This window comes from Roseburia sp. TF10-5, from assembly GCF_003462365.1.
GTDB classification, from domain to species: Bacteria; Bacillota; Clostridia; order Lachnospirales; family Lachnospiraceae; genus Roseburia; species Roseburia faecis.
The window spans coordinates 1-57,671 of record NZ_QTYW01000008.1 but is presented as its reverse complement, the minus strand read 5'-3'; the positions used below and the strand labels follow the sequence as shown (position 1 = coordinate 57,671).

Below are 57,671 nucleotides of genomic sequence, written 5' to 3'. Positions count from 1 at the left end.
TGATGATTCCCATAGCGGGAATGATCATCAGTTTTGTACTCGTCTACGAGCTTATTTCCATGGTTATTGACAAGAATAATCTGCATGACTTCAATACGGCAATTTTTATCCGTTTTTTTATGAAAGCGTGTATTGCAGTCATGCTGTTAAGCAAGACTTTTGACATTGTAATGGCGGTATTTGATGTGGGAAGCCACATCGTCAATTCCGCAGCGGCAGCAATCAGCGGGGAAACCAGTATTGATGTTTCAAGTACGCTGCAGACGATGTTCAATGAGCAGTTTTCGGAAATGAGCATAGGAGAGCTGTTGGGACTGGGAATGGAGACCATGATCGTCAGTTTATGTATGAAAATCATGTCAGTCCTTATCACCGTCATTCTTTATGGGCGAATGATTGAAATATATCTTTATGTATCAGTAGCACCTGTTCCCTGTGCAACCGTAACCAACCGGGAATGGGGAACGATAGGAACGAATTATTTTAAGGGGCTTTGTGCTCTAGCATTTCAGGGATTTTTTATGATGGTATGCGTTGCAATCTATGCAGTGCTTGTGGCTGGTGTGGCAGTATCCGACAACCTGCATACGGCACTCTGGTCGGTGGCAGCATATACCGTTATTTTATGCTTTTCACTCTTTAAGACTGGTTCATTATCGAAATCTATCTGGAATGCGCACTAAGGGAGGAACGATATGGCAATATCCGTGCAGGTGCCGAAGGATTTGTCCGGTATCAAGACAAAAGTGGCACTGAACTTAACAAAGAGACAGATCATCTGTTTCAGCGGTGCGGCAGTAGCCGGGATACCCTTGTATTTTTTAACCAAGGGACTGATCGGAACATCAGCCGCATCACTTCTTATGATGGGAGCAATGCTTCCGTTCTTCTTTTTTGCAATGTATGAGAAAAACGGATTTCCGGCAGAGAAGATTTTGTATTTTATGCTCCGGCAGAAGATACTCACACCGGGCATAAGACCATACCGGTCAGAGAACTTATACAAGCAGTTGGAAGAAAAAGAAAAATTACGAAGGGAGGTTTGTTATCTTGAAGAAAAAGCAAAAGGCAGAACCGGAAAGCCGCAGAAAAAGCAGTTATAAGGGCAATAGCAGGAATAACAGCAAAAGCGGTGGACTTACCTTTTCAGAGAAGAAGCGTCTTATACAGTTGAAACATATTTTATCGGGAAAGAGCAATGAGAAAGAAAAGCCGACTACCGCACAAAAGACGATTACTTTTGAAAAGATGTTCCGTGACGGTATCTGTCAGGTCAGCCACCGTTATTATACAAAGATGGTGGAATTTTTTGATATAAACTATTCGCTTCTGGAAGTGGATGAGCAGGCGGATATACTGGCACAGTACAGCAAGCTCATCAATTATTTTGATCCGTCTGTGAGGTTTGAACTGGTGCTTTTCAACAGGCAGGTCAACGAACAGATGCTTACGGAACAGTTTGACATTCCGTGGCAGGAGGATGATTTTAACGACATTCGTGAGGAATACACGGAGATGTTAAAGAAACAGGCGGCAAAGGGAAATAACGGCATCATCAAGTCAAAATATCTGATTTTTGGTGTGGAGAGCAATGGCTACAAGGAAGCCAAGAGCCGCCTTAATAACATCGAGAAAGATGTTATACGGAACTTAAATAACATAGGAACCCTTGCGAGGGGACTGGACGGAAAGGAAAGACTGCGCATCCTGCATGAATATTTTAATCAGGATACCATGGAGCCTTTCCGTTTTTCGTTTAAGGATCTGGCAGAATCCGGCAAGTCGGTCAAGGACTATATTGCACCGCCGGGATTTGATTTCCGCTATCCGAACCGCTTTAAGTCGGGAAATATGTATGGCTGTGTATCCTATCTGGATATTATCACACCGAAATTTACGGACGAGCTGATCAAGCAGCTTCTTGATATTGATGCCAACCTTACTATCTCCATGCACATGCAGACGGAAGATCCGGTAAAGGCAATCAAGAAGTTAAAAGCGGTCATTTCCAATATCCAGAAAATGAAGATTGAGGAACAGAAAAAGGCAGTCCGAAGTGGCTACGATATGGATATTCTTCCAACAGACATCGTGACTTATGAAAAGGACACGCTGGAATTTCTCGATGATTTGAATACGAGCAACCAGAAGATGATCAACATGACATTCCTTATTACCTGTTATGGCAGAACCAAGCGGGAACTGGAGAGCTTAATGCAGAGGGTGTCCGGTATTATTCAGCAGGCAAACTGTGACCTTAGATGTTTACAGTATTTACAGGAGCAGGGCCTTATGGCATCTGCACCGATTGGGTGTAATGAAACCGGAATTGAGCGTACCCTTTCCACGAAGAGTACCGCAATTTTAGTACCATTCTGCACACAGGAATTATTTATGCCTGCTCCGGCAATCTATTACGGATTAAATGCACTCAGCAACAACATGATCATGGCAGACCGCAAAAGGCTCCGTACACCAAACGGAGTTATCTTAGGTACTCCCGGAAGTGGTAAGAGTTTTAGTGCAAAGCGTGAGATTTTAAGCTGTTTTCTTATCACAAAGGACGATATTATCATCTGCGATCCGGAGGGAGAGTATTTTGCTCTTGTGGCAGCACTACATGGACAGGTGGTAAAACTTGCCACCAATTCCAAAGACTATCTGAACCCTATGGATATTCAGTTGAGCCATAAGGGGGATAAGGAAGCATTAAAACTGAAATCGGATTTTATCATAACATTATGTGATCTGATCGCAGGTGGCAAGGACGGTCTGGAGAACGACGAGAAAGGTATCATCGACGAATGTATCCGCCATATTTATGACAAGTATTTTGAAAATCCGGTGCCGGAAAATATGCCGATACTGGAGGATTTATACAATGCACTTCTGAAGCATAAGAATCCAAAGGCAGAGCGTATCGCAAACAGCCTTGTACTGTATGTGCATGGTTCCCAGAATTACTTCAATCACCATACCAACGTAGACAGCGGCAACCGTATCATGTGCTTTGACATCAGAGACTTGGGAAATCAGTTAAAGGAACTTGGAATGTTGATCGTGCAGGATGCGGTTTGGAACAGGGTATCGCAGAACAGGGAGCGAAAGATTGCAACCCGTTATTACTGTGATGAGTTTCACCTTCTTCTGAAGGAGAAGCAGACCGCTATCTACTCTGTGGAAATCTGGAAGCGTTTCAGAAAATGGGGCGGAATACCGACAGGCTTGACGCAGAATGTGGGCGATTTTCTCCGTTCTGAGGAGATTGAGGGTATTTTGGGTAACAGCGATTTTGTGTATCTGTTAAATCAGAATGCCAAAGATCAGGCAATCCTCGCTGATAAGCTGGGACTTTCTGATAAGCAGCTTTCCTATGTTACCAACTCTGAGCCGGGAAGTGGTCTGATACTGTTTGATAACGTGGTAATTCCCTTCGTGAATAAATACCCGACAGACACCAAGACCTACAGAATTATGAATACCAAGCCGGAGGAATCAGTGCAGAAGGAGGACGCAGTATAAATGGCAGAAAAGAGACAGAAAAAGCAGGCGGCAAAGGCATTTGAAAAAGAGATATTTTCCAAAGATAAGGAAGTGACTGGAGCAAAGCATACAGAACACAGGCAGGACAACACCTTTTCTGTGGAAAATCAGTTTCATGCCAATATGAAGCCTGTGAGCAATCTGCCAAGAGATGCGAACCATGGCAGTCATAGAAGAAATGCAACTTCTGGTCACAGCGTCCAGAAGTCGGAAGCCGAAGCGGAAAAGGCATTCTTAAAGGAAAACAGTTTCATGCAGGATGAGCAGAGTGATTTTGAAACATCTTCTGACAGCACGATAGAAAACAAGGTTCATGTCAGGGACACCTACCAACGGTCTGAGGAAAAAGGAAAATATCACAAAAGGCGTGTGCAGAGAGAACACGCACACAGAGAGCGTGCGAAGTCAGAAAATACAAAGCAGTCCGATTATGGAGATTTCCAGACAAAGGATGCCACATTTTCGCAGGGGCAGGCGGAAGAATTTACCGACAAAAAAGTACAGAAGGCTTTTGATAAGTCGAAAAAGAGTCGTCAGAAGTTGCAGAAAGCAAAGGACAAGATGCCGAAAAAGCGGCATTATGAGATGAAACGTGTCTTTGATGAACAGAACGGAAAAGCAAAATATATCGTAGTTCCGGTAGATGTGGAGAAGCCATTTAAGCAGGATGGTCTGGGAAAGACTGCGGTTCATAAGCTGCAAACGGAAAATATGTATTTTGTGCATCGTAAGATTGCAGAAACAGAAAGGGACAATTCTGCGGTTGAGGGTGCACACAAGACGGAACAGCGTGCCGAGGACATTTATCACTATATGAAGTATCACCGCAAGAGCAAGGCACAGAGAAAGCGTGACCGCCTAGAGCGATTGCAGAAAAAGCAGGTCACAGCAGATATGAAGCTGGAGTATGAGAAATTCATCAGTGAAAATCCACATCTAAAGGGCAACAGTCCAAAGAAACAGTTACAAAGGCAGCTACAGAAACAGCGCATCAAGCGTGAGTATGCCAAGGCAAGGCGGGCAGGAGCAGAAGCCAAGACTGCAAAGGAAACATTTACAAAGACAGCCAATGCTGCAACCGGGATTGCAAAGAAGTTACAGGAGATTGCCACGAAAAATAAAACACTCATTATCACAGTCGGTATTTTTGCACTTCTGCTTATTATGATCATGTCGGCATTATCAAGCTGCGGTTCCATGTTTACCGGAACTGTGACAACAACGATGGCAAGCACATATCTTAGCCTTCCGGCAGAGATTGATGCAGCAGATTTATCTTTTACAGAAAAGGAAATGGAGCTGCAAAACAAGATTGACCGGATTGAAACTGATTATCCGGGATACGATGAATACGATTATAACCTTGGTGCAATCGGGCATGATCCGTACACACTGATCAGTTATCTTTCCGCAGTCCATACGGAATTTACTGCCGCAGGAATAGAGAGTGAGATTCAGGAATTATTTGATGCCATGTATTCACTCACTACCGAGGAAGTAGAGGAAACACGGACAAGGACAGTCACAAAGACCGGAACCAGAATAATAACAAATCCGGACGGGACTACCCATACCGAGGAATACGAGTATGAGGAGGAAGAAGAATATACCGTAACAATTCTTCGTGTCACACTTACGGTCACACCGCTTGAGAGCATTGTTGCTGGACGCATGGACAGCGAGCAGACGGAAATTTTTGGAGCTTATACGGAGACAAAGGGCGGCTTACAGGTCTTTGCTTCTCCGGTTGATTATTACTGGTATTACTATATCAGCAGTTATTATGGCTACCGGAAAAATCCAAACACAGGAGACGAGGAGCTTCACAGGGGTGTGGATATAGCAGTACCGACCGGAACCATGGTACATGCAGCACATGACGGAACGGTTATGGAAGCGGCTTACGATTCCTATTATGGGAATTATGTGGTGATTACGGACAGTAAGGGATATACCACAAAATATGCCCACATGGATAGCTTAAATGTGTCCGCAGGACAGAGCGTTAAAAAGGGTGCTAACATTGGAAAAAGTGGCAATACGGGAAGTAGTATGGGAAGCCACCTTCATATTGAATGTCTGTATAACGGGGAGTATTATAACCCGTTATTTTACTTTGAAGCAGGAGAGCAGACCATTTATGGAGAAACACCGGGCGGCACCGGAGGAGGAACCGGCAATGTGATACCACCGGAATCTTATGATGATGCAACCGTACAGACGCTCATGCGTGAAGCTAACAGGTATCTGGGAATGCCATACACCTTTGGAGGAACAGCTCCGGCAAGTTTTGATTGTTCTGGCTTTGTATGTTGGGTATTTACAAACAGCGGCGTACATAACCTGCCAAGAACCACCGCACAGGGCATTTATGACCAGTGTACTCCGGTATCAGCGGCAGACGCAAAGGCAGGGGATATTATCTTTTTTACCGGAACTTATAATGCGGGACGTCCGGTTACACACGTTGGCATTTACTGCGGAAACGGTACGATGGTGCATTGTGGCGATCCAATCCAGTACACCTCAATCAATACCTCTTACTGGCAGAGCCATTTTTATGGTTTTGGAAGATTGAATTAGCGAAGGGAGGAATTATTTTTGTCAGTAGAGCGAATCAATTCACAGCTTAAAAAGGTCAGGGAGCAGATAGCACAGCTACAGGCAAAGGAAAAAGACCTTGCAGAGCAGAAACAGATGGCGGAGGATGCCGAAGCCATGAAGATCATACGGAAATATAAAATCTCATCCGAGCGATTGCAGATGCTTAATAAGCTCAGTGAGGATGAAGTCAGAAATTTATTACAGAAACGGGAACAGGAAAAGGAGGATTCGACCAATGAAAATGAAGAAGTTATCCGTTAAGGCACTAATGTCCCTGATACTGTCGGCAATACTTTTTTGTATGCCGATTGGGGCATTTTTTGCAAACAGGGCAAATACTGTGGAGGTTCATGCGGAGGATACAGCAGAGCAGAAAACAGAAAGTGCGGCAGAGGAAAGCAGTGCAGAAAGCACAGCGTCCGGTAATGATAACAAGGACAGTTCCGGTAGTGGAGAAAATCACATAGAGCAGTCCACAGAGAATACAACGGAAAATTCCACAGAAGGCACAACCGAGGAAACACAGCCTTCCGCAAAATGCACCTGCAAGGAAAAATGCAGTCAGTATGCGGTGGATGAGGATTGTGAGGTGTGTGCAAAGGATTATAAGGAATGTGCTTATATCAATCCGAGCGTAAAAATTACAATCAATACACCTTCTGGGTGGCATAACGATACCACGAAAGTAACAGTCAAGGTGGAGGATACTATTGCATCCGGCAATTTTACCATTCAGACAGTAAAGGCAAAAGTCGGACAGAATGGGAGCTGGACAGATATTACCGAGGATATGTACATAGAGATTTCCGAGAACAGCACCATTTATGTGCAGGTCACAGATCAGAAGGGCAAGACCTACGAGAAAAACCGTTATATCAAGTGTTTTGATTTTACCAAGCCTACCTTAAATGCGGCAGTCAGCGACGGTCTTTTGAGCATTCAGGCACATGATACGGATTCCGGTATCAAGGCAATCTATGTCAATGGCTATGAGTTTACAGAGCATACGAATGGAGCCTTGAATATCCGTCTGCAACAGTTCGATGCAGGGTATCAGTATTTCACGATTTCTGCCATGGATAATGCAGGAAATACCTCTGAAATCTATAAAACAGCCAATCCGTATTACACCGATCCGGAGAATAAGGACAGCAATGAAAAAGATCCGGCACAGCAGCTCCCGGTGGATGCGTCGGCAACCAAACCTAGCTCTGCAACCGCACAGGTCACAGAACATACAAAAACGGATATGAATGGAAATACAGTTTCCCAGACAGGCAGTGGAACAACTTCAAGCAGTTCCGCAACAGCAAAGCAGTTTCCAAGTACGGGAGATACTTCTAAGGATGCAGACCAGAGCAGTGACAGTCAGACTTCTGAAAAAGGCAAGGAATTTTACACAATCCAGACTGCATCCGAGAAAAAGTATTTTATCTGGTAATTGACCGTGACGGGGAGGATGAAAAGGTGTATTTCCTTACCGAAGTCTGCGAAAATGACCTGTTAAATACCACAACGGATAACAGCGAGACACTTCCGAAAAATTCAGCGGCTTTGGAATCTGCAATTCCTACCAAAGACAGCGCATTATCCAACAATAATGCTGATACCACAGGAGAGAAAACACAGGGAGCAGAAAGTGTTGAGGACAGCACCGAAGATAGCACGGAAGATACAAGTGAGCAGAAAGAGGATACAGCAAAAGCAGATGGTTCCGGCTTTACATATATTTTAATGGGCATTGCTGCGGTAGCTGTGATCGGAGTGGTATATGTTGTGAAATCCAAGAAGAAAAAGGAAAACTTCATTGATGAGGATGAAGAAGAGGACGAGCTTGACGAGGACTACGATTATGCTGATGAGGAAGAAACCGAGCAGGATTCCGACGAAGCATTCATAAATGGTGGTGATGATACAGAATCAGTAGACACAGACGAGAATGGCAATGAAGATAACAACAACGAGAATGATGAAGAAAATGGGGAGGAATAGATATGGAGCTTGTAATTGCAGAGAAGCCGAGTGTGGCACAGAGCATTGCGGCAGTTCTTGGTGCCACACAGCGTAAGGACGGATATTTGGAAGGCAATGAGTATCTGGTATCATGGTGTGTGGGACATCTGGTAGAACTGGCACAGCCGGAAAGCTATGAGGAAGCATGGAAGAAATGGAGCTATGAGAGCCTTCCAATCATTCCGCAGGAATGGCAGCATGAAGTGAAAAGTGATACAAAAGCACAGTATCAGATTTTGAAAAAGCTCATGCATGATGACAGGGTAGATGCTGTTGTGTGTGCAACCGATGCTGGAAGGGAGGGAGAATTGATTTTCCGCCTGACCTACAACATGGCAGGATGCAGAAAACCGATGAAGCGGTTATGGATTTCTTCTATGGAGGAGAGTGCTATCCGTGACGGCTTCCATAATCTTCGCCCAGGCAGCGACTATGATAACTTGTATCATTCAGCATTATGCAGGCAGGAAGCAGACTGGCTTGTGGGTATCAATGGAACAAGACTTTTTACGGTATTATATGGCGGTAAGGCATTGAAGGTTGGCAGAGTGCAGACACCGACACTTGCCATGCTGGTGGATCGTGAAAGTAAAATCATGAATTTCAAGAAAGAAGCCTATTATATGGCTCACATCATGGGAAATGGTCTGGATGCGGTATCAGAGCATATCAGTGATAAAACGGAAGCAGAGAGGATTGCAGGAGCCTGTGAAAACGGACAGGCTCTTGTCACTTCCGTGGTAAAGGAAGAAAAGTGGGTAGCACCGCCGAAGCTCTATGACCTTACAACACTCCAGAGGGATGCAAACCGTCTGTTTGGTTTTACTGCCAAGCAGACATTGGAATATACGCAGAGCCTTTATGAGAAAAAGTTAGTGACTTATCCAAGAACAGACAGCCAGTATCTTTCCGATGACATGGGAGGTACTGCAAAAAATGTGATCGAAGCGATTTTCAATTCTCTGTTATTTGAGCAGAATATCATGTTCAATCCAGATATTAAAAGAATTTTGAACAGCAAGAAAGTGACGGACCACCACGCAATCATTCCTACCATGGAGATCATCAAGCAGGACTTAAAGGCAATCCCGGAGAGCGAAATGAAGATACTTTCCCTTTGTGCAAACCGTCTGCTGTGTGCGACCGGGGAGAAGCACATTTATAATTCCACAAAGGCAGTGATTACCTGCAACAATACTGTATTTAAGGTATCTGGCAAGGAAGTGTGGAAAAATGGATGGAAGGAATTTGAGGATTTCTTCAAAAATTCCTATAAAACCGCAGAGGATAAATTGGATGCAGAGGAAGAAAAGAAGCTGCCGGAGCTTCATGAGGGCATGATGATTGCAGTGGAGCAGACAAAGGTTTCCGAGCATTTCACACAGCCACCGAAGCATTATACTGAAGATTCCCTTTTGTCGGCAATGGAGCGAGCCGGAAATGAGGACATGAGTGACGATGTGGAGAGAAAAGGACTTGGTACACCCGCCACCAGAGCGGATATAATAGAAAAACTGGTAAAAGACGGATTCGTAAAACGTGAGAAAAAGCAGATGATTCCGACAGAGGACGGAATGAAGCTGATAACGATACTTCCGGATGTAGTAAAATCTCCGAAACTGACTGCTGACTGGGAGAATGAGCTTACTCTGGTATCTAAAGGAGACGTTGCTGCAGAACAGTTTATGTCTGGGATTGAAACTATGGTAAGTGATCTTGTAAAGACCTATCATAGCGTTAGCGATGAGCAGAAAGCCATGTTTGGTGCAGGAAAGAGAACGCAGGAAGTGCTTGGCAAATGCCCAAAATGTGGTGCTGATGTAGTAAAAGGGAAGTTTGGAGCGTACTGTACCGGAAAGTGCGGTATGAATGTCGGCAAGGCACTTGGGGTAACACTTTCCGATTCACAGGTCAAGAGCCTGCTTCAAGGGAAAAAGATACTTGTAAAAGGATTAAAAGGCAAGAAAGGCAGCTATGATGCTTATTTGATTCCGGAGAGCATCGAGAAATTTTCCTACACGAAAGACGGTAAGGAAATCAAGGGATTTCAGTATAAATTTAAGATGGAATTTCCGCAGAAGAAAGTAAGTATGGGAAAATAAAAGTAGTAGTGGTATAGTTGTAAGAGATAATGTACCGTCTGATAATTGGAATTTAAGTTAGACGAAATTCTACAAACATGGAGAGGTTATTGAATGAGAAAAGAACAAATAGATTATAATGAACTGGAAAAATTGGTAGATGCTTGGATTCCTCAATTGTTAAACAAAGAAATTCCAAGATATTCTTTTATTTTTCACTGTAATTGTGCATATGTTGATGCTGTGATTGAAACAGGCAGTTTTTTTAGTTCATCAGAATCTACAGAAAGACATTTAGTGTTTGCTCTAAATTATTTAACACATTTGGCATATAAGTATTTACAAGAAGAAGACATTTTTATTTATGAAGTGGATAATTTACTATATGGATATGCATATAGCTTATTAATGGAAGCATATAAATATGCTGAATTGTGTGACATTTTTCCTAAAGCACATAATAATAAAGCCTTCTTTTTAAAAGGCGATGGTAAAATTATTGTGAATGAAGAAGAATTATATAGAGAAAGTATGCAACAATATGAATATTATTTGTTACGAAAACCTCTTCATTACATTTTACAATATGGATGTGGTAGAACTGCCAAAGCAGATATAATACAACGTCAGAGAATAATTCTTGAGTTGTTTGATAGCTATTGGAATGAGAATGTATGGAATGTTGATTATGAACCTTATTCTGCTATAGAGGGTGGTGGTTTAAGAGATTATTTAATGCTTACAGCTGCTAAGCGATATATTCTATTATATGATGCAGATTTTAAAGTGCGTTCATTAAGATGGACAGAACTATTGATTTGTTTTTCAAAGATAGGAGCAACGCAAATACGAACGATGATTCCGACTGATAATGATGGATTTTATGAACAAGCGCTTGAGGACTGTATTTATAAACCATTAGGAAATGGAAATTATCCAAAAGCAAGTTTGGCTGATGCACCAATAGTTAGGACAAAAGACGGATGTATGTTCGGCAATCCATTTTTATTACTTTTTAATAATTCTGTTGATACTCAGTTTTTAAACTATTTGAGGCGACATGACAATAAACGATTTTTAAAAATTAAAGATAAAATTAAAGAACGTTGTATTCCAGAAGTTGAGTCATGGATGGATAGACGATTAAAGAAGGTAAAAAGAATAGCAAATTTTGAATTAAAAATTCCTGGTACAAAAAATAAGAGAGAACTTGATTTACTTATTTCTGATTCCATTGGAAATGCTTTGTATATAGAATTTAAGCATTTTTATCTTCCAGAGTCATATTCTGAAAAGCGTAATTTGGATAGTGAGTTGAGAAAAGCACAGAAAAAAATGAAAGATCAACTTTATGCAATAAAAGAAAACAGTGAAGAAGTAATGTATTTGCTAAAATCAAACTGTAAGATTAATAGAATTAATGGATTGATAGTTTCATATTTATATACAGGAACAGATGTTTGCGTTTCTGATGAGTATCCGATAGTTAGTCTTTTGACGGTTAAAGAAGCTATTGAGAATGCGGAGAGTGTAAAAGCAATATATGATTTTTGCCAAAAAAGTGAAAAAAAGTATGCCAATATTCCACTGGTAACAAAGAACGTTATTATGGAGTATGCAAATATGAAATGGGAATTACCAAAGAAAGTATTTGATCCCATATTTGAAAAAAAGGCAAATGAGTATATTTATGGTCAGGTAGTAAAAGAGATAGATGCAGGAATCGCTTTGAAAAGAGTGAGATACAAGGAATTAAATTTAAATTCTATAATAAAAAATGCAAATGACATGTAAGGTTGACATAAGCAAAGATGAAAAAGTGAATACAGAGTAAATCAATAATAACACGATATATAGAAAAAGCAGTCTGCATAGGCTGCTTTTTCTGTTATCTGAAAAAGGAAGGAGAACTGCGTGAGAAAATATGATTTTATATCGGCTCTGGCAAAGGAGACAGCAGCCGAGGTTGTCAAAAATCGTGAGGAATGGATGAAATACCTTACTACAGCGGCGAGATTATATAAGTATCCGTTCCGGGAACAGCTTTTAATCTATGCACAAAGACCGGATGCAACAGCGTGTGCTTCCATAGAGCTGTGGAATGAGCGGATGCATTGCTGGGTAAACAAAGGTGCAAAGGGTATTGCACTTTTGGATGAGGATGATGCACATGGAAAGCGCCTGAAATATGTTTTTGATGTTTCTGATGTCCATGCGGCAAGGAGAATCGGACGGTATCCGGAACTCTGGGAATTACATGAGGAACATAAGGAAGATGTCATCAAGCGTCTAGAGCAGACCTATGGTGCCACAGATGACAAGAAGCTGTTTGAAGAAAGACTTATGGAGATAGCTGAGAGGATTGCGGCAGATTATTATGAGGAATTGCTGCCGGATCTGCAGTACATGATCGAGGGCAGTTTCCTTGACGGACTGGATGAGCAAAATGTCGGTATCCGTTTAAGAGATACTTTATCGGAGAGTATTTCTTTTACACTTTTATCTGCCTGTGGCGCAGATATGGAGGAGTATGGTTCGGAGTTTTCTTTCGATTTTATCCATGAATTTAATTCCATGGACACCCTTGCAGTACTTGGAGATGCAGCCAATGAGCTTGCAAAACCGGTACTTTTAGAGATTGGAAGAACCATAAGGGCATATAACAGAAGCCACGAACAGGAACAAACAGAAAATTTAACGCAGAAAGGACTTGCAAATACTTCTGAAATAGACTACAATGCGTTAAAGCGTGAAAGCGAGAGCGGACATGAGGAATATATTGACAACAATCAAAACAGCGTAGAAAGGGGCAATAGCAATGAATCTGACATACGAGAGGAATGGGGATTATCTGATCCCGACATTACAGGCGGACAGTCAGCCGGAGGGAACGGTAACGAAGTACGGAATGATGAGGGAGACTTATCTGAAGGAGAACCACAGGGGCGTGTACTCAGCGTTTCTTCTGAAAGGAACATTGAAAGAACACCTGCTGACGATCCAGAAGCAGGCAGAGGAGAGAATGGAGAAGCTGACGAGCCAGATGGCGGCAACCGAGGGAGTGACCGAACAACTCAAGGAAGCCGATCAGATGCTCTGGGTAGCGAAGATGAACAGCATTCGAAACCGAGCAGAGGAAGTGGTTCTGGGAGAACTGGTTTACAGTCTGTAACAGACACAGATGATCTTCTCCGGGGAGAAGCACCGGAACCCACCTTTACACAACTCAGCCTGTTTCCTTCTTTTGAGGAGCAGGTCGGAACAGTCGCAGCAGCGGAAGCAAGTATGAAATATACCATGCCCGCTGCTTTTTCTTTACCACAGAATGAGCTTGAAACCATTCTTCGCAGTGGCGGAGGAAAACAGCACAGCAGAAAGCGTATCTTTGCAAAGTACACAGAGGGCAGAAATGCCGAGCAGATGGTGGATTTTCTGAAAAATGAGTACGGACAGACCGGAAAAGGTTTTGAAATCAATGGAAATCCCGTATCAGTGTGGTTCGATGAGCATGGTATGAGTGTCGGCTATGGAACACAGGCAAGGGAAACGCCGATTGTCACGATGGATTGGGAAGATGTGGAGAGCCATATCCGTTCCATGATCGAAAATGGTACTTATATGAGTGCCAGTGAAGCATTTCTTGTGGATACACAGGAGCGGAACCGTGTTGCCAACCAGATCTATTTCTTTCTGCGGGATGGCATGGATGAAATGCCGGAGGAGCTTGGCTTAAAGGCAGGAAATTATCCGGAAAGTGAAGCAAAAATCATGGAGCTGCTTTCCACACATGAGGGCAGGGAACAGCTTAAAAATATTTTGGAAGATGCGGCAAACCGCCTTGCTTCTGGAGAAGCAGAATTAAAATGGCGGCATGTGAAATCACCGGAATATCTGTTATCGGAGATAGCAGACCTTGACAGGGAGAGACTGGAATTTCCATTGCCGGATGCGGTAGAGGTAGCACAGGAAGATTTTATCACACAGGATGAAATCGACTATGCACTCGGCAGAGGAAGCGGCTATGAGCATGGAGCTTTCCGCATTTATGAGTATTTCATAGAAGGACATGACCAGAAAGAAACAGTTGCTTTTCTGAAAAATGAATATGGCATCGGTGGCGGTTCCGGTGGACTGCCGGGCAATGATGATTCCCATAATGAACATGACGGAAAAGGTATCCGTCTGGAGAAGGGCAGTTATGGCAATCCGTATGCAAAAGTGCTTCTGAACTGGAATGTTGTGGAGAAAAGGCTGCGTGAGCTGATCAAAGAGGATAAATATTTATCTCCACAGGGGAAAGAGAATTATAAGGCATACAAAGAGGAACAGGCAGAGAAAGCGAGACAACGTGAGCTTTCCCGTCTGGAGCATGGACAACGGCTTGAATGTAAGAAGGACATCGAAGCTCTGATTGCTGAGAAATTCAATGGCTTTGTGCTTCCGAGGAATACCGCAGATGAGATCGTAGATAAATATGGCATTGGCTGTGTGGAATTTGTTCTTGCAAATACGGTTACGCATTTTGATTATGATGGTCGTTTTTCACAGAACAACAAGGACTGGGCAAAGGGCATTGTTGCGGAAAATGAGTGGGAGAACAACGATCTGATTCTAAGCTCACATCCGGCAGTGCTGGACGGATTTACCAATCAGGCGAGAAGATATATCAATGTGCCTCGGGAAAAAGAAAAGGAAGCACAGCAAAGAATCACGATTGATGGATATGAGTGTGTTCTGGTTGATGAGTGGGGCAGTGAAAAAGAGAAATACCTGCTTGGAAATAACATAGAGGACAGCAGTTTTTATTATGCGCAGGTCAATGGGAAAACCTTTGAATATGACCATAAGCCGGAGCGTGGCGAAGTAGAGGACGATTATACCAATGCCATTGCAGAGGAAGATATTGACAGGCACGAAGCAGAAGTGTTTTCACGCTTTGAGGGGACGGATGGTATTGCAGAGCTGGATGAAGTGCAGGAATTAGCGTGGCATGTGGTACATGATGCAGATGATGAATATGGCAATCCGACACAATGGAGTGCCACCTTATCAGAGGGAGTATTCCTTTGGATTGATAAGGAAGCGGATGGATATGCGATTTATGATACGGCAGACACTACCCGTCCGGCATTGGAGACATTTTCGACTTTGCAGGAAGCAATGGACTGGGGCAATGAACTTGCAGAAAGTGGCAGGGAAGCAGAGGCGGAGTTTTCTGGTGAAAGGGAACAGGCTGAGCAGGAAGCCGATGAACTGGACAGCATAGATACGCAGTCTGCCCGTGAGCGTCTGGAGAATGGAGAAGCAGACCGACAGACAGAGGAAATGTTGTCGCAGGTGCTTACCGGAGATTGGGAGCCGCTTACACCTTCGTCAGAGGAAAAACAGCCTGCATCAGAAAGGCAATCAGCACAAGAAAGGTCGGTATCAGCACCAGATAAAAGTAACGCTGTCAATTTCCATATCAGCGATGACCGATTGGGTGAAGGCTCTCCAAAAGAAAAATTCCAGACAAATATTGCAGCAATCAAGCTGTTGGAGCATATTGAGGGCGAAAACAGATATGCTACACCGGAAGAACAGCAGATTTTATCCCAGTATGTCGGCTGGGGCGGTCTTGCCGATGCGTTTGACGAGAGCAAATCAAACTGGTCAGCAGAATATCACCAGTTAAAGGAACTGCTATCGACGGAGGAGTACCGCATGGCAAGGGAGAGTACCTTGAATGCCCATTATACAAGTCCGGTCATTATCCGCCAGATGTACGAAACATTGGAGAAAATGGGATTTTCCAGAGGAAATGTACTGGAGCCTTCCATGGGTATCGGCAACTTTTTCGGTATGATGCCGGATTCCATGAAAGAAAGCAGGCTTTACGGAGTAGAGCTTGACAGTATCACCGGACGCATTGCAAAACAGCTTTATCCGCAGGCAGATGTGCAGATCAAAGGTTTTGAAAAGACTGAATATCCCAATGATTTCTTTGATGTGGCAATCGGAAATGTGCCTTTTGGTCAGTATAAGGTGGCAGATAAGCAGTATGATAAAAATAATTTCCTGATCCATGATTATTTCTTTGCAAAGACGTTGGATAAAGTGCGTCCCGGTGGGGTGGTTGCTTTTATCACAAGCAAGGGAACCATGGACAAGGCAAGTCCGGAGATCAGAAGATACCTTGCACAAAGAGCAGACCTGCTAGGTGCAGTCCGACTTCCGAACACCGCATTTAAGGCAAATGCAGGAACCGAGGTAACTTCGGATATTTTATTTTTCCAGAAGCGTGACCGCATGGTGGAGCGTGAGTCGGACTGGGTACATCTGGGAGAGGATGCAGATGGCATTGCAATGAACGCTTACTTTGCAGAACACCCGGAGCAGATCGTAGGAAAGATGGAAATGGTATCCGGTCCTTATGGCATGGAAAGCACCTGCAGGGCAGATGACAGCAGACCTTTTGCGGAGCAGTTAGCAAAAGCACTTGAAAATATTACAGGACAGATTGATACGATTGATCTGGATGAGGAGCTTGCGGATGACATGAGCAGGCAGAGTATTCCGGCTGATCCGTCCGTTAAGAATTTCAGCTATACCGTAGTCGATAACGAGGTATATTACCGTGAAAACTCTGTGATGAAGCCTGTGGAAGTATCGGACACCGCAAAAGAGCGTATCAAGGGCATGGTGGCAATCCGTAACTGTACGCAGGAACTGATTGATATGCAGCTTGAGGAATACTCCGATGTAACAATTAAGGAAAAGCAGGCAGAACTTAATAGCCTGTATGGTAATTTCTCTAAGAAATATGGTCTGATCAATTCACAGACGAATAAGAGAGCCTTTAATCAGGACAGCAGTTATTGCCTGTTGTGTTCTTTGGAAAAACTTGATGATGAGGGCAATTTCAAAGGCAAGGCGGATATGTTCACGAAGCGTACCATTAAAAGGGCAGAGGTTGTCACAAGCGTGGATACTGCAAGTGAAGCGCTGGCAGTATCTTTAGCAGAGAAAGCTAAAATTGACCTTGATTTTATGGGAGAGCTTACCGGAAAAGATAAGGATACACTTACTGAGGAGCTTCGTGGTGTCATTTTTCAGAACCCGCTTACCGATGCCTGGGAGACAGCAGACCAGTATCTAAGCGGCAATGTGCGTGAGAAACTTGCCATAGCAATAACTTATGCGGAAAATCACCCGGAATATGCCCAAAATGTACAGGCTCTTACGCAGGTACAGCCGAGGGAGCTGGACGCATCGGAGATTGAGGTGCGTATCGGTGCCACATGGATTGATCCAAAGTATATCAATGATTTTATGCGTGACATCTTCCAGACACCGGAACATTTATTCCGCAGGGATACGATAGGTGTGCAGTTTTCGGGTGTAACCGGAGAGTGGAATGTAAAGGGCAAAAATGCGGACTATGGCAATACGCTTGTCAACATGACATACGGTACAAGCCGGGTAAATGCCTATAAGATATTGGAAGATTCCCTGAACCTCAAAGATACGAGAGTATATGACACCATTGAGGAGGATGGAAAGGAAAAGAGAGTCCTCAATAAAAAGGAAACAATGATTGCAAGCCAGAAGCAGGAAGCAATAAGGGAAGCATTTAAGGACTGGGTATTTCGTGATCCGGAACGCAGGCAGACACTTGTGGCAAAATATAATGAGCTTTTCAATTCCACCAGACCAAGAGAATATGACGGTTCGCATCTGAAATTTCCAGGCATGACACCGGATATTGAATTAAAGCCGCATCAGAAAAATGCGGTTGCCCATGTGCTGTATGGAGATAATACCCTGCTTGCGCATTGCGTCGGTGCCGGAAAGACCTTTGAAATGACAGCGGCGGCAATGGAAAGCAAGCGTCTGGGACTATGCCAGAAGTCATTATTTGTAGTGCCGAACCATTTGACCGAGCAGTGGGCAAGTGATTTCTTACGGTTATATCCAGGAGCAAATATCCTTGCAGCAACGAAAAAGGATTTTGAACCTGCCAACCGTAAAAAGTTCTGTTCCCGTATTGCCACAGGCGATTATGATGCCGTTATCATCGGACATAGCCAGTTTGAAAAAATACCGTTATCACAGGAAAGACAGGCGGCAACCATTGAAAGGCAGATTGATGAGATCGAGCTTGCCATTGAACAGGCGAAAAAGGATAATGGGGAGCGTTATACCATTAAGCAGATGGAAAAATCAAGGAAAGCATTGCAGGTGCGTCTTGATAAATTAAATGATCAGAGCCGGAAAGATAATGTCGTAACCTTTGAGCAGTTGGGTGTGGACAGACTGTTTGTGGATGAGAGCCACAATTACAAGAACCTGTTCCTTTACACGAAAATGAGGAATGTGGCAGGTATCGCACAGACAGAAGCACAGAAGTCATCTGATATGTTTGCCAAGTGCCAGTATCTTGATGAAATCACAGGCGGCAAGGGTGTGACCTTTGCAACCGGAACACCGATTTCCAACAGCATGACGGAGCTTTATACGAATATGCGTTATCTTCAGTATGGAACGCTTCAGAAGCTGGGACTGGGGCATTTTGACGCATGGGCGGCTTCTTTCGGGGAAACACAGACAGCCATAGAGCTTGCACCGGAAGGAACCGGATACCGTGCAAAGACAAGATTTGCAAAATTCTTTAATCTGCCGGAGCTGATTGCACTTTTTAAGGAGAGTGCGGACATTCAGACACCGGATATGTTAAAACTTCCTGTACCGGAAGCGGAATACGAAAATGTAGTATTGAAGCCGAGTGAGTTTCAGAAAGAAATGGTCGCTTCCCTTGCGGAACGTGCCGAAGCAGTCCGGGACAGACAGGTGCAGCCTTATGAGGACAATATGCTAAAAATCACGAATGACGGAAGAAAGCTGGCACTTGACCAGAGGCTGCTCAACGATATGCTTCCGGATGAGAAAAATTCCAAAGCGGCAACCTGTGTGGAGAAAGCCTATGAGATATGGGAAAGTACCAAAGAGCAGAAATCGGCACAGTTGATTTTCTGTGACCTTTCTACACCGAAGGGCGATGGCACTTTCAATGTGTATGAGGATATAAAAAATAAGCTTATGGAAAAGGGAGTGCCGGAGCAGGAGATCGCATTTATCCATGATGCCAATACAGAACTTAGAAAAGCGGAGCTGTTTGCAAAAGTAAGAAGTGGACAGGTTCGTTTTTTATTAGGTTCCACAGCAAAAATGGGAGCCGGTACGAATGTGCAGGACAGATTGATTGCACTGCATCATCTGGATGTGCCTTGGCGTCCTTCTGATATTGAACAGCAGGAAGGTCGTATTTTACGACAGGGCAACCAGAATGATAAGGTCAAGATATTTCGTTATGTTACGGAAGGTACGTTTGACAGTTATTCGTGGCAGCTCATCGAGAATAAGCAGAAATTCATCGGACAGATTATGACCAGTAAATCTCCGGTACGAAGCTGCGAGGATGTGGATGAAGCGGCACTTTCCTATGCAGAGGTCAAGGCACTTGCCACAGGTAATCCTTACATAAAAGAAAAAATGGATCTCGATATTCAGGTATCGAAGCTGAAACTGATGAAGGCAAACCATACCAGTCAGAAGTACAGGCTGGAGGATAACATCACACAACATTATCCGCATCAGATCGCCATTTTCAAGGAGCGTATCGAAGGCTTTACCGCTGATATGGATAAATATGCGAAAAATAAGCCGGAGGATAAGGAGCAGTTCTTTATGCAGGTGGGTGGAAAATCATACACCGACAAAAAGGAAGCCGGAACTGCAATCATAGCCATGTGTAAGGAGATTAAAGGCATCAATGCCAGTGCGGATGTAGGTGAATATCTTGGATTTAAGCTGAATGTAACTTTTGATTCTTTAAACAATAAATTTGTAATGAATGTCAAAGGAGCCATGAGCCATCCGATGGAAGTCGGCACTGATCCGCTCGGAAATATCACAAGAATCAACAATGCACTGGAAGCAATGCCAGCACAACTTGAGGAAGCACAGACGAAACTTTCCAATGTGGAACATCAGCTTGAAACAGCAAAAGCAGAAGTAGACAAGCCGTTTCCGCAGGAAGCGGAGCTTTCCGAGAAACTGGAACGTCTTGCAGAACTTAATGCCTTGCTTAACATGGATGAAAAGGGCTATGATGCGATTGGCATGGATGACGAAGCCACGGAACCGGAAAAAACACATGAAGATGTGAAATCGGTGGATAAAAAAGGGGATGAGGTTGCTGATATGCCAGCAAAGCAGAGTAATTTTGGAAAAACGGTTACGGATGATAAGCTGTCAGACCGACCAGCAGAACGGACTTCATTGCAAGAAAGGCTCGCAGCAATGAAGGCAAGAGTGTCTGGGACACCTGCAGGAAGGGATGCAGCGGATAAGACAAAGAAAAAAGAAGAAATTTTATAGGAAAATCTATTTTATTCCTAAGTTTATTCCCAATCTGTCAGCATTATTTGGGTTGGGAATATTAAAAAGTGTTATAGCAGTTTATGTAAGGGCAGTCCGTAGTGGCTGCCTTTTATCGTACAAGATGGAGGTCGTTTATGGCAGACAACAATACAGAAAAACAGCGTGTGCAGGAGCTTACGAACAAACTGGAGCAGGGATTGCAGGACTTATTCAACAGCGATAGTTACCGCAATTATCTTAGTACAATGTCAAAATTTCATAATTACAGTTTTAACAACACGCTCTTAATTGCGATGCAAAAGCCTGACGCTACGTTAGTGGCCGGATACAAGGCTTGGCAGAAAAATTTTGAGCGTCATGTAAATAAAGGGGAAAAGGCAATCCGTATCCTTGCACCTGCACCCTATAAAATCAAAGAGGAGAGGGACAAGATTGATCCGGTCACACAAGAACTTTTACTTGATAAAGACGGAAATCCGCAGAAAGAGGAAGTCGAGATAACAATTCCGGCATTCCGGGCAGTATCCGTTTTTGACCTATCTCAGACGGACGGAAAGCCGATACCGGAACTTACAGCAAAGGAGCTTCTTTCAGATGTGGAAGGCTATCAGGATATGATTCGTGCGGTAGAAGCTATTTCGCCAGTACCGATTGAACTGGAGGAGATAGCCGGAGATTCCAAAGGCTACTATGACAGGGAAGCAAAGCGGATTGCGGTACAGGAAAACATGAGCGAGAGTCAGACATTAAAGACCATGATCCATGAGGTGGCTCATTCTAAGCTGCACAGCAAGGAAGTGGAGCAGGATGAGCAAATGCGAAAAGACCGCAATACCAAAGAGGTGGAAGCAGAGAGTGTGGCGTACACCGTTTGTCAGCATTTTGGTGTAGATACCTCTGATTATTCTTTTGGGTATATTGCCGGATGGAGCAGTGGCAGAGATACCAAGGAACTGAGAGCTTCCATGGATACGATACGGAGGACAGCTTCGGAGTTGATTACCGGGATAGAGGAACAATTACAGGAATTACAAAGGAACAGGGAAGTATCACAGGAACAGACAAAGGAAAGTATTCTCCTCATACAGAATACTGACCTTTCAGAGTTCAGTCTGCTTGATGTATATGGCATGGACAGACCGGAACTGATACAGGCATTGTCAGAAATGACAGACGATGACAAGTTGAGCATACAGGCATATTTGGAAAGCAGGGGTGCATGGACAACGGAAATCGGCAATCAGGATTCCAGAGAGTACGGAGAGTATCATCTGGATGTGCGTTATAACACAGATACAGATGAGCTGATTGATATGAAGGAGAGAAAGGCGGTCTATGATAAGGCAATGGAGGAAGAACTTGCTGAGAGTGAATCCAACAGGGAAGCACAGCTTTTGTATGGAAATACTGACAAATATGGCATTTATCAGTTGAAGGATAATCCGGAACTGGATAAATTCCGTTTTGCTGGAACAGAAAGTTTGAAACGTATGGGAATCACCAAAGATAATTTTGATGCAGTATTGCCGGAAAATTATAAGCTTGTGTATATGGGAGAACTCGCAGAGTTGCAGGGACAGACACAAGCGGAAACATTGGAAGCAATCTATACAAAGTTTAATATTGACCACCCGGCAGAGTATAAGGCACACTCTCTTTCGGTCAGCGACATTGTAGTACTGCATGAGGATGGCGAGAACAGCGCACACTTTGTTGATTCATTTGGATTTACGGAACTTCCGAGGTTTATGCTGATATTAGAGGGCAAGGAGAATGAAATACAGACAGAGCTTGCGGTACATATTGCAGACCGCTATATCCTTATGCATGAATGTGAGGAGGGATACGATTACTCCATTCTGAATGAGCAGTATCATTTACTCGATGGCGGTGTTTATGATAATCCGGATATTACGATTCAAAGAGCAATGGATATGGTAATCGCAGACCTGAAGGAACCACGCTTTTCAGCGGTTACTGAGCAGTATTATCGTGACGAATATTTGCAGGGGGAAGTATATGCGGGTTCTGAGGTTGAGATTGTTGATTTTGAGGAGCTTTCTGAAAAAGCCGAGGAAGTGGAACAGGCAGACTTGGAAGTGAAGCAGGCAGAATTTAAGGAAAATCATCCGGATGTAATTGCAGATTTCCGTGCAAAGACAGAGGAATTGTTTCATAGTCTGGACGGACAGAGCGCAGATGATATTGAAAAGACGGTATATGCGTATGTGCAGTCGCAGATAGACGAGTATGGACTGGACGCACAGATTGTTGATGTGGTGGTATCCGGAAGCCGATGCAGAGGTATTGAGCAGGAAAATTCAGACTTAGATGTAGTTGTGGAATACACAGGCTCTACCAGAGAAGATGACTTTTTTAATATGCTTCATGAGGATAGCATTTACATCGCAGGTATTCAGGTGGATATTAACCCGATTACAGAGGGTAGAACCGGAACACTAGAGACATATCTTCCGGAGGTGGAAACCTACCTGCAGGAGAAGGCACAGCAGGAACAGATCAACAATCAGCTTGTCACGCAGGGGAGAGAAGTGGTGCAGGAACAAAACACACTTGCATCAGAAGAAAAAGTGCATTCTGAACTGGGAAAAGAGCCTGTGATCGAGTCGGAGACAGTCCATATCACATTTACCGTTGCGGAGTGTGGGGAATTTCATAATATGGGTGAATACCATGAGGGCATTGAAACGATAGAGGAAGCTATGAAACTCTATAATGCCATTGATCCGTCCCGGATGCATGGGATTCCTTCGATTGGTGTTAATATGCACGTTGAGGGGACTGAAGAATGGGAAGATGAGCAGGCAGACATTGTAAGCGGCAAGAGAATTGATGTGGATTTCCTGAATTATACACCGGAGCTTCGTGATACACCAAAGGTGCAGGACGCAATTAAAATGCTGATTGCGGCATATCCGGAGAAAGATTTGATTGATATGGAGACAAAAGAGCAGAAGATACAGACACTTGCGGCAGAGCTTGACCAGTTATCTTATGATATTGATACTTTTGAATACAGAGATTCGGTGCCGGACAGGGAAGCACAGGTTCAGATGGTTGCAAATGATATAAGAAGTGGCAACGTAAAGCCATTACAAATTTTTTTGCAGACATCTATTGATGAGGGGATAGATGCAGACAGCGAAAGACAGGCAAAGGAATTGCTTGCAAAGCTGGCAGAATATAAGCCACTTGCCAAAATCGAGGAGATTGAGGAACAGAATTACAACATGATTGATGACAGGCTCAACAATGGCGTGGAGAAATTCAATCGTGAGGAAGAAAAAAAAGAACAGCAGGAAAAGCCGCAGGCTCGTTCTTCCTTAAAGGAACGACTTGCAGCAAAACAGAAGGAAGTAGCACAGGGGAAAAATAAAGATTCCAAAGAGCAAGATAAAACTAAAAAGACGAACAGGGAGGAAATATAGGAATATGAATAATCCATTTACGGTTGAAGAGACAAATCTGATATGCATTTTCCATAGTGACAGCAGGGCAAAGGTTATAGAGGGCATTCATAAGGCAATGAAACATATCGACGATGATGAACTTTTAGAATTGTCGATGCGTGTGGCAGGAAAACTGGAAAGCATAGGTGATGAAGAATATGCCGGATTAGTGTTGGAAGCGGCAGAATAAAAATATGGTAGTCATTAGGTGCACCTTTTGACTACCGTTTTTTTATTAAAAATTAAAGAGGAGCCGGATCACTCCGACTCCTCCAAGTATGTGTCCGCAAACACATACCCCAATTGCTATCTATAATATACTATAGGCAGGTAAAATATGCAAGCATTATATGGAATTTTTTAAGATGTTTAAGCGAGAGAACAAATCAGGATGAATCGAAATAGCTGAAACATTCGGGTTTACAGAAGATTCGTATTCTCTTGTAATCTTTTCAAATTCACGGATGAATGATTTGATCTCTGTTTTAGAGACTTTCAGTAATTTTAAGTAGTAACAGATAAGGATGATGTAATCGCCGATTGTTTTGAAATTTATGTATGGCATCCCCATTTCTAAAATCAGGCATTGTTTCATTGGTCTTGAAGGGTCCATTTTTTTGAAACGGGTATCATATACCACATCGTTGTGAGCAATGGCATTTCTTAAATCTTTTAAGGCATATACATATTTATAAAGTAATTCCCGGTAAGTATCACTTGATAGATTGATGCCGATTGCACGGGATACTTTTTCACGCATATCAATGGTCAGGCATGAAAGCAAATATCCAAAATCGCCCATAGTGAGAATTTCAAATATTGCCCATAAAGGAACTTCATTGTAATTGACATTATTATAAAAATGAGTGATTTTCGGATTCTCTTTTCGGTATGCAGCAGCAATGGCATTTTGTATGGAGCCTTGAAGATTTAGTTTGTTGTTCTGGTATTTCTTCTTTATATCCTCACGAGTTCCGGCAGGAGCATTCTTGTAGCTGCTGATTGCCTTATCGTACATATCATAGATACTGCTGGAATCAATTTCTGACATAATGGTGTTCAAAGCAATATTTTTTAGAGCAGTTTCTATAAACATCATTTTTCCATATAAAAGAGATTTTAATTTTGTATCATATTGTATGGTTGCGTTAATCTCATTATATGAAGTGAATGGAAGTCTGTTAGAGGAAGATACAAAAAAACGGTATCCTTTATATCCGTGAAAATATCCGGTATTGATTAGTTGTTGCTTTTGTGAACTCCCTGAGATGGAAATTCCATTATCCCTAAGATGCCGCATTAAAGCATCGGGTGATTTATAATCTGTATTTGCCATAGTCTCTCCTAAACATTTGTAATAATAAATTAAGTATAATACATGGGTTTAACATTAACAAGCTACAAGATGGGATTATTCTTTTTCCTAGACTGTTCTGAGGTAAAATCGGGCTGTGTCTGACCGAGGTATTGGCTCAAATTTTCCAGTTTTCGGTTTAATGATTGAACCTCTTTTTCACAATCTTTATAGGTGGAAGTCAGTTCATTTTTCTGTTTCATCAGTTCCTGATATTCTGCTTTTAGTTTATCAACATTCAATCCTTTTAAGTTTATCCCAGTCTGCTCAAGTACACGTCGTGCACCGCCATATAGAATGAGCTGGCTTTCGTATCGGCGGAAATATGCGTCTGGGTTCTTTGACTTTTTGTAGGCGATGTGATAGGAGCGGTTGGTTTTGTACTGCTCGGCATATTTGATGATTTCTGCAAGGTCTTTCATGCGGTGTTCCAGTTTCACAACGCTCTGTTTGGCAGATTTTCCCGCTTCGGTTTTCACAGTAATCTGATGCTTCAGATCGGAGAGAGAACCAACTTCATTATAGCTTTGTGCAGCAATCTTCAAATTCTCGATAGTTGCCCATTGCTGGAGTCCGGGACTGCTTTGGAATTTTTCATCCGAGGTATCAATGAGCCTGCGGACAGAGTAGTCTTTTTTCGGAATAACAGATTTTCGCTCACGCTTCATTTCGATGCGTTCCCGGATACGTTCCTTTGTGTATTCCTTACCAAGCGATTTCATACTGCCACGGACAAAACGTTCTTTATCCAGAGGACGGAAAGAGATGTATTTGGCAGCACTTTCTTCAAAAGATTCCCCTTTAATTTCATATCCTTTGGCTCTCATTAAAAGTAAGAAATCTTCGTATGTGGAAGCTGACTTGATGCAAAAATTGATGTCTCTTCTAAGCTGGGTTTTCCAAGTAGAGCCATTCTGCTCAGACTGCCATTCTTTATATTTTTTACCACGTTCACCACCCGGAATGATGATGGAAAGGTTATGCTCTTTGCATAGTTCATCACTTAGTTTCCGAATGTGGTAATACGACTGTTTGCAGTCGTGATATTTGCTATGCTCGATGTTATCAGCAGCACAAAATATGATGTGATTATGAATATGTCCTTTATCAATGTGTGTGGTGAGAACATACGAATATTTCCCTTCTAAAACCTTGTCAGCAAGTTCTTTTCCAATGCGGTGAGCTTCCTCATAACTGACTTCTCCCGGAGCAAAAGCCTGTATCAGATGATAGGCTTTGTTAGGACTGTTCTCCCTGCAATGGTCAAGGGTGTACTTAAAGTCAATCGCTGCTGTTTCTGGCGCACACGCATAAGATGAAACATAGATTTGCTCATCTGTTTTGTCGGGATTGCAGATGTAATCTATTGCTTTATCAACGGTTGCTTTGATAGCATGGATTTTTGTGTATGCCATACTTTATTCATCAACTCCTTTACTTCATTCATATCGTCCTGATAGATGTTTCCGGTACTGTTTACCCGCTTTGCAATTTGATTCAGACTTGAGCTGATTCGTCCAAGCTCTGTATTATAATTTCGCAGATAACTGTAATCGACATCATACACATATCCATATAAAATCAGTTTGCGTAAAAAGGCTGACATGCTTTTCATGCCGGATGCTTTGAACTTGGTATTGAGAATGTATTGTTCATCATTACTGAGATAAAATTGCACCGGATTAGTGCGGTTTCGGTTTGCCATTGTGCCATGTCCTTTCTAAATTTGGGTACAAAAAAACTGCTGTAAAATGTTCGATTTTTACAACAGTCTGTTTCGTGTTTTATTCAATTTTGGGTATAATTACCCATAACAAATTATAGCAAAAACGGTAAGAAAGGTCAATGCATTTCGACGGTAAAATGAAGAATAACCGAAGAAAAATCGAGAGAGGGTTAGGGATACTTCCCTATGGAAATTCAACTACACAGACGATAGGAAAGTGTGGGGGATTTCGCCTGTGTCATGACACAGGCAGTGCTTGCTATGTGTGTTTTCGACACTCCAAAAGGGTGTGTCGGTGTTCCGATTGCTTAGGCAATCTGATTGGAACACATATCTTGGGCTGATAGAATTACTTTAGCTATTTTTTGTCCACTTGCGCTATTAAACTGTCCATTTGCGCTATCGGCTTCAGAAATTTTTATATAATTTCCGATATAATAATCGAAAAGAAAAAAGAGGTGGAACATGATAAGAATTGCAATATGTGATGATGAAAAGAACATACGAACCTATCTTTCATCACTTGTCAGGAAACAGAACATAGAATGTGAAATCACAGAGTATGCTTCCACTGATGAATACCTGTCAGATCAAAAGGAGCATGATTTGCTGTTTCTGGATATTGAAATGAAAAGCGTTGCGTCCGGTATGGACGGTATGAGCATGGCAAAACAGATCAGGGCAACGGAGCTTACAAAGCAGCCAATTATTATATTTGTTACAGGCTATGAAAAATATGTCTATGATGCTTTTGATGTAGGAGCATTTCAATACCTGTTAAAGCCTATTGATGAACAGAGATTTGCCCAAGTTTTCCGGCGGGCAGCCGAACAGATTATATCAGAAGCGGAGCAGCAGAAGAAAACGCTGGTTATCCAATATGCCAATACGAGCAAGGCTATACCGTTAGATCATATTTACTATCTGGAAAGCCAGAGCCACAAAGTTGTAATTCATATGAATGAGGAAGAACTGGAATATTATGCAAAGCTCGGAGATTTGGAAGAAGAATTGCAGGGACAGTTTTTCCGTATTCATAAGGGATATTTAGTCAATCTTGCCTGCATAGATGAGTACAACAAGACAGAAGTAACGCTTGTCAATGGAGATAAGCTGCTGATTTCAAAATATAAATATCCGGACTTTGTAAAAGCATATCTCCGGTATATGCAGTAGGAGGACAGCGGATGAGTGAAACAGAGTTTGTGTTGTTCCAAAATATAATAGGCGGAATTGAAACTTTTTTATATGCAGTCTGTCTGACAGCTTTTTTCTATCCATTTATGACAGAAAAGAAAGAACGACAGGGAAGTAAATTAAAAAAGATACTAATAGTTTTTGGAAGTTATATAGCCATATCCCTTATTGGAAACTTTGTTCCTGCTTATGGGTGGTTAGGTTTGATGATTGTAATAATTTTATTGACGGCATCTTCTGGCTATTTAGGCATGAATAGAAATTTTACATTTTTTATGGGGATTATATTTTTCTGCATTAGAAATTTAAGTATGCTGATTGTGGAAAGTATAGATTTCTTTACAAGCAGATATTGGGTGCAGGAAAAAACATTAGTAGAGGATATTTTTCGTAATGCATCATTGAATTACATTTTTATTGCCGCATTTAGAATCTTCTTGTTTTTAATTATGCTTTTTGTTGTTGGACATCGATTAGGAAAACAAAAGATAGAACTGCAAATAAGGGAATTGTGCTATCTGATTTTGACACCGATAGTAGCAATTTTATTTGGAAATATTATTGTCCGGCTTTGGATAGTGGTGAAAGATGATTTGATTTTTCAACTTTATGAACAATATCCAATATTTCTGGGAATAGTGCCAGTAATTGCAATTTTATTCTATGCAGGAATTTTAATCACAATAGTGTCCTATCAGGAGATGGAAAAACTTCAGGAAGAAAAGAAAAAGCATTTTATTGAAGAACAACAGGTTCATTCAATACAGGAGCGAATGGAGGAAGTAGAGCAGTTTTATAACGGAATACGGCAGATGAAGCATGAAATGAGAAATCATTTGACGAATATCAAGGGACTTATGGAGAGTGGCAATTATGAGGATATGCAACAATATCTGTCAAAAATGGATGAGAGTATGAATGTGTTTGAGATAACTATTCAGACAGGCAATGCTGTTACGGATGTGATTGTAAATGATAAGCAGAAAGCAGCAAGCAAACAGGGAGTACAATTTCAATCAGAGTTCTCTTATCCGGTATCAGACAGATATGATGCGTATGATATTGGAATTATCGTCAACAATTTGTTGCAAAATGCACTTGAAGCCTGTGAAAAAATGAATACGGGGGAAAGATATATTACGCTGTCTGGAAAACAAAAAAGAAAATTTTTTCTGATAGAAGTAAGAAATTCTTTTGACGGGGAAATCAAGTTTGATAGCAATACAAATCTTCCAGTTTCCGATAAAGAAAAAGATATTTCCTTACATGGAATAGGATTATCCAATGTAAAGAGAGAAGTAGAGAAGTACATGGGAGATTTAGATATTAAGGTAAAGAAAAATGAGTTTAGTGTAACAATATTGTTACAAGAAAGGAGAACAGAAAATGAGTATTAGTGGTGTAAATGGTATTGGCGCAACTGCCTACGCTTATATGAACAGCAGTATGAAAACAACAGGGGAAGGCAATTTTGCAAGTGAAGTACAAAAGGCAGAGGAAAGACAGAGCACAACATCAACTACCTCTGCATGGGCGGGGGATATGGTTATTTCGCAGCCACCAAATTATAGTGGCTTTACATATGATAGTTCTATTTCCAATAAGACCAAAGAGGAAATGACAATGGACGAATATAAGCAATGGGTTATGAATGAAATGTCTCAGATGCCTGTGAGCGGATGGTATCGTTCCACATGTGTTGGAGGTTCACTGATTATTACAGATGAAGCATTTGAAAAGATGAAAAGTGATCCAGAATGGGAAAATACTGTCATGAATATGGTAAGAAAGATGTATTCCACAAATGGCATAATGGGATCGAAAATGATTGGTTTTCAAGTCATTGGTGCTTCGCCGGAAGAATGCTATGGTGAAGGTATACCCGTAAAAAGTGACAGTAACTCGGATGACTTATCAGATGATGAAGAATCATGGTGGGAGAAACGCCATGAAGAATTTGAAGAAATTATAGCAGAACAAATAAAGGAGGCACAGGAAAAGGCGAGAGCACAAAAAGAACTAGCATGGGCAAATTATTTAAACAGTCAGTTGGTTAGTCAGCAGAGATTACAAGGCTTTCTTATTGAGAGTGTGCAAAGTGGACAGGATAGAACAAATATATCAGCTTTTCAGCCGATGGGTGTGTCAGCCTACGAGGACACAATAAGTACATTTAGTAAGAGCGTGATAGAAAGTCAAAAGCTTTAAACGAGGAGGTTTAAAAGTATGGATATACAGGCACTTGGAATGCTGAGTAATATAACAGCAATTGTGCAAAAACAAAATGTGAATACTATTGAAGGTGATATAAATGTAGAAAAGGATTTTTACGGAACTCTTAGAGAACAGCAGATAAACTGTGTAAAAGAAGATATATATAATAAATTTCATATTGATGTGGGAGCTGCAAATGGCTATTTTGAGTGTTATATTCCAAGTGATGTGCTATATAAAATGAATACAGATACAGCATTAAGACAAAAAGTTTATGATATGCTTGCAGATTATAGCAGCGATAAATTCAAACTAACGATGCGGACACTTAATCCGCCTGTAAAAAAATGTACACTGGTTTTTGATGATAATGGTGAGATAGTTGCCACATTAGAGCCAGATGTAGGTGGAGAGAAGGCGATTTCGGAGAGGTCAAAGAATACTGAAAAAGTAAGGATAATGAATGCGAGCGATATAAAATCCTTATTGCAAAACGATATGCAGGAGATGATTAAAAAAATAGAAGTACAAGGAGTTATGGCAATGGAATATAAAAAGAAAAGTATTTATAAATAATGTAAAAAGAGAATGTTTGGACTCATAACGAGAAAGCATAGGCAATTCTGACTGACAGAGGAATTGTAGAAGATAGAAAATAGCTTGACAGGAGGAATATTAAAATGGCTATTGGTGGAATTGGCACAACAGGTTATACAGTAGGATATGAAACAAGACGGATGGAAAGGAATACAGCAGGAAAGAATTTTGCAGAGGAGATAGAAAAAACTGTAAATGTTGATAATATAGCGGCATGTAACAAGACCTTTGAATTGCAGGGAGGCGGTGCAATATTATCAACCATTCATGTCCAAACAGGAGAATCTATAGGGATTTATTATGATGAAGAGGCTGGCGGTAATCATATGGTTGCAAAGGTAAAAGGAACAGATGGTTCGGAAAAGGAAATCAAGATTGATCCTGATGAGGTAGATCCATCAAATGCTTCTTATGTAGAAATGTTGGCATTGTCGGCACATTTAAAGCAGCAGGGAAAGATTGATAGTCCGGCAGGAGGAATTGTTGCAATGACGATGGCAAAGCGTGTGCAGAAAGCCAATGCAAGGCAGGGAGAAATCTATGATAAGAGCAGTTTTTTAAGTGAAATGCAAAATACATTAGAGGATTGTCTGAAAAATGGTTTAATGGATACTTATATGCGATACATAAAAGAAGTTGGTATATATTCTGCTATGACAGGCAGAAGTGCATAGGCAATTCAGACTGACAGAGGAATTGCAGAAAGGTTGAAAAAATCATGGATATACAGGCACTTGGAATATTAAGTAGTATTACAATGCAGGAAAATGTTAATGTGGTAAGAAATACAGGAAATGACTTTAGGGAAGTGTTTGAAAAAATCACAGGTGGAGAATTAGCAAGAGAAATTGGTAATAGCTATAATGTAACATTAAATGTGGGTAGCATAGTAAGTTGTCAGCAGTTGCTTGATGAATATGATATGAGAGGTACAAATCATGTCATAATTTCCCCGGAAACATTATCAAAAATGGAGAGTGATCCAGCTTTGAAGAAGAGCGTGCTGAGTAAAATTGAAGAATTTTGCAGTTCTGAATCTCAGAAAGAAATACAAGCTTTATCGCCGCCGGTAAAAAGCGCTGGAATGATAATATATCCGGACGGAAGCACACTTTATTGGCTGGAGGGTTATCCGAATGAAATAGGAAATGAAAAGGATAAAAAAATAGTAAATGAAATGTCGATAAGTGAATCGTTTCAAAAGTATAGTGATACAAATTATCAAGCAACAGAAAATAATTTGGAATCTATTATGCAGATTATGGCAACGGAATATAAAAGGAAGAGTATTTCATAAATATTGTAAAAAAGAGAATGCTTGGACTCATAACGAGGAAGCATAGGCAATTCTGACTGACAGGGGATTGGCATAAAAGGATAATATTCAGAAAAAAAATTTATGATTTTAGGAAATAAGTTAATGCAGGATTTGTTTTACTGTAAAAAACAAAATATTTCAAAATAGGAGGGAAACAATGATTAATATAAAATCTTATTATGTGAATCCAAACAATAGAGTACTTACATCTAATATCAAGAATACAGAATTAAGGATAGAGAAGCTTTTAATCTGAAAACATCAGGAAGCAGTTTGGAACAACCGGAAAAATAATTTTCGTTATAGTATATAGGATAAATAAGAAAAACCAAACAGCAGATAACGTACTGCTTGGCTGGATATGGAAATCATTCTTTTGTATTGACCAGAGCTTTAGCAGTAGATAAAAGTAATAAGGCAGGTGATGTGTATGGGAAAATGCTAGTTCTGACATTTGAAGATAGTGAGGAAGAAATTCTGAATCATATAATATCCTGTGTCAGTATGGGAGTAAGAGCATTTCAAGTAATTGAAAATACAAAAACGAATTTGAGTTTTAATGGATTGGAAATAGATGATATAAATCGTTCGGTAAGAAAACAGAAACAGGAAATAGATTTGACATTTACAGAGTTTGAAATCCTTTATCTGTTAGCCAACAATCCAGGCAGAGTGTTCAGCAAGGAGCAGATTTATGATATTGTCTGGAAGGAATCCTATTCCGGCGATTACAACATCGTCATGAGCCATATACGCAACATACGAGAAAAGATAGAGGATAACCCGAGCAAGCCTGTTTACATACAGACGGTATGGGGTGTAGGCTATCGTTTCAACAAAAATTTAAGCAGCGGTCTGTAAAGAACAAATACAGATCACTGCTTATTTTTCATTTCTGACACCTAAAAGATATTCACAAGATACATGAAAAAATTCAGCAAGGGCAACCACTTCATAATCCGGTACAAAGCGTGTCCCTTGTTCTATTCGTAATACGGTCAAATCGCTAAATTCATATCCGGCAAGCTGGAGCTGTTCTGCCAGTGCTTTTTGCGATAGCTGCCTTTCAGTTCGCAATTCCTTTACTCTCTGACCTATCAGATTTTTGGAATTGCTTTCTTTATTCCAGTAAATTTTCATATCATCACCAACTTTCTAAAGATGAAGTGCCACATGATTGATTTTACGGAATAATCTTGATAATATACTTCTAAAGATGAAGTGCGAAAAAATATTGTTGTAAGAAATTTTAGGATTGATAATACTGCCTGTAAAATGCAATACTTATTTAGAGAAAGGTGGACACAAAATGAATGAAGTATTTGAAAGATTATCTGATGTTTTTGAGGAGCTTCGAAGCGATGCAGGCGAACGGGAGTATTCCATACAGACAGAGGAAGCAAAGAAGGCGGATAAGGAACTGAAAAAAGAAAACCGGGAATATGAAAAATTCTTATCTGACCTTTCTACAGAGCAGAGAAATTTTTTAGAAAACTATATGGATATTGTAGATCATGCACACTTTCAGGAACAACAGAGAGCCTATTATCAGGGGATAGTAGATGCAGTACAGATACTTGCTGGACTTGGGATTGTTAAAGAGAGTGTTAAGGTAAAAGAGTTACTGAATACAATAATGAAATAAGTAAGCAGGGTGGAGCGTTTAATCATGGAATTTCCACCCTGTTTTTCTTCAGAATAATTCAGAAACAATCCAGAAAAAATCGAAATCTTTCTGCTATTCTGTCTCATGGGTTTTATATGTACGAAGATAGGCTTCCACAAGTGCAAGAATAGTGGTGATCTGATCGTCCGTACATTCTGAAAGATAAACCAGCAGCCTTTGGTAATCCAGATTATCGGTTGGAGCTGCCGGATAAAAAAACGGATCAGCAGAGATATGTAAAGCACGAATGAGTTGTCCGAGTTTTTCAAGACTTGGAACATTGCCATGATTTTCAATCTCTTTGATATATCTTGATGAGACACCGGATTTTTCGGATAACTCATCATAAGTCAGCTTTTGGTCTAATCTGGCTTTCTTCAGGCGAAAACCCATGTCTTTATCAATTTTCTTAGATTTAGCCATATCATGCACCTCCGTATATAGTGTATAGTTCACGATTTGAAAAAGAAATGAACTAATAACGCACTAAAACAGAGGGATATAATGCACTTGAATAAAATAAGTAACTTTGGATATTGCATATAAAAAAACGCAGTATTCAAAGGTTTTTTCTCATGTTTTTATCCTTTGAATGTGTTTGGGAGAGTTATGGATTCTGAACCGTTGAAAGGATATTTTTGTATTTGGGAAATATTATCCTGCCCATTGCGTGGAAGGACAGCTAAATAGGTCGCATTTTAAGTAATGCGGCAAATTCTACAATTGAAAGTGTATTATATACACTCGTAGAGTGTGGAGAAAATTTAATATCAGATATGAACAGCGTCCTGTGGGTGTGTGCCTGCGAGGACGTTTTTTGTATACAGAAAAATTTCTATAAAAATTTTTCAATCCACCCGAACATCTCCCCGGTTTCATTTGGGAGATACACCGGAAGGGAAAAAAGGCAAATGCCTTGTCATTCGGAACGGGAGGAGGTGAACTCGTATGGGGCAACCTTCTTCTAAGGATGAAATGACTGTCAGGCATCAGTTTGACCGTTTGTGCCAGATGGCATTAAAAGGTGAAGCTGTCAATTATTACAAGCACGTGGACTATCGTAGAAAACACGAAGTCACATTCTCTGAACTGTCAGAAAAGGAGTTGAGCAAATTATTTACTATGGATGAGTACGGAACAGAAAATCATCATTTTGAAGTGCATGGCTATGATATTGAAGTAAAAAATACTTTGATTGCGGAAGCATTAAAAGAACTTACGGAAAGAAAAAGGAATGTTATTTTACTTTCCTATTTCATGGAGATGAGCGATGCAGATATTGCAAGAGAAATGAATCTGGTTCGCAGTACCATTCATGAACACAGAACACGCTCACTGGAAATTTTGAGAAAGATCATGGAAGGAATAGCAGATGAAAAAGATGTCTAAAACCAGAAATAAAGAAAATTTGTTGCCTTTCCATATTATAAAGGCAGCATCAGAGGGCGATGTGAGTGCAATCAATGCCGTGTTAAAACATTATGAAGGGTACATAATCAAATTGTCCACAAGAAAGCTGTATGACGAAAGTGGACAGGTACACTACTGCATTGATGAAACTCTGCGTCGCAGATTAGAAACAAAGCTGATCACAAAGATATTGGCTTTTGAAGTTGCATAACAGGCGGTTAGCATTGTCCCTTTCCATTCGCTGATTGCTGCGTATGCACCCTGTACCTTGACAACTGAATATTTTTTGCATACAGGACGTGAGGATATGTGGAGCCACTAGGTAGATTCGCCAAGATGTACCTGCTCTTTGCTAGGAGTGAATGTGAGGAACTGTTGAAACATTACATTGAAGTAAAGGTATGGAGCGAGATGATCTGACAAAATGTGTGGCAGTAACACAGGGCGATGAAGCATATCCGTGATAATGATACTTCCGGATTGTAAGGAAATTTGCAGTCCGGTCAATTTGAATGACGGTGCAAGACCGATGTGGGCAGAGTAATGATCTGTCACCTGTATTGCATTTTTATCTGCCTATGAGAGCCGGCAAGTGAATTGTGGGTTGTCATTGGCAGATAAAATGCGTGTTAAAATATGAGGAGGTGGGTGTGATCGAAAAGAAAAGATTGCTAAGATATAGTATGCAATTATCTATGTTAAGACAGTTGCTAAATAAGAAGTTGATTAGTGAATTTGAATATAAAAAAATAAAGAAACGTTTAATGAAAGATTATAATATTGTATCTGATATTACAGCTTGACTTGTTGAGTGTGTTGCAATATAATCTATATGAACACTACGGAGGGAATACAAAAGGAGAGAGCATGGAAGTAGAAGTTATCAAGGCGAATAATCCATTTGATGAGTCAGCAAAAATAAGAAAGACTGACCGCCTGAGAGTAGCAGCATACTGTCGTGTCAGTACTGATGATGAAGATCAGATAAAAAGCTATAATTCGATGGTTAAATACTATACAGATCTTATAAAAAATAATAATCAGTGGGTATTTGCAGGAGTATATGCTGATAAGGCAATTACAGGTACCAAAGTAGATAAACGAGAAGACTTTCAGCGATTGATACAAGACTGTATGGATGGTAAGATAGATATGGTTCTTGCCAAGAGTCTTCCTCGTTTTGCCCGAAATACTTTAGATACATTGAAATATGTAAGAATGTTAAAAGAAAAAGGCATTGCAGTTTATTTTGAGGTTGAAAAAATAAACACAATGAAAGACGGCGAATTTCTTATGACTATATTAAGCTCTGTTGCACAACAAGAAGTAGAGAATACTTCAGCATATGTGAAAAAGGGTTTAAAGATGAAAATGAAACGTGGTGAATTGGTCGGATTTCAGGGATGCTTAGGCTATGATTACGATGTTGCAACAAAATCTCTTTCTATCAATGCAAATGGTGCAGAAACTGTAAGATATATTTTTGACAGATATGTTGCAGGTGCAGGAAGCACAATGATTGCAAGAGAATTAAACGAACAGGGAATAACCACTATAAAAGGAAATCCATGGACAACATCAAGTGTTATGGGTATTATCAATAATGAAAAATACAAGGGCGATATTCTACTTGGAAAGACATTTACGGTTGATCCTATTTCTAAAAGACGATTGGAGAATTTAGGAGAGGAAGATAGGTTTTATATAAGAAATCATCATGAACCTATTATTTCAGAAGAAACCTTTGCTAGAGCACAGGAAATCAGAGAACGCAGAAATGGTGGAAGAAAATCCCCTACACCGGGGAAAAGAGAAAAATATAGCAGACAGTATGCGTTTAGCTGTATGTTGGAATGTGGTTTCTGCGGAGCAAGTCTTTCCAGACGAAGATGGCATAGCAGTTCAAAATACAAGAAAACAATATGGCAATGTGTAAAGTCAACGAAAAGTGGCAAAAGATATTGTCCGGATAGTAAAGGAATACCAGAACAGGTAATAGAAGAAGCTTTTATTGAATCCTATAAAATGCTTTGTTCTGATAATAAAGATGTATTAGAAGAATTTGTTACAAGAGTTGAAAAAACTTTGAGTGAGGATACTGCAAGAGATAAACTTATGAAATATCAGAAAAGTGCAGATAATCTTCAAACGAAGCGGAAGGCACTTTTGGAGAAATACTTAGAAGGAATTGTTTCACAGGATATATACGAAGAAACAGATGTGGGATATGAGAGAAAGTTATCCGACATAAGAGCGAATATAGAAATGTTGGAACAACAAATGGAAGATGAGGTATCTCTGAAACGGCGAGTGGAGGATTTTAAGAAAGCGTTATCACAAAATGAAGTGCTTCAAGAGTTTGACAGAGGTATTTTTGAAAGTATTATTGAAAAAGTCATAGTCGGTGGCTATGATGCAGATGGAAACAAAGATCCCTATAAAATTACTTTTATATATAAAACAGGATTTAGAAACGAGGTTGGAAACGCAAAACAGCGTTTTGACAAGACAAAGAGCGTAGGGGATAAGGCAAAAGAATTGTGTTCCCATATCGCAGACGAGGTAAAAGATGTGTGTTCCTATGTTAGTGACAACACATGTGGAAACGGTTGTTCTTTTGTCCCAACTGAAACAAAAGCCAGATGATTACATTAATGTAACGATTGAACTTGATGATGTGGATATAACATCTGCAGAGACTAAGGCAACATATGATGAGATAAAGAAGTATGTGTTTGAACATAATGCCGGCATGAAAGTTTCCAATCTGTATATTTCACAGGTAAAGAGAAAATGTGGAATTGAGGTTGGAAAGAATTATAATTTACCTAAAAATGAAGACAGTAGGCAACCACAGTGTCCGGAAGATAAAGAGAGAGCAATTGTGGAGGCATTGGAGCATTTTAAGATGATTCAGCAGAAATAAAAGGAGTTTGATAAAGGAAAATACTGACTTATGAAAATACATATTATTGGTTGCAGTGGTTCTGGAAAAACCTATTTAGCAAATGCACTTTCAAAAAAGTATAATATTTCCTGTTTCGACTTAGATGATATTCAATGGGATAATAACGCCAAAGAATATGGCAAAAAGAGAACGCTTGATGAACGAAAAGCGTTATTACAAGAAATATTATATAATAATGATGAGTGGATAATTGAGGGGGTATATTATGTCTGGGTACAGCAAAGTTTTGATGAAGCTGATAAAATATATGTTTTAGATATGCCTGGTTATTTATATAAAAGTAGAATTATTATGCGCTCTATAAAAAGAAAATTGGGAATACAAAAAGGAAAAAGAGAAACTTTGAAATCGGTCTATAACCTTTTGAAATGGACTGAAACTTTTCAGAGTAAAAATCTGAAAGAAATAAGAAGTATTTTAGATAGATATGATGATAAAGTTATATGGCTATCAAGAAAAAAAGATGTAGAGAAAATAATAAAGGCGGTATGATAACTTCCAGATTTGTATGTATGGTAAATCTAAACTGTATTTTAGCAATATTTCCTGAGTGGGGGCAGAAAGTGCCCCCACTTTCACTATTTGGGGGCGAAAAGCGCCCCCGGAATTCAAAAATGGCTCCATTTTGCGCCCCCGTTTTTTAAAATCTGGAATCTAAACAAGATTACAATGAAATCAGAACATAAAAAGTGGGGGCAAAAAGCGCCGTCAAAATCATAAAGTGGGGGCGGAAAGCGCCACCAAAATGATAAAATGGGGGCAAAAAGCGCCCCCACATATAATAAACAAAGGGTTCAAGGGAAAAATCCCTTGCTAGAACGGCATTTGGATGGAGACATCTCTAATGCGTATTTAGCCGTCGCTGGGGACTGATATATAAGAAGGAATATTGTTTAAGCAGGAAAAGACATAGAAGACTCTGGCTATATCGCAGGATATGTGCCTTGAAAGAATTGATTTGTGATAGATAGAAATATTTGAAAACTACCATTCAGTAAAATCTATTCCATTTTAGTAAGTCTTGAGATAAAATATGTTCTGTGAATTATTCACAAGATAATATTTTAAGGAGGCTTGGCAATGAACAAGGATTTTGAACGCTGCTGTAGCTTTCTTGCAGACATGATTATTAAATATGCACCAGAGATAAAAGAAGAAGTAGAGGTGTGTATGATGATCAAGGATTCAATTGATGACGAGAAAGTAAGCAGGCAGAAACAATTTGACCGGTTCTGTTATTACTTAGGTGGGATAAAACAGCTTCTGGACAAAAAGGCTGCATAGGCAGCTGGCATCCTGTAGATAATATGCTACGGGATGTATACATATATTACGGGACTTCATTCATAAGAGTGGAGTCTTTTTGTTTTATTCTTTCATCTTGGAAAAAGTTTTGGTTGAACAGAGGTTGGAATGATGATAAAATTTAGTTGGGACAATAGCGAATGCATGCGTTCACATTTCATAACTAAGAAGTAATGGATTGGAGAGGTGCTTATGGCAGATAAAATTGGAACCGATGAATATGGGGAAATACTTATATATCAGACTGATGATGGGCAGACAAATATAGAAGTTAAAATAGAAGATGATACAGTGTGGCTGACACAACAGCAGCTTACTGAATTATATCAATGCAGTAAATCAAATATAAGTGAACATATAAAGCATATATTCGAAGAAGGGGAGCTGGATAAGGATTCAGTTGTTCGGAAATTCCGAACAACTGCAGATGATGGAAAAACATATAATGTTACTTATTACAATTTAGATATGATTATCTCTCTTGGATACCGTATTAAATCAGTGATTGCAACAAGATTCAGGCAGTGGGCAACAAAGCGGCTAAAAGAATATATGATTAAGGGATTTACGATAGATGACGAGCGTTTGAAAGGAAATGGTGGAGGAAATTACTGGAAAGAGTTACTTGACAGAATCAGGGATATAAGATCTTCAGAAAAGGTATTGTATCGCCAGGTTCTTGATTTGTATGCTACGAGTGTAGATTACAATCCTCATAGCGAAGAGTCTGTTAGATTCTTTAAAATTGTTCAGAATAAACTTCACTATGCAGCACATGGTCATACTGCGGCAGAGGTTATATATCAACGTGCTGATGCACAAAAACCATTTATGGGACTTACTTCATTTTCAGGTGAATTACCAGCATTAAAAGATATAGGAATTGCAAAAAATTATCTGGATGAGAGTGAACTAAAAGTATTAAATAATCTTGTATCTGGTTATTTTGATTTGGCAGAAATTAATGCAATTGAACATAAACCTATGTACATGGATGATTATGTAAAGCAATTGGATAGTGTTTTGTCATCAGGAAACAGAAAGCTTTTAACTGGTTCCGGTTCTGTAAGTCATAAACAGGTGTTGGAGAAAGCAAAGTCAGAATACAGAAAATATCAGGAGATTACTTTGACACCAGTCGAAAAAGCATATCTTGAAAGCATTAAAGAGGTTTCCAAGGAAGTAAAAAGGAGATAACATCTGATGAAAAAACAGCAGAAATGTTACATATATACAAGAGTTTCCACTTCCATGCAGGTAGATGGTTACAGTCTTGATGCACAGAAGGACAAGCTTAGAAAATACGCAGAGTATCAGAAAATGTCTATCGTCGGGGAATATTCTGATGAGGGTAAATCTGGCAAAAGTGTGGAAGGCAGACCACAGTTTAAGCAGATGCTTGCGGATGTAGAAAGTGGCAAAGACAATGTTGATTATGTGCTGGTATTTAAGCTGTCACGATTTGGAAGAAATGCTGCAGATGTTTTATCGTCATTGCAGAAAATGCAGGATTATGGAGTTAATCTTATCTGTGTAGAGGAGGGGATTGACAGCTCTAAGGATGTCGGGAAGCTGATGATATCTGTGTTATCTGCGGTTGCAGAGATAGAACGTGAGAATATCCTTGTCCAGACAATGGAAGGCCGCAGACAGAAAGCGAGAGAAGGCAGATGGAACGGCGGATTTGCGCCATATGGCTATCAGCTGGTAAATGGTGAACTTATCATTGCAGAAGATGAAGCAGAGATTATCCGTATTATATATGATAAATTCGTCAATACAACGATGGGAATGGCTGCGATAGCTGCATTTTTAAATAACAGTGGTTATGAGAAAAAGCTTCGCCAGAATAACACAATTGAAGGTTTTTCTACATCATTCGTCAAGGGTGTGCTGGACAATCCGATATATTGCGGTAAGCTTGCATTTGGCAGAAGAAAAAATGAGAAGATTCCGGGAACAAGGAATGAATATCATATCGTAAAACAAAAGGATTACTTGCTAAGTGATGGAGTCCATGGGGCAATTATATCAGAAGAAATGTGGAACCAGGCACACAGAAAGCGGCAGGAGACAGGTGTTTTACAGGTAAAAACACATAGTCTTGAGCATGAACATATTTTATCAGGGATTATTAAGTGCCCTGTATGTGGAAGCGGTATGTATGGCAATGTGAATCGTAAGAAGCATCCGGACGGAGGCTATTACAAGGATTATTTCTATTATGCCTGCAAACACAGGAAGCTTGTGGACGGACACCGCTGTACTTATAAAAGACAGTGGAATGAGGACAGAATCAATGCGGCAGTTGAGGAAATTATCCGTAAATTTGTAAAGAACCCAAAGTTTGAGCAGGAAATCCGTAAGCAGATAGGAAGCAGCATTGATACTTCGGAGCTTGACAAGGAATATGATGGATTAAAAGATAGACTGAGCCAGACAACCGGGGCAAAAAACAGGCTTGCTGACCAGATGGATCATTTATCTGTATCCGATAAGAATTATGACAAAAAATATAATGACATGCAGGAACGTTTGGACAAGCTATATGATGAAATCACTGATATTGAGGATGCCATGGAAGAAGTCGAAACAAGACTATATAATATCAGGCAGGACAAAATCTCAGAAGATAATGTTTACCAGTTCCTTTTATTTTTTGATAAGCTGTATGATAAATTTACAGATCTGGAAAAGAAGACATTTTTGAAGAGCTTCCTGTCGGATGTGTTTATCTATGAGGAAGAGCAAAAGAATGGCAGAATATTAAAAGGTCTCCGGTTTAAATTTCCTATATATATGAATGGCAGAAATGTATTAGGCGTGGATTGGGACAACGAGAGTACAGATGAGACGGTGTGCCTTCTGTCAAGAAAAGCCCAATAAATCAAATGATTTCGCCATTTTTGGAGCAAAATAGATGTGTGTTTCTGTTTTCGTAGAGTGATGATATAATCGGAGATTTACTCCAGGGGATAGGCTTTGGAGAACGGGAAGTATACATTTTGGCGAAAGGATACTTTTTGACAGAAGAAAAATATAAAAGATAAATTTTATAGGGGAACTCAGGGATGATTACAATAAAGAATTATATTTCAATGATATATAATGATTTCAGAGAGTATATAGACCAAAACGTTAATTTATGTATGCTGAAAACATTAAATTATCAAGCTGGATAAAAGCCGGATTATTCAGACATACATATTCAACAATTATATTTGTTACGGTATGTTTTTTCATATGCCTTTGAATATAAAAGTATGTTTGATACATTATTTGCACGAGAAAAATTTAAAGATAGCATAGAGGTGGCATCCATCGGATGTGGAAATATGATAGATTATTGGGGATTGGTTGAAGCACTTGGTGAGATTGGAAGTGGAGAATGTTATATTAAATATAGGGGCATTGATACTATTGATTGGAATTATAAAATAGAAGCAAGAGAAAAAGATGAAGTCAAGTTTACAAAAGTCAATGCTGCAACTATTTTTCAAAAAACAAGTACGCTAATATCCAATGTATATATTTTTCCTAAATCTATTAGTGAATTTTCAAATGAAGAGTTTCAAGATATTTGTGAGAGTTTTAGAAAAAAAGAAATTTAAAGAGATAGAATTCATATATTAATATCTCTTCGTTCTGATCAGGGAAGTATGGATAGAGATATGGAAAGAAGTGAAAAAATCATATCAGCCATAAAACAGAATGGATTTATTACAGAAGATAATGCAACGACATTTATTCACTATAAAGATGAAGATAGAGGAATCAAAAAGATTGATTACAAGTTCGAATATCCGAATGAGGCTATTGAATTATTAACTTCTTTAAATACAGAATGTAGTACATATGTTAGTAATAGAGAAAATTGTACAAGTGATTGCAAAAATTTAAATAGATGGCCGGTGTTGAAAGCAAGAAATATTCGTTATCAAGTATTGACTTTCAATAGGAAGGATTCATTATGATATTAAGTGTGAGTAGAAGAACAGATGTGCCAAATTACTATTCAGATTGGTTTGTTAACAGAATTAAAGAGGGATTCTTATATGTGCGAAATCCTATGAATGCACATCAAATAAGTAGAATAGATTTATCGCCAGATGTAGTGGACTGCATTGTATTTTGGACCAAAAACCCTGCGAATATGATGGAAAAGCTGGAATGTTTGAAAGATTATGTATACTATTTTCAGTTTACTCTTACGGGATATGGTAAGGATATTGAACCGAACCTTCCAAATAAGAGAGAGGAACTTATTTCAACGTTTAAGGCATTGTCTAAAAAAATAGGAAAAGAAAAAGTAATATGGAGATATGATCCTATTTTGATAAGCAAGCGATATACAATGGATTACCATTTAAAAGCGTTTGAGGAAATAGCGAGTAGTCTTGCGGATTACACGGAAAAGGTAGTTATCAGTTTTGTTGATTTATATGCAAAAACACAACGAAACACTAAGAAACTTGGCATTAGGCAAATGACAAATGATGAGATGATTAGTTTGGCGGCGCAAATGGTACAAATTGCTTCAAAATATAATTTAGTAATTGAATCTTGTGCAGAGCAAATCAATCTTCACAATGTTGGTGTTCAGCATGGAAGCTGTATAGATAAAAAACTAATTGAGAAGATATTAGGGTGTAAGTTGATTGGTGAAAAGGACAAAAATCAGAGAGAAGAGTGTGGATGTTTTGAAAGTGTGGAAGTAGGAGCGTATAATACTTGTCTCAATGGTTGCAAATATTGCTATGCAAATTTTAATGATGAGAAAGTAAAAGAGAATGTAAGATTGTACAATCAAGCGTCCCCATTATTATGTGGAAATATCACTTCGGATGATAAAATTACTGATAGAAAAGTAAAGTCATTAAAAGACGCTCAACTTAGTTTTTTTGAATAATTAACATTTGGACGAGAGGGAGGGAATGGTTTCATGGGGTAAATTTTTTACCCCAGCCTAAAGTGAATTATCTACTTTCGCTATGCAGTATAAAATCAAAGTTCAGAGGAATTTAGATAATGAAAGAGAACATCTCGCATATGGGGTATCGTGGAATAATTCTCAAGGCGAAAATATTAAGGCGTATAAATATAAGTGGAGTCAATTAGGTGCAGTATCTGTAGGTTTTAGAGTGTTTTTTGATTAGTGTAAACTTTGGTGTTAGAATATATATTTTGTACTGATGTTTCTGAATGTTTGATAAGTAGTTAACATAGAAAAAAAGTAGGTATGTGGAAATACAAATACGGACTATAAGAATATGCATAGTGTAGTATAAGAAAAAGTGTTACTTGAGAATTAATTGAATAAGGAGCATTTATTATGATTTATTTCGATTTAGATAATACGTTGATTGATTACAATTCTTCAGAGAGAAAAGCGATAGAGTTCATATTTAAAGAAAAATATGGACTGGTATTAAATAATAATCAAACAGATTATTGGAGTAAGATTTCTAGAAAGTATTTTGATTATTATTTATCAAAACAGATAACTTTCGAAGAGCAAGGAAAAAATCGATTTATTAAAATGTTAAGTTATTGTGGGTATGTGGAAAATGAAAAGATTGCAATGGAATTGTTTGAAGAGTATCAAAAACAATTAGAAAATAGTTGGATTTTATTTGATGATGTGGTTGATATGCTACATTCATTGGAAGGATATCGACTAGGTATCATAAGTAATGGGAAATCTATACAGCAAAGAGCAAAGTTGAGTTGTACGAACATTGAAAAATATTTTGAAATAATTCTTATTTCAGAAGAAACAGGATTTGCAAAACCTTCCGTTGATATTTTTTATGAGGCGGTCAAACAGTCAGGCGAGAAAATTGATTCAGTTATATATGTTGGTGATAATATAAAAACAGATATTTTGCCATGTGAAAAAATTGGAATGAAATGTGTACTTGTGGATAGAAATAGTATATGTGAGAAAAATATATGTAAAATTAAGAATTTATATGAAATACATAATGTATTACTCAACGACATTGGGCAGTATAATACTGAACTTTCTATAAGAAGTTCTGCTCAATAAAAAACAAGAACTAAAAACATCTAAATATTACTATCTCAAACTTCCCATACTGAAAAGTGTGCTGAACCTTGAAAATTCAATATTTTAGCCAATAAAAAGTAAACGATGAAACGAAGGTACCTACAAAAGTAATAGCAAGACTGTTATAATGTCTTACTTTACAAAAACAGCACATTTTGTGGGTGTATCTTCTATGAGCATTCGTATGAAAAGAATTTATGGTGCCTGCGTAGATAAAGGTAAACGCTCAAACGAAGGTACCTACCAAACCTAAATCAATATCGATATACTATGATCATAGTATATTTGTTAAAAAAGTTGAGCCTAAACTTTTTTGACTAAGATATGGGAGGTACAGATTATGGCTACAAATACTACAGCAGTTGCAAAGCAGGTTCGCTTGCAACAGTGGGCTCAACAGATCACGGATTGCCAGAACCGTCCTGTCGGAATGAAAGTGATTGACTGGTGTGATGCTAATGGCATTATATTACCAAAGCTGACTACTATTACCGGCTTAAGCAGGTTCGGGAATTCTGTTTGGAATCTATGGAACAAAAGAAAACTTCTTTCGTTGAACTACCCACACCAACAGAATCCGTTAACACATATAATTCGCAGACAGCGATTTTAGACAATGAAACTTTGCTGGTCTGGAGCCTTTTTGGGTCCTAAGCGATAAGATGCCGCTTTCCTTGATTTCAGTTCTTCGATTTCTTCGGTAATAGTGGTAAGCTGCTGATTTAATTTTATATGCCGGATGGGATTCAAAATACTAGTTTTATCCTTTTGCACATTCAGTTCTTTCCGTTCCGTAACTTTAGCTTTGAGTTCCTTTTTAACGGTGTTGTATTTATTCAGTATTGGATTAAAATGATTCATCCAGTCATGGATCACTTCTTTTTGCATCTCATTATGAAGTAAATGACACAGTGTAAAAATCATATGATTGCGGATCGCTTCTAACGTTTCAGCTATTATTGGAATAGACTTTTCTACAGCTTCAGCCAGTTTTACTACCTTTGCTTTTAATTCTCGGAGCATTTTGTTATCCGCACGAATCTGACGATTGATTTCACAGCGGTCTGCTATCATGCCGTTCTTTTCCATATTCTGGGCAATGTAGCCTTCATGGATGGTTGGCTGTTCGGTGATTCACTGATCTGCAAAGCTACGGTGATCAATGGTAGCATTTATCTGATTACGTGCAAGCATTTCATTTACGGCATCTGCCCAGTTTGCCCGCCAGATACAAAGTTGTTCATCACTGTTCCATCGTTCGGAAATAGGATTCTGTCTGCCATATCGGCTGCTCTTGGGGTGCTTATCAATCCGTTCATATCCTTTTTCCTGTGCGGAAGATGGAGTCAGATATTCTTTCTTTTTACCGACTTTATAGCGGTACTGCTTTTGAACAGTTTTAAATTCAGAAGCAGTAAATCCTTTTTCTTCTCCATCTTTGATACAGAGATATTCTTTTCTGTTTTATACTGCCATGTTCCATTTTCATTGGTGTATTGTTTTATGTACCGCTTTGCGTAGGCTTTGGCAAGTTCACTTTTTCCGATTCCGGCAATTCCGCAAAGAAAAACATGACGGTTTTCCTCAAGCATGGTATATAATTCTTCCAGTTCTTTATCTCTTCCGATAAAATGACGGCATGGTTTCGGAACCTCACTGTCCATAATATAATCCAGCACAATGGGGGATAAAGCACCTCCGGCGAGCAGCTTCTGATTTTTGGTATTACGTTTGATGAATTGGCGTTCCATGCCAAAAGAAATCAGTTTTGCAAGAAACAGCAGTCTTGAACTGGCTGGTTTATATAAGGGAGTCAGATTTTTCTTTTTCGCATCTGAGATGCTGTCATCTTGTATAAATAATGTGTATATATCCTGCATAGCCATATTGCAGTCAGACATCAATGGAAGCAGATTCTGGTGAATGGTTTCTGCCAGTTTTTTCTGATTACTGGGTTTGGAATAGTAGGCAGATATTTTAGGACTGATTTTAGCCTGACCAGTCATCCAGCGGCAAACCAGACCGTTATCCATTGAAAAATCCTGATTTGCCGGATCATCCATAAAATCTTCAAATAATTCGTGTAAAAAATCAGGCTGACTCATTTGATTACTTTCGCTGATATGATTTTTTTAGCAAGTGCTAATAGAAGAAAAATCGCATCGATTCAATAGAAATTCCCCTTTCGTAGTTAAGATTAAGTATATCCATCATAACGCGAACGTATATTCGATTCAAGAAAATGCGGATATTTTTAAAGTGATTGTGTCAATTTACAATCAATTTCTATTCAATGTGGTTTTCAGGCAGGTTCTGTAAAATAAGCTCAGATCAAACAATAACGGGAGGAGCTTATGCAACAGAATATTGAATTTGAGCGGTGCATTGATTTTCTGGTACGGATGATTGATAAGTACGGCGCTGAAGTCCTCTGGGAGTTGGAGGAAGAAAACAGAATAAGGAAGAAAAAACAGCATAGAATACTTCTGAGCGGGTATGGCTAAGAATGTTTTGGCATATTGACAGGACATTTAAAATGACGTATACTAAGCTCAGTGATCGTTCTGTAGAAACTTGAGAAGCCTACAGGCGGGGGAGAGCCTGCGGGTCTCTCCCTCTTTTGTTTTAAGGAGAAATGAGATGCAGACACCGAAAAAATTCTCTTCTTTTAGTGACTAGGTTTCCTGGATCAGTGATGAAAAGGGAATAAAAATAAAAGACAGAGAATATGCGGAAGAGATGTTACGCCAAATAGGATATTTTCCTCTTATGGGAGGATATAAACATCTTTTTAGAATATCAAACACAAAAAATATAAAGCAGGAACAAGTTTTGAAGAAATAGTCAGTCTGTATAAGTTTGATGCAGAGCTTAGAGAGTTGTTCTTTAAATATTTACTGCAGATTGAGCGACAGATGCGTTCTTTGATGTCATACTATTTTACTGAAATGTATGGAGCAGAGCAGAAGCAGTACCTGGATGCTAATAATTATAATAATACAAAAAGAAATCATGCAACAATCGTAAAGTTGATAGCGACCTTGAAACGGGCAACAACGACCACAGATTATACATATATCAACTATTACCGCAAGACATATGGTGAAATTCCATTATGGGTTTTGGCAAATGTACTTACGTTTGGAAACTTATCAAAAATGTTCCGAGTGTTTCCGCAGTCCTTAAAATCAAAAGTATCAAAAAACTTTGAACCTTTGAATCAGCATCAGATGGAACAGTTTCTATCTGTTCTCACTAAGTATAGGAATGTATGTGCCCATGGGGAACGACTGTTTACATACAGAACAGTAGATGCTATTGCGGATACACCGCTTCATAAAAAACTTTCATTACCACAGAGCGGTAATCAGTACGAAAAAGGAAAACAAGATTTGTTTGCTGTGGTGATTGCTTTTAGATATCTATTACCTGGAAAAGATTTTCTGGAATTTAAAAGAAAGCTTATAAAAGAGATTGACCGAGTAAACAGAGAAGTAGAGCATATAAGTGAAGTTGAATTATTGAATAAAATGGGTTTCTCGGAAAACTGGAAAAGTATTACCAAATATCATTTAAAGTAAAGAAATATCCTCTAAGAGATAGTGAAATACCTATTGTTTTAGAGGATTTTTTATTGAAGAATTTTAATATTTAAGAGTTTGTTTTTTCCTCTTTGACATTAAAGCTAAGATTTCTTGTGGGTTTGTCAACTGACGTCCGGGAAGTGTCTGCTTTGGTGTGCGGTCACGGTCAGCTTCATCAATCGCTGCGATAAAATGTTTCACGCTATTTGGATTGGATATGACAAAATTATGAGTAATACTTGAAGTAGCCATACGAACACCTCCTCTTTTCGTTTTTTTGTGTATTAATTATACGATTGACAGAGAAGTGCGTCAATAAGAAAAATAAGTATTTATAATATAAAAAATAACTCTTGAAAGTGGCGAGAGCAAATACAAGAACTCCACTTCATGGTGGTTCTCACATATAAAGGAGAAACACATGAAAGAGAAAATAATATCAGAGATCATAAGAGAGATGCTTTCGTCACTTAATAATGAACAATTAAGCAAGTTGAAGACTACTTTGGAGATATATCTTTATAATGTATCCATTGAAGCCAAACAAGAAGCTGATACAGAGCAAGAAGAAGTGGATTATTTGGAAGTATTTCTATCTGCAAAAAGGATTGAAGGTTGCTCAGAAAAAACACTGATATACTATAAAAATACAATACAGCAAATGCTTGATAGTATTGGAAAATCAGTTTGTACAATAGTTACGGAAGATCTAAGAACTTATTTGGCGGAATATCAGAAGGAGAAACAATCAAGCAAGGTAACAATTGATAATATTAGAAGGATATTTTCAAGTTTTTTTGCTTGGTTGGAGGATGAGGATTATATTATTAAAAGTCCAGTCCGCAGAATACATAGAATTAAGGCTGCTAGTACTATAAAGGAAACATACACGGATGAACAATTAGAATCTATGAGAGATAACTGCGATAATCCAAGAGACTTAGCACTGATTGATATTTTGGCTTCAACAGGAATGCGTGTGGGTGAACTGGTGCTGCTGAACAGAGATGATATCTCTTTTGATGAAAGAGAATGTATTGTGTTTGGTAAAGGTGATAAGGAACGAATGGTATATTTTGATGCCAGAACGAAGATCCATTTGCAGAATTATCTTGATTCAAGGACAGATAATAATGATGCATTGTTTGTATCACTTAAAGCACCATACAATCGAATGAAAATAGGTGGAATAGAACTGAGACTTCGAGAAATGGGGAAGCGGTTGAATATAGACAAAGTTCATCCACATAAGTTTAGAAGAACACTGGCAACAGTAGCCATTGATAAGGGGATGCCAATAGAGCAGTTACAAAAACTGTTAGGGCATCAACGTATAGATACAACTTTGCAGTATGCAATGGTTAAGCAGAGTAATGTAAAGATTGCTCATAGAAAATACATTGGATGGTCCTATGTCAAGATTTAGTACAAGTTAAAATGAGAAATTTCTCCCCATTTTAACCTGCCAGAAGCTCAGCCTCCGTGTTCGTTCTTTCATACACTTGTTCGAATTCGTTTGGCGACATATAGTTGCAATGGCTATGAATTCGTTTCGTATTGTAGAAAGCTTCCAGATATTCAAAAATCAACTGGTATGCTTGCTTATAATCACGGATTTTAAAGCGATTGAGCCATTCACGTTTGATAACAGAATGAAAGGATTCAATGCATGCATTATCCCACGGAAAAGCTTTCTTCGAGTAGCTACGCTGCATATTTTCGGTTGCTTTTTTATATTCCTTTGCAACATATTGGCTGCCACGATCCGAATGGATAATTAATGGTTGATCAATATTTCGGCGAGCTTTGGCTTTGTTTATAGTATCAATCACGCAGGATACTTCCAGTGTTTCTGAAAGTGTCCAGGCTATGATTTTTCTGGAAAATAAATCCATAATACTGGTCAGATAGACAAATCCGTCTATTGTCCAGATGTAGGTGATATCCGAACACCAGACAGCATTCGGGCGGTCAGGATTAAACTGTTCATCAAGGATATTTTGTAATTCTGTGCTGAAATCAGAATCTTTTGTGGTGATGGTCCATGGTTTGCTCCACTGGGCACGGATTCCCATTTGGCGCATATATGTACCAACGGTTCTTTCCGAAATGACTTCACCGGTTTTTCGCAGTTCTACAGTGATTTTCGGAGCGCCGTAGTTCTGCTTGGAATCATCATAAATATCCTGTATTTTTGCTTTTACAGCTTCACGACGTTTTTCTGTATCAGAAGGTACGTGGTGGAGCCATGCAAGATATCCTGAGCGAGAGACACCTAAAAATTTCAACATTCCGGAGACAGAAACCTGGCGTCCAGCCTTTTTGGCAGCTTCTGTCTTCTCAGTCACTTCGAGATAAATGGCTTCCGTCATTTTCCCAGAATGTTGATTGCTTTTTTTAACACATCAAGTGCATCTTGGGCATCACGTAATTCACGTCTGAGACGGGCAATTTCCTTCTGCTCATCAGATGCATAATTACCAGAACCACGAACAGGAATATCACCTGATTCCCGGAAGTCTTTCAGCCACTTTGTTAATGTACTGTAGCCGATGCCAAGATTTTCTGCACATCCACGTACTCCGAGATCTTTATGATCTTCATAGTACTGGATTGCATCAAGTTTAAATTGTTTGTCATGTTGCTTTGCCATATGAGATCCTCCTTCAGCATGTTTCTATTGTACCATGCTTATGTGTATTTGGAATTTCTCATTTTGGCTTGTACTATTTATATTCTAGCACCAAGAAATTTTTTGCTAATTTATGGTTGACTTTTCATAGCTGGTCTCCTTCTACTGCTGTCAGAAGGAACTTTTACAATAACACTGATGTATGAAAGAGTAAATATCTACTGTGCAGGACTAAATTCTACCGCCCTGTAGGGCAGTGGAATTTAAAATTTCATTTTAGGTCTTTTTTTCTTGCACTTTTTCCAGATAGTAAAATGTAGATTGATGTGGTAAAATATAATGAACGGAATAAGATTTTCTTGTCAAGAAGGGATGAGTATTTTGATTCAAATTGATATAGTGGATTATGATAATTTATCAAGTCTTGGGATGCGGATAACAAAGTACGTTAATAGTAATTTGCGGGATATAGTACGGGTATTAATAGATATTCTTGAAACAGATCCGGAGTTTGATTTAGATGGATTTTTTCCAAGAGATTATCTTATGAGAAAACCGCAAGAGTGTAGAAATGCCGTCAATGAATTATATGAAATTATCTGTTCAAAAAATATCAGGGATTTTATTAAGCCTAAATATGAATATTTGCTATATGCAATATTATACTGGTGGGAAGATTGTACAGATGATGAAGATGATTTAATAATAAATCCCATAGACGATGAGTTTAAAAGAGATTTAAATAATGATGGAAAGAATAGTTTAAAATTGATACAGGATTTTGAAGAATACTATTATATTTGTTTTCAAGATCATGATTTTTTACCAGAACAATTGAGTAGTATGGTTATGTTATATCTTAGAAATCCGAAGTTGCTAGAAATGTTCTTTCAACATGATAATCTTGATGATTACATTGATTTAATGGAATGTGATTTGCGGGATAGATATTTGGAGATGCAGAGCGAGAAAAATAGAGGTTTGTGTAATTCATTGTCCGAGAATATTGTAATGGAATTGATATCTGTGATTAAACGTTTCCAGAAACGTATTGTCCATTTTGAAAATCGAGATGAAGTGGAAATTACTGCAGATATCCAAGATGCTATTGCAGGAAGTCTGAATAGTAAGTATGATTTGCACATTTCACGTGAATTTACAATGGGACGAGCCATTAAAAAATTGGGTGAGACAGATATATATATACGCAGAGAAGGACGGACATGTTACAGATTATGCAGTGCTTGAGAATAAATATATCGAAAACTTTACAAATCAATATAACCAGTTGATGGGATATTTAAACCCTAATTTCGAATTTGGTATTACGTTATCTATGAATAGAGAAATGTCCCTAAAAAAGGATTTGATGAAATAGAGAATAAGTCGAAGAGTATCAAAGGGGATTTTCAGCCAATCAGAATTCAAAGAATCGGGGAGAGGGATACTTTAATGATTACTAGCGAACATATTGTTCCTGAAACCGGTAATAGGATGAAAGTATTTCATATGATTTTTCAACTGAACGATAAAGAACGGAAAGAGGCGGCAGCATCAGCAAGAAAAAGGTAAAATGTATTTCGGTTGACATGATTTTAGCATATATTAAAAACTTCTGTCTTGTACATAGATATTAGGGAGGATTAGATGTCTGACTTGAAAAAAGATATAAGATTCAAAAATTTACCATTATTGTTAAAAGATATGGAAATGAAAAAATGGGTTATTGATTCTTTTTTCTTTCCATATAAAAATAAGAATTATATTGTTATCTTAAAATTGTATAGAGAAAACGAAAAAAGACCTTCAAAGTATGCAAAGGCAACGGTTGAATTTATAAAGCAGGAAAATGTAAATGTATCAATTAAGGGATATATTGATTTTTATAATGTACATTTTGATGGTGCGTATGAATTCTGTGAATTTTTCGGTGTTGAAAAAGGTAACGCCAATAGAGATTTGTTTGAAGATTTTTCTGCTATATTTTCACGTTATATACCATCAGAAAAGGTGATTGTGAAGTCTTCAGAAGAGAGGCTACTTATTGGAAGAAGAACAGAGGGCAATAATCCTAATGCGATATATTGTTTTGATGTTAGAAGAAATGGTAAAAAAGAAGATGGGACGCCTAATGGAAGAAGTGTTGAAAATAGCAATAAGGCAGAAATATTAAGACCAGATTTGTACAAAAGATATTTTGGTGATACAAACTTGAGTTTTTTCTTTTCTGATGATCCAACAGAAGAAAGAACAGATAGAGAAATAATTGAGAGTTTTGCTAAAAGAAAATAATTAAAATTGTAGCATACGAGGTATATTGTTAATGATAATTTCAAAGAGGCTTGAAGATGCAGAGTTTATTATGTCGAAAGATGAACTGACATATTTTGCTGTTATCGAGGACTTTAAAAATGCAAGTCAGATACATATTTTGACGTATAATATTTCAAAAGACCAAAATGTCTTATTAAAAGCGTTGAAGGATTGTGAAAAAGATACAGAGATATGTATTGTATCAAATATTCCGGGACGTTGGGAATCCTATTTTGGAAAAACCTATGCAGATAAGGCTAAAAGAAGCATTTCATTATATAAAAGTAAGTTGTCTCCACAAAAGATTGCGGATAAAGCAGAGGTTTATTTTTGTTTTTCAAATCATGCAAAAATTATTATGACTGATAATATTGCGTATGTAGGATCGTCAAACTTTTCTGAAGAAAGTGCAGACAATTTTGAGTCGGGCTTTATAAGCAGAGATGTTGATTTTATTGAATTTCTACAAGAGGAAGTGTTTCCGTGGATTATTGATAGTTCTAGCGAATATAAGACAGATGAAGAACTTTTGTTTTTAGAAACGGCAATACGAAAGAGTATTGCAATGTTTGGAGCAATGCATGAAGAGTATTATCAGATGTTTTATTTACTCTCAGATCATAGGGGAATAGAAAAATGGTATTATAATACTACAAGCAGTGTTTTACATACAAGAGACTTAGAGAAGGCAAAGGAGATATGTTATCAATACCTGGAATTATTAAAAAGAGTTAATAAAATATTTGACTTGCGTGTGTTCTATGAAAAGGGAATTGATAATTTGGATACTGTGATAGAAGAAGCAAGCCATACGATTGAAAATATGGAGATGCTTTTTATGGGAAGTGTCTATGATTTGGCTAAGTTTGATGAACAAGATTTCGTGGATGAATATCTTAGTGAATGCTATGCTGAGGCTTATGATGAAAAATTAGATTATTATGTAGATAAAGCTATGAGTGCAGCAAGTAACGTATTTGCTGAATTGGCGGAGGAAGCTAAAGATGAAGCTGATATGTTACTTAGGCAAATTGAGGAGTTGGAGACTTTAGCGAAAAAAGTACTGAAATTATTCAAATCATTACCATTGAATGATATAAGAATTGATAATACAAAGAAGTAAGTGGTTTTAGCTTGGGTAAACGCTATCCAATGCTTCCTGCCTCTCCAGACGAGCGATTTCCTTGCCAAGGTTAGCGATTTCCTGTTCCATTCTGGAGTAGGTCGCATCGTCCTCGGCAGTAAGAGTACCTTTCTCGGTACGGTGAGAATCAAGAAATGCCTTTGCAGCATTCCATGCAGTGTTGCGCTTTTCACGCAGTTCTAAAATAGTCATAATCGAATACCTCCATTAAATGTGTTGTTTGATTAGGTCAAGACGCTCCAGGAGAGAATCTACGGAGCGTTCTGGTATTTCTGGTTTCTTAATGTGGCATTTGGCAGCCAGCTTATCCATAAGAGAGTTGGTCACAGATGCACGAGAGAAAAGCATAGGGCCAGCGATGTTGTTTTCTACAGGTATCTCTGCAGGTCTTGTCAGGATTTCATCGGCAAAACCCATATCGATGGCCGTATGTGCATCCGTCCAAGTTTCTGCATCCATGAGATGGGATAGCTTGGTACGACTCATACCGGTCTTGATTTCGTAGGCATTGATGATGGATTCTTTGACTTCATCAAGCATGGCGATTGCTTTCTGCGTCTCAGAGGTATCCGATGGCTTTAGGATAACCGTTCCATTTTTCATTGTCGGTGCATCGGAATCTTGCATTTGATATTGATAGTAGAGGTGACCTTTATCGTCACGATCCACACTCATTCGATTGGCCATCAGCGGATAGAGAGCGATGACTTCACCTTTGCCATTTCGTATAATTTGCGCATAGGCATTTCCATAAAGGAGAAGATGCGTCATCAAAGTCTCTCGGAAGACAAAGGACGTCATTTCTGGATTTGGCTCATCGTGAATCAGTCGATACAGAGGATGTTTGATTGCCTTTTCTTTACTACCCGAGTCAGTGTACTTATACTTATAAATATGGACTGGCAGTCCTGCAATGGACTCCGAAAGAATCCTGACGCAGGCATAGACTGCAGTCATTTGCATGGCACTTCGTTCATTGACGGCTTTGTCAGAGTTGCTTCCACCAAAGAGAAAACGATAGGCGCTGCCATTGGTGCTGTTGGTGGGCTTGTCTCTGGAATGAAATAGCCCCGATAAAAATCCCATAAATATTCCTTTCTGCCTTAAGAGGCGTATAAAATTCAAAGTTACGTCACAAAATAATTTGCGCAAATGCTTGCAATTGCAAGCAAAAGCGAACATAATAAAGAAAAGGGAGGCGATACTATGGCAAATACATCCGCTGTTTATGCAAGAATAGATACGAATCTCAAGGAGAATGCTGAGAGTATTCTTTCTCAGCTTGGCATTTCTCCATCCAGTGCAATTCAGATGCTTTATAGCCAGATCGTACTGAAAAAAGGTATGCCGTTTGAATTGAAACTTCCTTCTTCTAAGCCATTAGCTGTTGGTGCAATGACCAGAGAAGAACTTGATGCAGAACTCCAGAAGGGTGTTGATTCCATCAAAGAAGGAAAGGTATATTCTGCAGATGAAGTCGACGCGGTACTTGCAAAGGAGTTTGGCATATGACGGATAGCTATAATGTCGGCTATTCTGTAGATGCACTTGGTGATTTACGTAAAATCTATTCGTATATTGCGAATGAACTTCTTGTTCCGGAGACAGCCGCAGCTCAGCTGGGGCGCATACGAAAGGAAGTTCGTTCATTGGATTTTATGCCAGCTCGTTATACGTTAGTTGAATGGGAGCCTTGGCATTCGATGAAAATGCATCAGCTTCCGGTAGACAACTTTATTGTGTATTATCTTGTCGATGATAAAGAGAGGACAGTTCTGCTTCTGGGCAAGTAGCTCAGTATTGCCTGGATCCAGTTTCAGGAGCTTCTCGACATCCTTGAGCTGACTCTGCGTATTCTTGATTTCTGAATTGACACCCTTTAAGGCACTCTGAAGCTTGGTAGTATCGCCACCGATCTCGACCGTGATACCCTTAATTCTACTTCCCGCCATAACGCACCTCCTCCCTGCAAAATGGGCATAAAAATTGGGGCTGTAAAAAAACTCCCCTGACAGAAAAATCGCCCAGACCGTGAGGTCT

At 39.2% G+C, this 57,671-nt stretch carries 50 protein-coding genes and 5 pseudogenes (1 of these 55 running past the window's edge); 42 read left to right on the top strand and 13 right to left on the bottom strand.

Annotation, left to right across the window (positions count from 1 at the left end; genetic code table 11):
- The 12 genes from DXD06_RS09580 to DXD06_RS09530 all read left to right on the top strand — a co-directional run.
- Nucleotides 1-683, top strand: the 3' portion of a protein-coding gene (locus tag DXD06_RS09580; RefSeq protein ID WP_117831473.1) for a VirB6/TrbL-like conjugal transfer protein, CD1112 family. It extends 190 nt beyond the left edge of the window; the window shows 683 of its 873 coding nt (coding positions 191-873); its start codon lies off the left edge, out of view; its stop codon occupies nt 681-683.
- A gap of 12 nt (nt 684-695) precedes the next feature.
- The gene (locus tag DXD06_RS09575) at nt 696-1,103 is read left to right on the top strand and encodes a PrgI family protein (protein WP_117831472.1); all 408 of its coding nucleotides are present in this window, start codon (nt 696-698) and stop codon (nt 1,101-1,103) included.
- A complete protein-coding gene (locus DXD06_RS09570; protein WP_117831471.1) occupies nt 1,051-3,522 on the top strand; it encodes a VirB4-like conjugal transfer ATPase, CD1110 family in 2,472 nt (823 codons plus the stop codon). Before DXD06_RS09575 ends, DXD06_RS09570 begins: the two co-directional genes overlap by 53 nt.
- Nucleotides 3,523-6,126 (top strand): CD1108 family mobile element protein, encoded by a 2,604-nt coding sequence (locus DXD06_RS09565; RefSeq protein ID WP_117831470.1) that lies wholly within the window; start codon nt 3,523-3,525, stop codon nt 6,124-6,126. It abuts the gene before it with no gap.
- An 18-nt stretch (nt 6,127-6,144) separates the two neighbouring features.
- Nucleotides 6,145-6,408 (top strand): DUF4315 family protein, encoded by a 264-nt coding sequence (locus DXD06_RS09560; protein WP_117831469.1) that lies wholly within the window; start codon nt 6,145-6,147, stop codon nt 6,406-6,408.
- Entirely contained in the window at nt 6,383-7,588 is a 1,206-nt protein-coding gene (locus tag DXD06_RS09555; RefSeq protein WP_330418183.1) for a hypothetical protein, read from the top strand. The genes DXD06_RS09560 and DXD06_RS09555 overlap by 26 nt, the downstream gene beginning before the upstream one ends.
- Nucleotides 7,589-7,614: 26 nt before the next feature.
- On the top strand, nt 7,615-8,139 hold the full coding sequence (locus DXD06_RS18130) for a CD1107 family mobile element protein (RefSeq protein ID WP_330418182.1): 525 nt from the start codon (nt 7,615-7,617) through the stop codon (nt 8,137-8,139).
- A 2-nt stretch (nt 8,140-8,141) separates the two neighbouring features.
- The gene (locus DXD06_RS09550) at nt 8,142-10,262 is read left to right on the top strand and encodes a DNA topoisomerase 3 (RefSeq protein WP_117831468.1); all 2,121 of its coding nucleotides are present in this window, start codon (nt 8,142-8,144) and stop codon (nt 10,260-10,262) included.
- 93 nt (nt 10,263-10,355) lie between these two features.
- Nucleotides 10,356-12,035: a hypothetical protein gene (locus DXD06_RS09545; protein ID WP_117831467.1), complete on the top strand. Its 1,680-nt coding sequence runs from the start codon at nt 10,356-10,358 to the stop codon at nt 12,033-12,035.
- Between the two features lie 120 nt (nt 12,036-12,155).
- The gene (locus DXD06_RS09540) at nt 12,156-20,660 is read left to right on the top strand and encodes a DUF3849 domain-containing protein (RefSeq protein WP_117831466.1); all 8,505 of its coding nucleotides are present in this window, start codon (nt 12,156-12,158) and stop codon (nt 20,658-20,660) included.
- A gap of 137 nt (nt 20,661-20,797) precedes the next feature.
- Nucleotides 20,798-24,112 carry a YodL domain-containing protein gene (locus tag DXD06_RS09535; RefSeq protein WP_117831465.1) on the top strand — a complete coding sequence of 1,105 codons (3,315 nt, stop codon included), beginning with the start codon at nt 20,798-20,800 and terminating at the stop codon, nt 24,110-24,112.
- Between the two features lie 4 nt (nt 24,113-24,116).
- Nucleotides 24,117-24,323, top strand: coding sequence for a transposon-transfer assisting family protein (locus DXD06_RS09530; RefSeq protein WP_117831464.1), 207 nt, complete (start codon nt 24,117-24,119; stop codon nt 24,321-24,323).
- Between the two features lie 156 nt (nt 24,324-24,479).
- On the opposite strand, the gene DXD06_RS09525 is transcribed toward DXD06_RS09530, so the two are convergent.
- The 3 genes from DXD06_RS09525 to DXD06_RS09515 form a co-directional block, all read right to left on the bottom strand.
- Entirely contained in the window at nt 24,480-25,469 is a 990-nt protein-coding gene (locus DXD06_RS09525) for an Abi family protein (RefSeq protein WP_117831463.1), read from the bottom strand.
- A 62-nt stretch (nt 25,470-25,531) separates the two neighbouring features.
- Entirely contained in the window at nt 25,532-26,902 is a 1,371-nt protein-coding gene (locus DXD06_RS09520; RefSeq protein ID WP_117831462.1) for a relaxase/mobilization nuclease domain-containing protein, read from the bottom strand.
- On the bottom strand, nt 26,851-27,192 hold the full coding sequence (locus DXD06_RS09515; protein ID WP_117831461.1) for a plasmid mobilization protein: 342 nt from the start codon (nt 27,190-27,192) through the stop codon (nt 26,851-26,853). The genes DXD06_RS09520 and DXD06_RS09515 overlap by 52 nt, the downstream gene beginning before the upstream one ends.
- 486 nt (nt 27,193-27,678) lie before the next feature.
- Between DXD06_RS09515 and DXD06_RS09510 the strand changes: the two genes are divergently transcribed.
- The 7 genes from DXD06_RS09510 (at nt 27,679) to DXD06_RS09480 (ending at nt 33,400) form a co-directional block, all read left to right on the top strand.
- On the top strand, nt 27,679-28,389 hold the full coding sequence (locus DXD06_RS09510; RefSeq protein WP_055264237.1) for a LytR/AlgR family response regulator transcription factor: 711 nt from the start codon (nt 27,679-27,681) through the stop codon (nt 28,387-28,389).
- Nucleotides 28,390-28,400: 11 nt separating this feature from the next.
- Nucleotides 28,401-29,807: a sensor histidine kinase gene (locus tag DXD06_RS09505; RefSeq protein WP_006859239.1), complete on the top strand. Its 1,407-nt coding sequence runs from the start codon at nt 28,401-28,403 to the stop codon at nt 29,805-29,807.
- Nucleotides 29,797-30,618 carry a hypothetical protein gene (locus tag DXD06_RS09500; protein ID WP_055264380.1) on the top strand — a complete coding sequence of 274 codons (822 nt, stop codon included), beginning with the start codon at nt 29,797-29,799 and terminating at the stop codon, nt 30,616-30,618. The genes DXD06_RS09505 and DXD06_RS09500 overlap by 11 nt, the downstream gene beginning before the upstream one ends.
- A gap of 18 nt (nt 30,619-30,636) precedes the next feature.
- Complete coding sequence (locus DXD06_RS09495; RefSeq protein WP_117831460.1) at nt 30,637-31,200, top strand: hypothetical protein; 564 nt, start codon at nt 30,637-30,639, stop codon at nt 31,198-31,200.
- Between the two features lie 104 nt (nt 31,201-31,304).
- The gene (locus DXD06_RS09490; RefSeq protein ID WP_117831459.1) at nt 31,305-31,895 is read left to right on the top strand and encodes a hypothetical protein; all 591 of its coding nucleotides are present in this window, start codon (nt 31,305-31,307) and stop codon (nt 31,893-31,895) included.
- 44 nt (nt 31,896-31,939) lie between these two features.
- Entirely contained in the window at nt 31,940-32,518 is a 579-nt protein-coding gene (locus DXD06_RS09485; RefSeq protein WP_055264386.1) for a DUF6033 family protein, read from the top strand.
- 372 nt (nt 32,519-32,890) lie between these two features.
- Nucleotides 32,891-33,400: a winged helix-turn-helix domain-containing protein gene (locus DXD06_RS09480; RefSeq protein WP_330417550.1), complete on the top strand. Its 510-nt coding sequence runs from the start codon at nt 32,891-32,893 to the stop codon at nt 33,398-33,400.
- A 21-nt stretch (nt 33,401-33,421) separates the two neighbouring features.
- Here the strand turns inward: DXD06_RS09480 and DXD06_RS09475 are convergent, their stop codons facing one another.
- Nucleotides 33,422-33,679 (bottom strand): helix-turn-helix domain-containing protein, encoded by a 258-nt coding sequence (locus DXD06_RS09475; protein WP_006859232.1) that lies wholly within the window; start codon nt 33,677-33,679, stop codon nt 33,422-33,424.
- Nucleotides 33,680-33,848: 169 nt separating this feature from the next.
- Between DXD06_RS09475 and DXD06_RS09470 the strand changes: the two genes are divergently transcribed.
- Nucleotides 33,849-34,184: a hypothetical protein gene (locus DXD06_RS09470; RefSeq protein WP_006859231.1), complete on the top strand. Its 336-nt coding sequence runs from the start codon at nt 33,849-33,851 to the stop codon at nt 34,182-34,184.
- Nucleotides 34,185-34,277: 93 nt separating this feature from the next.
- Here DXD06_RS09470 and DXD06_RS09465 read toward each other — a convergent pair whose 3' ends face one another.
- Nucleotides 34,278-34,628: a helix-turn-helix domain-containing protein gene (locus DXD06_RS09465; RefSeq protein ID WP_171029199.1), complete on the bottom strand. Its 351-nt coding sequence runs from the start codon at nt 34,626-34,628 to the stop codon at nt 34,278-34,280.
- Nucleotides 34,629-35,153: 525 nt separating this feature from the next.
- On the opposite strand from DXD06_RS09465, the gene DXD06_RS09460 reads away from it, so the two are divergent.
- The 14 genes and pseudogenes from DXD06_RS09460 (at nt 35,154) to DXD06_RS09390 (ending at nt 46,571) form a co-directional block, all read left to right on the top strand.
- Nucleotides 35,154-35,594, top strand: coding sequence for a sigma-70 family RNA polymerase sigma factor (locus DXD06_RS09460; RefSeq protein ID WP_117831457.1), 441 nt, complete (start codon nt 35,154-35,156; stop codon nt 35,592-35,594).
- Nucleotides 35,578-35,826 (top strand): helix-turn-helix domain-containing protein, encoded by a 249-nt coding sequence (locus DXD06_RS09455; protein ID WP_117831456.1) that lies wholly within the window; start codon nt 35,578-35,580, stop codon nt 35,824-35,826. The genes DXD06_RS09460 and DXD06_RS09455 overlap by 17 nt, the downstream gene beginning before the upstream one ends.
- Before the next feature lie 439 nt (nt 35,827-36,265).
- Complete coding sequence (locus DXD06_RS09450; protein WP_442969666.1) at nt 36,266-36,418, top strand: SHOCT domain-containing protein; 153 nt, start codon at nt 36,266-36,268, stop codon at nt 36,416-36,418.
- A gap of 64 nt (nt 36,419-36,482) precedes the next feature.
- Nucleotides 36,483-38,261, top strand: coding sequence for a recombinase family protein (locus DXD06_RS09445; protein ID WP_117831455.1), 1,779 nt, complete (start codon nt 36,483-36,485; stop codon nt 38,259-38,261).
- Nucleotides 38,206-38,541: pseudogene (locus tag DXD06_RS09440) on the top strand (23S rRNA (uracil(1939)-C(5))-methyltransferase RlmD); the annotation flags it as partial. The gene DXD06_RS09445 and the pseudogene DXD06_RS09440, both read left to right, overlap by 56 nt.
- A 30-nt stretch (nt 38,542-38,571) precedes the next feature.
- Nucleotides 38,572-39,075, top strand: a complete 504-nt coding sequence (locus tag DXD06_RS09435) for an AAA family ATPase (protein ID WP_117831454.1) — start codon at nt 38,572-38,574, stop codon at nt 39,073-39,075.
- A gap of 588 nt (nt 39,076-39,663) precedes the next feature.
- On the top strand, nt 39,664-39,867 hold the full coding sequence (locus DXD06_RS09425; protein ID WP_109257794.1) for a hypothetical protein: 204 nt from the start codon (nt 39,664-39,666) through the stop codon (nt 39,865-39,867).
- Between the two features lie 213 nt (nt 39,868-40,080).
- A complete protein-coding gene (locus tag DXD06_RS09420; RefSeq protein ID WP_117831453.1) occupies nt 40,081-41,085 on the top strand; it encodes a virulence RhuM family protein in 1,005 nt (334 codons plus the stop codon).
- Between the two features lie 6 nt (nt 41,086-41,091).
- Nucleotides 41,092-42,774 carry a recombinase family protein gene (locus tag DXD06_RS09415; protein ID WP_243000987.1) on the top strand — a complete coding sequence of 561 codons (1,683 nt, stop codon included), beginning with the start codon at nt 41,092-41,094 and terminating at the stop codon, nt 42,772-42,774.
- Nucleotides 42,775-43,151: 377 nt separating this feature from the next.
- The gene (locus DXD06_RS09410) at nt 43,152-43,499 is read left to right on the top strand and encodes a hypothetical protein (RefSeq protein WP_117831451.1); all 348 of its coding nucleotides are present in this window, start codon (nt 43,152-43,154) and stop codon (nt 43,497-43,499) included.
- A 60-nt stretch (nt 43,500-43,559) separates the two neighbouring features.
- Nucleotides 43,560-43,862: a hypothetical protein gene (locus DXD06_RS09405; protein ID WP_147343620.1), complete on the top strand. Its 303-nt coding sequence runs from the start codon at nt 43,560-43,562 to the stop codon at nt 43,860-43,862.
- Nucleotides 43,859-44,797 carry a DUF1848 domain-containing protein gene (locus DXD06_RS09400; RefSeq protein WP_117831449.1) on the top strand — a complete coding sequence of 313 codons (939 nt, stop codon included), beginning with the start codon at nt 43,859-43,861 and terminating at the stop codon, nt 44,795-44,797. Before DXD06_RS09405 ends, DXD06_RS09400 begins: the two co-directional genes overlap by 4 nt.
- 423 nt (nt 44,798-45,220) lie before the next feature.
- Entirely contained in the window at nt 45,221-45,937 is a 717-nt protein-coding gene (locus tag DXD06_RS09395; protein ID WP_005604447.1) for an HAD family hydrolase, read from the top strand.
- A gap of 361 nt (nt 45,938-46,298) precedes the next feature.
- Nucleotides 46,299-46,571 (top strand): hypothetical protein, encoded by a 273-nt coding sequence (locus tag DXD06_RS09390; RefSeq protein WP_117831448.1) that lies wholly within the window; start codon nt 46,299-46,301, stop codon nt 46,569-46,571.
- A gap of 56 nt (nt 46,572-46,627) precedes the next feature.
- On the opposite strand, the pseudogene DXD06_RS17990 reads toward DXD06_RS09390, so the two are convergent.
- Both DXD06_RS17990 and DXD06_RS17830 read right to left on the bottom strand, forming a co-directional pair.
- Nucleotides 46,628-47,448 (bottom strand): annotated as a pseudogene (locus DXD06_RS17990) (MobA/MobL family protein); the annotation flags it as partial.
- Nucleotides 47,446-48,063: pseudogene (locus DXD06_RS17830) on the bottom strand (Archaeal ATPase); the annotation flags it as partial. The pseudogenes DXD06_RS17990 and DXD06_RS17830, both read right to left, overlap by 3 nt.
- A gap of 249 nt (nt 48,064-48,312) precedes the next feature.
- Here DXD06_RS17830 and DXD06_RS17255 point away from each other — a divergent pair.
- Complete coding sequence (locus tag DXD06_RS17255; protein ID WP_199535205.1) at nt 48,313-48,462, top strand: hypothetical protein; 150 nt, start codon at nt 48,313-48,315, stop codon at nt 48,460-48,462.
- Between the two features lie 294 nt (nt 48,463-48,756).
- Entirely contained in the window at nt 48,757-49,539 is a 783-nt protein-coding gene (locus tag DXD06_RS09380; protein ID WP_330418187.1) for an Abi family protein, read from the top strand.
- Nucleotides 49,540-49,602: 63 nt separating this feature from the next.
- Here DXD06_RS09380 and DXD06_RS09375 read toward each other — a convergent pair whose 3' ends face one another.
- Entirely contained in the window at nt 49,603-49,794 is a 192-nt protein-coding gene (locus tag DXD06_RS09375; protein ID WP_055059878.1) for a hypothetical protein, read from the bottom strand.
- A gap of 169 nt (nt 49,795-49,963) precedes the next feature.
- On the opposite strand from DXD06_RS09375, the gene xerA reads away from it, so the two are divergent.
- Nucleotides 49,964-50,968, top strand: coding sequence for a site-specific tyrosine recombinase/integron integrase (xerA, locus tag DXD06_RS09365; protein WP_117831447.1), 1,005 nt, complete (start codon nt 49,964-49,966; stop codon nt 50,966-50,968).
- A 31-nt stretch (nt 50,969-50,999) separates the two neighbouring features.
- Here the strand turns inward: xerA and DXD06_RS09360 are convergent, their stop codons facing one another.
- Both DXD06_RS09360 and DXD06_RS09355 read right to left on the bottom strand, forming a co-directional pair.
- A complete protein-coding gene (locus tag DXD06_RS09360) occupies nt 51,000-51,914 on the bottom strand; it encodes an IS3 family transposase (RefSeq protein WP_117831446.1) in 915 nt (304 codons plus the stop codon).
- Nucleotides 51,911-52,195, bottom strand: coding sequence for a transposase (locus DXD06_RS09355; RefSeq protein ID WP_117831445.1), 285 nt, complete (start codon nt 52,193-52,195; stop codon nt 51,911-51,913). Before DXD06_RS09355 ends, DXD06_RS09360 begins: the two co-directional genes overlap by 4 nt.
- Nucleotides 52,196-52,513: 318 nt before the next feature.
- On the opposite strand from DXD06_RS09355, the gene DXD06_RS09350 reads away from it, so the two are divergent.
- The 3 genes from DXD06_RS09350 (at nt 52,514) to DXD06_RS09340 (ending at nt 55,610) form a co-directional block, all read left to right on the top strand.
- Nucleotides 52,514-53,422, top strand: coding sequence for a hypothetical protein (locus tag DXD06_RS09350; RefSeq protein WP_243000985.1), 909 nt, complete (start codon nt 52,514-52,516; stop codon nt 53,420-53,422).
- Between the two features lie 399 nt (nt 53,423-53,821).
- Nucleotides 53,822-54,466: a DUF6037 family protein gene (locus DXD06_RS09345; RefSeq protein ID WP_117831444.1), complete on the top strand. Its 645-nt coding sequence runs from the start codon at nt 53,822-53,824 to the stop codon at nt 54,464-54,466.
- A gap of 31 nt (nt 54,467-54,497) precedes the next feature.
- A complete protein-coding gene (locus DXD06_RS09340; RefSeq protein ID WP_117831443.1) occupies nt 54,498-55,610 on the top strand; it encodes a phospholipase D-like domain-containing protein in 1,113 nt (370 codons plus the stop codon).
- 21 nt (nt 55,611-55,631) lie between these two features.
- Here DXD06_RS09340 and DXD06_RS09335 read toward each other — a convergent pair.
- Nucleotides 55,632-55,823: pseudogene (locus DXD06_RS09335) on the bottom strand (phage major capsid protein); the annotation flags it as partial.
- Nucleotides 55,824-55,838: 15 nt separating this feature from the next.
- Nucleotides 55,839-56,717 carry a phage portal protein gene (locus tag DXD06_RS17715; protein WP_117831442.1) on the bottom strand — a complete coding sequence of 293 codons (879 nt, stop codon included), beginning with the start codon at nt 56,715-56,717 and terminating at the stop codon, nt 55,839-55,841.
- A gap of 120 nt (nt 56,718-56,837) precedes the next feature.
- On the opposite strand from DXD06_RS17715, the gene DXD06_RS09325 reads away from it, so the two are divergent.
- Together DXD06_RS09325 and DXD06_RS09320 are read left to right on the top strand one after the other, a co-directional pair.
- Complete coding sequence (locus DXD06_RS09325; protein ID WP_117831441.1) at nt 56,838-57,143, top strand: type II toxin-antitoxin system RelB/DinJ family antitoxin; 306 nt, start codon at nt 56,838-56,840, stop codon at nt 57,141-57,143.
- Entirely contained in the window at nt 57,140-57,424 is a 285-nt protein-coding gene (locus DXD06_RS09320; protein WP_055262169.1) for a type II toxin-antitoxin system RelE/ParE family toxin, read from the top strand. Before DXD06_RS09325 ends, DXD06_RS09320 begins: the two co-directional genes overlap by 4 nt.
- Here the strand turns inward: DXD06_RS09320 and DXD06_RS17985 are convergent.
- Nucleotides 57,407-57,583: pseudogene (locus tag DXD06_RS17985) on the bottom strand (phage tail tape measure protein); the annotation flags it as partial. The gene DXD06_RS09320 and the pseudogene DXD06_RS17985 overlap by 18 nt on opposite strands.
- Nucleotides 57,584-57,671: the final 88 nt, after the last annotated feature.

Excerpts from the sequence above, each read along its gene's own strand:
- DXD06_RS09565 (WP_117831470.1), top strand. The coding sequence starts at position 3,523 with ATGGCAGAAAAGAGACAGAAAAAGCAGGCGGCAAAGGCATTTGAAAAA.
- DXD06_RS09390 (WP_117831448.1), top strand. The coding sequence starts at position 46,299 with ATGGCTACAAATACTACAGCAGTTGCAAAGCAGGTTCGCTTGCAACAG.
- DXD06_RS17715 (WP_117831442.1), bottom strand. The coding sequence starts at position 56,717 with ATGGGATTTTTATCGGGGCTATTTCATTCCAGAGACAAGCCCACCAAC.
- DXD06_RS09405 (WP_147343620.1), top strand. The coding sequence starts at position 43,560 with ATGGAAAGAAGTGAAAAAATCATATCAGCCATAAAACAGAATGGATTT.
- DXD06_RS09495 (WP_117831460.1), top strand. The coding sequence starts at position 30,637 with ATGGATATACAGGCACTTGGAATGCTGAGTAATATAACAGCAATTGTG.
- DXD06_RS09420 (WP_117831453.1), top strand. The coding sequence starts at position 40,081 with ATGGCAGATAAAATTGGAACCGATGAATATGGGGAAATACTTATATAT.
- DXD06_RS09345 (WP_117831444.1), top strand. The coding sequence starts at position 53,822 with ATGTCTGACTTGAAAAAAGATATAAGATTCAAAAATTTACCATTATTG.
- DXD06_RS09400 (WP_117831449.1), top strand. The coding sequence starts at position 43,859 with ATGATATTAAGTGTGAGTAGAAGAACAGATGTGCCAAATTACTATTCA.
- DXD06_RS09475 (WP_006859232.1), bottom strand. The coding sequence starts at position 33,679 with ATGAAAATTTACTGGAATAAAGAAAGCAATTCCAAAAATCTGATAGGT.
- DXD06_RS09465 (WP_171029199.1), bottom strand. The coding sequence starts at position 34,628 with ATGGCTAAATCTAAGAAAATTGATAAAGACATGGGTTTTCGCCTGAAG.
- DXD06_RS09515 (WP_117831461.1), bottom strand. The coding sequence starts at position 27,192 with ATGGCAAACCGAAACCGCACTAATCCGGTGCAATTTTATCTCAGTAAT.
- DXD06_RS09575 (WP_117831472.1), top strand. The coding sequence starts at position 696 with ATGGCAATATCCGTGCAGGTGCCGAAGGATTTGTCCGGTATCAAGACA.
- DXD06_RS09435 (WP_117831454.1), top strand. The coding sequence starts at position 38,572 with ATGAAAATACATATTATTGGTTGCAGTGGTTCTGGAAAAACCTATTTA.
- DXD06_RS09550 (WP_117831468.1), top strand. The coding sequence starts at position 8,142 with ATGGAGCTTGTAATTGCAGAGAAGCCGAGTGTGGCACAGAGCATTGCG.
- DXD06_RS09395 (WP_005604447.1), top strand. The coding sequence starts at position 45,221 with ATGATTTATTTCGATTTAGATAATACGTTGATTGATTACAATTCTTCA.
- xerA (WP_117831447.1), top strand. The coding sequence starts at position 49,964 with ATGAAAGAGAAAATAATATCAGAGATCATAAGAGAGATGCTTTCGTCA.
- DXD06_RS09535 (WP_117831465.1), top strand. The coding sequence starts at position 20,798 with ATGGCAGACAACAATACAGAAAAACAGCGTGTGCAGGAGCTTACGAAC.
- DXD06_RS09360 (WP_117831446.1), bottom strand. The coding sequence starts at position 51,914 with ATGACGGAAGCCATTTATCTCGAAGTGACTGAGAAGACAGAAGCTGCC.
- DXD06_RS09545 (WP_117831467.1), top strand. The coding sequence starts at position 10,356 with ATGAGAAAAGAACAAATAGATTATAATGAACTGGAAAAATTGGTAGAT.
- DXD06_RS09375 (WP_055059878.1), bottom strand. The coding sequence starts at position 49,794 with ATGGCTACTTCAAGTATTACTCATAATTTTGTCATATCCAATCCAAAT.
- DXD06_RS09415 (WP_243000987.1), top strand. The coding sequence starts at position 41,092 with ATGAAAAAACAGCAGAAATGTTACATATATACAAGAGTTTCCACTTCC.
- DXD06_RS09510 (WP_055264237.1), top strand. The coding sequence starts at position 27,679 with ATGATAAGAATTGCAATATGTGATGATGAAAAGAACATACGAACCTAT.
- DXD06_RS17255 (WP_199535205.1), top strand. The coding sequence starts at position 48,313 with ATGCAACAGAATATTGAATTTGAGCGGTGCATTGATTTTCTGGTACGG.
- DXD06_RS09470 (WP_006859231.1), top strand. The coding sequence starts at position 33,849 with ATGAATGAAGTATTTGAAAGATTATCTGATGTTTTTGAGGAGCTTCGA.
- DXD06_RS09485 (WP_055264386.1), top strand. The coding sequence starts at position 31,940 with ATGGATATACAGGCACTTGGAATATTAAGTAGTATTACAATGCAGGAA.
- DXD06_RS09530 (WP_117831464.1), top strand. The coding sequence starts at position 24,117 with ATGAATAATCCATTTACGGTTGAAGAGACAAATCTGATATGCATTTTC.
- DXD06_RS09555 (WP_330418183.1), top strand. The coding sequence starts at position 6,383 with ATGAAAATGAAGAAGTTATCCGTTAAGGCACTAATGTCCCTGATACTG.
- DXD06_RS09490 (WP_117831459.1), top strand. The coding sequence starts at position 31,305 with ATGGCTATTGGTGGAATTGGCACAACAGGTTATACAGTAGGATATGAA.
- DXD06_RS09410 (WP_117831451.1), top strand. The coding sequence starts at position 43,152 with ATGTTTGATACATTATTTGCACGAGAAAAATTTAAAGATAGCATAGAG.
- DXD06_RS09525 (WP_117831463.1), bottom strand. The coding sequence starts at position 25,469 with ATGGCAAATACAGATTATAAATCACCCGATGCTTTAATGCGGCATCTT.
- DXD06_RS09425 (WP_109257794.1), top strand. The coding sequence starts at position 39,664 with ATGAACAAGGATTTTGAACGCTGCTGTAGCTTTCTTGCAGACATGATT.
- DXD06_RS09455 (WP_117831456.1), top strand. The coding sequence starts at position 35,578 with ATGAAAAAGATGTCTAAAACCAGAAATAAAGAAAATTTGTTGCCTTTC.
- DXD06_RS09460 (WP_117831457.1), top strand. The coding sequence starts at position 35,154 with ATGGGGCAACCTTCTTCTAAGGATGAAATGACTGTCAGGCATCAGTTT.
- DXD06_RS09320 (WP_055262169.1), top strand. The coding sequence starts at position 57,140 with ATGACGGATAGCTATAATGTCGGCTATTCTGTAGATGCACTTGGTGAT.
- DXD06_RS09325 (WP_117831441.1), top strand. The coding sequence starts at position 56,838 with ATGGCAAATACATCCGCTGTTTATGCAAGAATAGATACGAATCTCAAG.
- DXD06_RS09350 (WP_243000985.1), top strand. The coding sequence starts at position 52,514 with ATGAACGGAATAAGATTTTCTTGTCAAGAAGGGATGAGTATTTTGATT.
- DXD06_RS09355 (WP_117831445.1), bottom strand. The coding sequence starts at position 52,195 with ATGGCAAAGCAACATGACAAACAATTTAAACTTGATGCAATCCAGTAC.
- DXD06_RS09520 (WP_117831462.1), bottom strand. The coding sequence starts at position 26,902 with ATGGCATACACAAAAATCCATGCTATCAAAGCAACCGTTGATAAAGCA.
- DXD06_RS09505 (WP_006859239.1), top strand. The coding sequence starts at position 28,401 with ATGAGTGAAACAGAGTTTGTGTTGTTCCAAAATATAATAGGCGGAATT.
- DXD06_RS09340 (WP_117831443.1), top strand. The coding sequence starts at position 54,498 with ATGATAATTTCAAAGAGGCTTGAAGATGCAGAGTTTATTATGTCGAAA.
- DXD06_RS09445 (WP_117831455.1), top strand. The coding sequence starts at position 36,483 with ATGGAAGTAGAAGTTATCAAGGCGAATAATCCATTTGATGAGTCAGCA.
- DXD06_RS09500 (WP_055264380.1), top strand. The coding sequence starts at position 29,797 with ATGAGTATTAGTGGTGTAAATGGTATTGGCGCAACTGCCTACGCTTAT.